The organism is Mycobacterium sp. D16Q16 (assembly GCF_002013745.1).
Lineage (GTDB): Bacteria > Actinomycetota > Actinomycetes > Mycobacteriales > Mycobacteriaceae > Mycobacterium.
Genome location: NZ_MAEY01000015.1, coordinates 113,740 through 170,962 on the forward strand (window position 1 = coordinate 113,740; position 57,223 = coordinate 170,962).

Genomic DNA, 57,223 nt, shown 5'->3' on the forward strand with positions numbered 1-57,223 from the left:
GGAGACGAACGCCAACGAATCAACCAATGCCAAAGACGCTGTCACATAGTCGATTTGCGCCTCAATATGCGAAAGGCCCGCCAATGCGTTGGACCCGGAACCGGGTCCGGTGAGCAAGAACAGATTGGGGAATCCCGGCACGTTCACACCGCGGAAGGCCTTCGGCCGCGAACCCCACCGTTCGTCCAGCGTGGAGCCGTCCGCCCCCTTGATGGCGAAGGGTGCTTCGACAAGCACCTCCGGGTCGTCGAGCGCGAAGACCAGGCAGTCGGCCTTGTGGGTCATGGCATCGGCCGACCGCACGCCAATGGCGCTCACTCCCGTGACGGGCCACGGCACCAGTTTGCAATTGTCTTGCTGCACCGCCGAATAAAAGTCATCGGAGAACAGGATCCGGCGGCTTCCCGCACGGTAGGCCGGTAGCAGGTTCCGGCGCAGCCAGGGGTCCTTCACATTGCGGTTGAGGTGGTTCTCCGCCACCGCTTCGACAAACCGGGTGCCCACTCCGCGCCACACCAAACCGCGGCGCAGCGCGTCATGCGAGCGGCTGGCCAACCGGCCCGCAACGGATCCCGACGCACGAGACAGCGCGCGTGCGACAACGCTCGACGATTCGCCACCCCAGCGGGGCAACACCCAGTCGGGGGTGCGCTGGAACACCCGCACGCGCGCCGCCGTCTTGACCAGTTCGGGCACCACATGCACCGCACTGGCCCCCGCTGCGATCACCGCGACGTTGCGGCCGGTGAAATCGAAGTCCGGGTCCCAGTCCGCCGTACTCAGGACCGGGCCGTCGAACTGCTCGATACCATCGAGTTCCGGTGCCACCGGCGATGTTCCGGCGCCAACCGCCAGGATGACCCGTCGGGCGAAGATCGACTTCTTACCCGCCACCGTGATCCGCCAGGTGGCCTTCGCGGGCTCGAAGGCAAGCGCCGTCACGCGATGCCGCAGCCGCAGCACCGGCTCGAGATCATGCCGCGCGATCAGATCGTGGTGATACGACAGAACGCCGTCACGCGTAGCCCACACCGAACGAGTGGACGTGTTGGGCGAAAACGCAAACGACTGCTGGACGGCCAGCTCGTCACCGACAACGGGAGCGAATGTGCTGCGCCGCCAGTAACCACCAACCTCAGGCGCTTGTTCGAGAATCAGCAGGCTTTCCACCCGGGCCTGGCGCAATCTGGCGGCCATACCCAGCCCCGCCATGCCGGCTCCGATGACCACAACGTCAACGGGGTTATTGACTGCCATGTGTGCGGATACCACCCTCATCTTCTTCGTTGACGAATCACTCAGTTACGTCAACGCTAGCAGGTCGAGGGTGTGATACGACAAGAGACGAGTCAGTCACACCAGCGACAAATAAGTGATCTGCATCACAGCCCGGTGGGCCGCGTCCGCATTACTGGGGCTTGAGCTGCTCTTCGAGTACACGCTGGTAGCGGCGCATACCGGCGATCCACCGGCCGTAATCGGCACCCTTCTGCCGGTACATATCGAGCACCTGCGGGTGCGGCAGCACCAGGAACGTTCCCTCACGAACTGCGTCGAGCGTCATCGCCGCGACGGCCCCCGGCTCCAGCACCTCCCCGGCGGCGGTGATCGATGTTCCTGCCACGCGCACATCCGGGTCGTCGGAATCGGTGAGACCGTCGAGCAAGGCGGTCTTCACCCCCATCGGACACAGGCAACTCACCCCGATCCCCTTGTCGCCATAGCTAATCGACAGCCACTCGGCAAAGCCGACGGCCGCGTGTTTGGTCACCGAGTAGGCCGGTGAGCCGAGTTGGGTGAGTAGCCCGGCCGCAGACGCGACCGACACAAAGTATCCGCGTCCGCGTTCCAGCCATCCCGGCACCAGCGCGGTGGCGGCCCTGACGTGCGCGCGCAGGTTTACGTCGATGGCGAGATCCCACGCGGCTTCCCCGATATCAAGCCCGAGACCACCGGCGATACCGGCATTGGCGATGTAGACATCGACAGGGCCGAACTCCCTCTCCGCCAAGGCAATGAGATCTTCGATATCGGCGACCGAACTGGCATCGGCCTGCTGCCCGAGAATGGCCGATGGGTCTGATGCCGCCGCGGCGGTACGCAGGGCGGCATCTCCGTCGATATCGGAGGCGACGACCTTGGCGCCCGCATCCGCCAGACCCCAGGCGAGAGCCTGTCCGATTCCCGAACCGGCTCCGGTGACAATGGCGACGCTGCCGTTGATATCCATGCCCGAACCCTATTGGACGGTCGCGAAAATCCCGATCGCGGCGGCTGCGACGACAAAAAGGACCGCCAGAATCCGCGCCGTCCGGCGGGGATACCGGGTGAAACGCTCCCACGTGACCGCGATAGTCAACGGCACCATCCAGATGAGGTGCGCCGAGGGCGCAACGGCCATCGTCAGCATCATGGCCCAGCAGGACCGGATACACGCCCACCCGCTGACGGCACCGAAGAGTATGAGGCCTTTGGCCGCCGGCCATCCGTCCGGCGGCAGCGGGACCGACTGGTGACAGTCACCCAGGGCCCGACATTTCCAGGGGGTGAGCTGCCAGATTGCTGCCAGGAGAAGCACACCCGCGAACATCCACCATCGGTTGACGGTGGCGGCCATAGGCAGCGCGAGAGTGATGAGGAGGCCAACCACCGTCCACAGCGCGAGCCACACCACCGCGTAGAGCGCCAGCGCGCGCCCGCGGCCCTGCGGGCCGTTCTGCTGGACGTACTGAACCGCGGGCAAAGTGGCCGGTCCCATCATCGCGATGGTCATGACAATCCAGGAGACGATCGCGACCCACAGCACCGGCTGATGCACCACCGGCGCGGCCATCGGCGCCATGTTCGCATGATCCATGCCCGGCATATGCCCGGCGGCAGGAGCTTGCGTATGGCTGGCCGCATGTTGCGGGAGGAACGCGAAGCCCAACCACGACAACAGAATTATCGCGGTCGCGATCCCCGTGTATCTGCCAGCCGCCAGTTCCTTGACGCGCTGGATCGCGTTGGCGACCATCAGCTAGAGAGTATCTTGCCGACGCTCACCTAGCTTGCGGATTCAATCATCGTGCGCAGTGAGCGCGGCAACGTCCGCTTGGAACGGTATGGACCCACCACTGCCGCTCCGGCGGGACTGCTGAGTAACTGGCGCGCGATGCCATTGACTTCGTCGGTCGTGACGGTGGCGATCTTGTCCAGGGTCGCAGAAATCGTGCGGTGCTTACCGTTGTTCAGCTCGCTGCGTCCCATTCTGTTCATGCGGGATGCCGAATCCTCAAGCCCCAGAACAAGTCCACCGGCCAAGGCACCCTTAGCCCGGTCGATCTCCACTGCGGTAAATCCGTCCTCGACCACCGATGCCAGTACCTGTGAGGTCACCTTGGCCACCTCGTCGAACCGCTCCGGCGAGCAACCCGCGTACACCGACAACGCGCCAGTGTCGGAGAAGGTATCCACCGTCGAGTAGACCGCGTAGACCAGCCCGCGCTGCTCGCGAATCTCTTGGAACAAGCGGGAACTGAGCCCACCGCCCAATGCGGTGTTGAGCACCGACAGCGCCCAGCGATATTGCCAGCCGCGGCCCGGGGTGCGCACACCCAGCGAGAGATGCACCTGTTCACCGTCGCGCGACACCAATTCCAGTCCCGGCGTGGCCGTAACTCGGCCGGTCCCCTTGCGCGGCGCCACCGTGGTGACCGATGAGTCCAGATGCGATTTGAAGTACTTGCGCGCCAACCGCACTACGCGATCGTGCTCGACGTTCCCGGCCACTGCCAGCACCATGCGTTCGGGCCGATACCTCCGTACGTGAAACGAATGTAACTGTGCCCGCGTCATCGTCGATATCGACTCCGAGCTGCCGAGCACGCTGCGACCTATCGGATGGTCACCGAACAGGGCCCCGAGGAAGGCTTCCCCCAGCAGGTCCTCAGGGTCGTCGTCGCGCATCGCGATTTCTTCGAGCACGACGTCGCGCTCGACCTCGACGTCCTCACTGGCGCATCGCCCGCGCAACACCACGTCGGCGACCAGATCGATCGCCAGCTCCAGATCGGAGTCCAGCACATGCGCGTAGTAACACGTCTGTTCGCGTGCGGTGAAGGCGTTCAGCTCACCGCCGACGGCGTCAATCGACTGTGCGATATCGGCCGCCGACCGTGTGGGCGTGGACTTGAACAGCAGGTGCTCGAGGAAGTGCGCCGCACCGGCGACGCTGCGCCCCTCATCGCGGGACCCGACGTCGACCCACACCCCGACGGACGCCGAGCGCACCGAGGGCATCGCCTCGGTGACCACTCGGAGACCACCAGGAAGGACCGTGCGGCGTACCGCGTTGGGAACGCTACTCCGCGACGGCATCTGCCGGCTTGGCCTCGGCCGCACCGTTACTGCTAGCAGAAGCCTCAGCGGCGTCATCGTCACCGACCGGAACCAGCGAGATCTTGCCGCGGTTGTCGATATCGGCGATCTCGACCTGAATCTTGTCGCCGACCTTGACCACGTCCTCAACCTTGGCGATCCGCTTGCCCTTACCGAGCTTGCTGATGTGCACCAGTCCGTCGCGGCCCGGAAGCAGCGATACGAAGGCGCCGAAATCGGTTGTCTTGACCACGGTTCCGAGGAAACGCTCACCAATCTTGGGCAGCTGCGGGTTGGCGATCGCGTTGATCATGTCGATCGCGGCCTGCGCCGCCTCGCCGTTGGAGGCGCCCACGAACACGGTGCCATCATCCTCAATGGAGATGCTCGCACCAGTCTGCTCGGTGATCGAGTTGATCATCTTGCCCTTGGGCCCGATCACCTCACCGATCTTGTCGACCGGCACCTTGATCGTCGTGATGCGCGGCGCGAAGGGGCTCATCTCGTCGGGGGCGTCGATGGCCTCGGCCATCACCTCGAGAATGGTGGCACGGGCATCCTTGGCCTGCGACAGCGCGGCGGCCAGCACCTGCGACGGGATGCCGTCAAGCTTGGTGTCCAGCTGCAGAGCCGTGACGAAGTCCTTGGTGCCGGCGACCTTGAAGTCCATGTCGCCGAAGGCATCTTCGGCACCCAGGATGTCGGTGAGCGCGACGAAACGGCGCTCGGTGGTGCCATCGGCGAGCTCGATGTCATCGGACACCAGGCCCATGGCGATACCGGCAACGGGGGCCTTCAGCGGCACACCGGCATTCAGCAGCGACAGGGTCGAGGCGCAGACCGAACCCATCGAGGTGGATCCGTTGGAGCTCAGCGCCTCCGAGACCTGGCGGATGGCATACGGGAACTCCTCGACGCTCGGCAGCACCGGCATGAGCGCACGCTCAGCGAGCGCGCCGTGCCCGATCTCGCGACGCTTCGGCGAGCCGACGCGTCCGGTCTCACCGGTGGAGAACGGCGGGAAGTTGTAGTGATGCATGTAGCGCTTCGAGGTTTCCGGCCCCAGCGAGTCGATCTGCTGAGCCATCTTGACCATGTCCAGGGTGGTGACGCCCATGATCTGGGTCTCGCCACGCTCGAACAGCGCGCTGCCGTGCGCCCGCGGGATCACGGCGACCTCGGCCGACAAGGCGCGAATATCGGTGACACCGCGGCCGTCGATGCGGAACTGGTCCTTCAAGATGCGCTGGCGTACGAGCTTCTTGGTGAGCGAGCGGAATGCCGCGCCGATCTCCTTCTCGCGGCCGTCGAAGCCCTCCTGCAGACGGCCGAGAACCTCGACCTTGACCTCGTCGGTCTTCTCGTCGCGCTCGGCCTTGCCCGCGATGGACAGGGCCTGCGACAGCGGCTCGGTGGCCACCGCCGCGACGGCGGCGAAAGCGTCGTCCTGGTAGTCGGGGAACAAGGGGTACTCACCGACGGGCTTGGCGGCCTTCTCGGCCAGCTCCTGCTGCGCGGTGCACAGCGCGGCGATGAACGGCTTGGCGGCCTCAAGGCCCTCGGCGACCACGCTCTCGGTGGGCGCGCCGGCGCCACCGTCGATGAGCGCGATGACGTTATCGGTGGCCTCGGCCTCGACCATCATGATGGCGACATCGTCGGCCGTCTTGCGACCGGCGACCACCATGTCGAAGACGGCGGTCTCCAGCTGCTCGACAGTCGGGAACGCGACCCACTGGCCCTCGATCAGGGCCACGCGGACACCGCCGACGGGGCCGGTGAACGGCAGTCCGGCGATCTGGGTGGACGCGGATGCGGCGTTGATCGCCAGTACGTCGTACAGGTCGGCGGGGTTCAGGCTCAGCACCGTCACCACGACCTGAATTTCGTTGCGCAGCCCGCTGACGAAGGTCGGGCGCAGCGGCCGGTCGATGAGACGACAGGTCAGGATGGCGTCGGTGGAGGGACGTCCCTCGCGGCGGAAGAACGAGCCGGGGATGCGACCCGCGGCGTACATCCGCTCCTCGACGTCAATGGTCAGCGGGAAGAAGTCGAAATGGTCCTTGGGGCTCTTGCTGGCGGTCGTGGCCGACAGCAGCATGGTCTCGTCATCCAGGTACGCGACGACGGAGCCGGCGGCCTGCTGGGCCAGCCGCCCGGTCTCGAAGCGAATGGTGCGGGTGCCGAAGGTGCCGTTGTCGATGGTCGCGGTGGACTCGAAGACGCCTTCTTCAATTTCTGTAGCAGACATGGGTTCTGGAATACCTCTCATACGTTCTCAGTTGGCAGCACGTGGCTGTATTGGGCATATGTGCCATCACGCGGTCAGCGCGCGGACGTACCAGCGCGAAGTGGACCCGGAAGGTGATCGGCCACGGCCGTTCGATCGAAGCGGCCGGGGATCGATGATCCGCTTGTGCGAAGAGCACAAGCTCCGAACCCGGCAGCCACTACCGAAGACCGCCCGTTACCCGGCGGGACCAGCATGACAACGCACACACCCTATCACCTGCGGCGTTTGCGGCCACGCACCCTGATCAGGGCAGTTCCTCCACACACACGGTGAAGTTGCGATCGACATAGGGGTAGCCAAGTCCGGTGATGCACTCATCGGCCGTCGAGACATCCCGAAGAACTTGGGTGACGCGTTTCTTGTTCTGAGCGTTGCCGTCATTGCAGTCAACACGCACGGGGTCGCCGTCCCACTTGTCGGGGACGCTCATGCAGCTGCCGACAACCCAGTCGATGTCCAGACACAGGGCCTGGCTTCTGCGGCCGAAACCGCGCTTGGCGTAGTACGACGAGTCCGCATCACGCGGACAATCCGCATCCGTCTCGGTCTTGGCGAAGACCTTGAAATTGGACTTGGGACTGCCACACGGCTCCTTGACCATCTTGGCGTGCTGATCGGAACCGCTGAGGTTGACGCAGTCGCCGACGGCCAGGCCATCGGTAGCGGCCGATATCGACGAACACGCCGACAGCAAGGCCGCACCGACAGCGACAAGGGCGATGGATATCGCACCTGAGGTTCCGGAGCGACCCAGTCGAGGAGAAGCCAAAGTCAGCGGCGCAGGCCCAGGCGCTCGATCAGCGAGCGGTAGCGCGCGACGTCGACCTTTGCGATGTACTTGAGCAGGCGGCGGCGACGGCCGACCAGCAGCAGCAGACCACGACGGCTGTGGTGGTCGTGCTTGTGAGTCTTGAGGTGCTCGGTCAGATCGACGATGCGCTTGGTCAGCATCGCGACCTGGGCCTCGGGAGAACCGGTGTCGGTCTCGTGCAGCCCGTACTGGGTGAGAATTTCTTTCTTCTGCTCGGTAGTCAATGCCACGGCAAGCTTCTCCATCACTGGGGTTCGCGTCGAATGTTTCTGGTGGGCCACCGCGAACTGCAGCTCACACCGGTGTTGAAGTGTACCGGCGGGTTAGCCTCGCGCCAAAATCGTACGGGCCTTCTGGGCATCGCGACCCATTTCGTCCACGAGCTCATCCACCGAAGCGAACTTCTCCATGCTGCGCACCCGTGCCACGAAATCGACGGCCACATGCTGGCCGTACAGGTCTGCCGCGGTGTCCATGATGAACGCCTCGACGGTGCGGGCCTTGCCGGAGAACGTCGGGTTGCTGCCCACCGAGACCGCCGCCTGGTACCGCTCACCGGGGACCACAGTGCCCATGGTGGGACCATGCCCCAACAGCGTGAACCACGCCGCGTACACGCCGTCGGCGGGAATGGCGGCGAACATCGGCGGCGCCACGTTGGCGGTAGGGAACCCCAGTTCCCGGCCCCGCCCGTCGCCACGGACCACGACGCCTTCCACTCGATGGGGGCGGCCGAGGGCTTCGGTGGCCGCCACCATGTCGCCGGCGTCGACACAGGACCGGATGTAGGTCGAGGAGAACGTGACCGCGTGTTCGGTCACGAGCGACACGGCGTCGACCTTGAAACCGAATCGCTCGCCCGCCTTCTTGAGCATGTGGACGTTACCGGCGGCCTTCTTCCCGAAGGTGAAGTTCTCCCCGACCACCACCTCAGCCACGTGCAGACGCTCGACCAGCAGCTCATGCACGTATCGCTCGGGCGAGAGCTTCATGAATTCGGGGGTAAAGGGCACCACCAGGAAAACGTCGACACCCAGTTCCTCTGCCAGCTCAGCACGCCGGGTCAGGGTCGTGAGCTGGGCCGGATGAGTCCCGGGAAACACGACTTCCATCGGGTGCGGATCGAACGTCATCAGGACGCTCTTGAGGTTGAGTTCGCGTGCGGCCTTCACCGCGCGCCCGATGAGTTCCGCGTGGCCGCGGTGTACACCGTCGAACACGCCGATGGTCAGGACGCACCGACCCCAGTCGGACGGAATTTCGTCTTGCCCGCGCCAGCGTTGCACGGCCTAAAGCCTACTTCGGAAGATGCGGGAAGGCCGACTTGGCTTTCCGTCGTCGCTGCCTGGTTAGGCTGAGCACCGTGAGCCCCACTCGATCCGACCGGCCCGCCGGATCCACCGATATCGACCTGACGACGGTGGCCCAGGACTACCTCAAGGTGATCTGGACCGCCCAGGAGTGGTCCCGCGAGAAGGTGAGCACCAAGATGCTCGCCGAACGCATGGGCGTGTCGGCGAGCACCGCATCCGAATCGATCCGCAAGCTGGCCGACCAAGGTCTGGTGGATCACGAGAAGTACGGCGCCGTGACCCTGACGGGCCAGGGCCGCAAGGCGGCCGTACTCATGGTGCGCCGGCACCGGCTGCTGGAGACATATCTGGTCAACGAGCTCGGCTACGGCTGGGACGAGGTGCACGACGAGGCCGAGGTGCTCGAGCACGCGGTCTCCGATCTGCTGCTGGCCAAGATCGACGCCAAGCTCGGTCACCCCACGCGCGATCCCCATGGCGATCCGATTCCCGGCCCTGACGGGCAGGTGCCCACTCCCCCGGCCCGCCAGCTGTCGGACTGCGCCAACGGCGATACCGGCGTGGTGGCCCGGATCTCCGACTCAGATCCGGAGATGCTGCGCTACTTCGACACCGTCGGCGTGGCACTGGATGCCCGCGTGACGGTCGACGAGCGGCGGGACTTCGCCGGAACCATCTCGGTGTCGATTGATAGCGACAGATCAGACGGCGGCGAGAAGAAGCTAGAGCTGGGAAATCCTGCAGCGCAATCAATTTGGGTCGTACTCGACTGAAATGACCGACCACGCGGCGTGTGAGTGCCTACTGTGCGTCGACTACGGCGATCGCCATGACTACAACGACAGCGATCGTGACATCATCGGCAGTGTCACCGAATACGGTTGGAGTGCACTGGGAATCGGCCCCACATCGTCGGAGGAGAGCCCGCCGTTCGCCTACACCGTCGGGCTGTGGCACACCATGCGGCTACCCGAGCTGGCGATCTACGGAGTCAACGACATCACGATGATGCAGCGCGCTCTCAACGCGGTTGCCAAACAGGCTCAGGAAGGGCGAGTTCTGCAAGTCGGAGAGACATTCGAGGATGTCCTCGCCCTACCCGAGGTGGATGACTACCAGGTGAAGCTCTCCCCCATCGATCCGAGTTGGTATCACAACGAATTCGGGTTCGGACTGTGGTTCAACCGGACCAACCACGTGCGGTACCTGCAGGTCCTCTGGCCCGATGGCGAGGGCCGATTCCCGGGGAATCCCGAGTTTGATCCGCATTTCGCCGATCGGCAGCCGCTGATGTGGATGCCCAGGGAGTTGCACCCGCCGAGCCGGTGGATCCGTCCGATCGACTGACCGCTACAGATTCGCCGGGCGCAGGACCACGACCGACGTGGTCCGAGAGCCTTTGTCTGCCAATAACGCAATGACCCGATTGCCGGAATCCACCGCGGCGTAGGTGCCCTCGATACCGGCAGCCGACAACGGGCGCCCATTGCGCACCGAGTCGACCTCCGCCGCATCCAGATCGCGCCGGGGGAACCCCTCCCGGCACGCGGTGTCCAGATCCAGGGTCAACGTCGCGTCCTCGGCCAGCTCCTCGAGCGTGCGCGCACGTTCCAATGTGAAATCGCCAACCCTGGTGCGGCGCAATGCCGTCAGATGCCCACCCACGCCCAGCGAGGCACCCGCATCGCGGGCCAGCGCCCGGATGTACGTGCCTGAGGAGCAATCAACTTCCACGTCCACATCGACATACCCATCCCCCGGCCGGCGCACCGCCAGCACGTCGAACCTCGAGATGGTCACCGGCCGGGCTGCCAGCTCAACCGACTGCCCCTCCCGCGCCAGCTTGTAAGCACGCTGTCCGCCGACCTTGATCGCGCTCACCGAGGACGGCACCTGTTCGATATCCCCACGCAGCGGGGCCACGGCCGCCTCAATATCTTCATCGGTCACCCGGGACGCCGAAACCGTGTGTAACACCTCGCCTTCGGCGTCATCGGTGCTGGTGCTCTGCCCAAGACGGATAGTGGCCGCATACGACTTGGTCGTCAGCGTCAGCAGTCCCATGATCTTGGTGGCACGTTCGATACCGATCACCAGCACCCCCGTGGCCATCGGATCGAGAGTCCCCGCATGCCCCACCTTGCGGGTGGAAAACAGCCTCCGGCAGCGAGATACCACGTCATGGCTCGTCATCCCGGCGGGCTTGTCCACAATCACGAGGCCCGCGCGACCCAAGGGATCGGTCACGGCACCACGATCGCGGTCAAGATCAGACCCTTGTCAATGATCCAGCGCCCGTCGAACACCGACAACACGCTGCCGTCATTGGCCTTGCCATCTATCAAGATTCGCGAGGTGAACGTCCCATCGGGGTCGAGGGTGATGTGAGCGTCCTCAAAGCCAAGCCAGCGAGTTGTCAGCGGGAACCACGCCTTGTACGTCGTTTCCTTGGCGCAGAACAGCAATCGGTCCCAGTGCGTACCACCGGGCAACGCCGCCAGCTCATCGCGCTCGACCGGCAGGGTAATCGACTTGAGCACACCGTTGGGCAGCACGTCGTGTGGTTCGGCGTCGATCCCGACCGAACGCACCTCCCCAGCACGTCCCACCACCGCGCCACGGAATCCCTCCGTGTGCGTCATGCTTCCCACCACCCCGTTGGGCCACAACGGCTGCCCCTTGTCTCCCTTGAGGATCGGGACTTCGGGAACGCCGAGCACAGACAGGGCCTGCCGCGCGCAGTGCCGGACGGTGATGAACTCATTGCGCCGTTTGGCCACCGATTTGGCGATCAGCGGTTCCTCTTCGGGCAGCGGCGCCAACCCGGGCGGATCCTCATACAGTTCGGCCGAGGACAGCACATCGGGAACCACCGAGGCGATCAACTGGTCACTCACTGGCACGCTCCTTGGCAAGCCGTTCACGGAATCGCTTGGCCGCCACCCTCATCTGCTCGGTGATCTCGAAATGACCTCCGAACTCGTTGAGATAGCCGGCCGGATAGTGCGGGACGGGAAGGATCTGCCGAAGCCATGAATACGGTTTGCGCTGCGCCCATTCCCGCGGATAGCCAACCGACACCTCCTCGAAGCGCACCTCGTCATACCAGGTGGTCCGCGGAATGTGCAGGTGGCCATACACCGAGCACACCGCGTTGTAGCGGGTGTGCCAGTCCGCGGTTTCGGTGGTCCCGCACCAGAGCGAGAATTCGGGATAGAACAACGCATCGCAAGGTTCCCGCACCAGCGGGAAATGGTTCACCAGGACCGTCGGCGTCATCCAGTCCAGATCGTCCAGCCGCTTCTTCGTATACCGCAGCCGATCCCGGCACCAGGCATCACGTGTCGCGAAAGGTTCACTGGAAAGCAGGAACTCATCGGTTGCCACGACGTTGCGGTCGCGGGCGATCTTCAGACCCTCCGCCTTGGTGTTGGCCCCCTCCGGCAGAAATGTGTAGTCGTACAACACGAACATCGGCACGATGGTCGCGGGACCACCTTGTTCTATCCACACCGGATACGGATGCTCGGGCGTGACGATGCCCATCTCGTCGCACATGTTGACCAGATAGTCGTAGCGGGACTGTCCGAAAATCTGCATGGGATCGCGCGCCGTCGTCCATAACTCATGATTCCCCGGCACCCAGATCACCTTGGCGAACCTGCGCCGCAACAGATCCAGCGCCGCCCGGATGTCATCAGTGCGCTCGGCGACGTCACCGGCGACGATCAACCAATCCTCAGGCGAGGCCGGATGAAGTTCTTCGAGAACGGACTTGTTGGCCGACTGCCCAACATGCAGGTCGCTGATCGCCCAGAGCCTGGGCTCCCGTTCCTGCGTCATCCGGCCAATGTACCTACAGGTTTATCTTGCAACTCTGTCCCACGTCGAGAACCCGGAGCGCACGCCCGCTTCCCACCCAGAACGCGCAGGACAGTGCCAGGTCGGTCAACAGCCCATCGTCGAAATGCTCGCGCGCCCGCTCCCAGAATTCGTCGTCCTCACGCAGCCCGACGTGATCCGTCGCGAAACGGTGCGCGAACTCGGCGGCGGTCCGTTCGGCCTCGCTGTACCGCGGCGAGGTACGCCACTGCTCGGCGTCCGCATAGAAGTCGCCGTCCAGCTCCCCGCTCTGGACGAAGCGGGTGTTCTGGCAGACGGAGCATTCATTCGCGAAGGCCACGGTCATACGTGCGAGCTCGCGCACCCCGATCGGAAGCCTGCTGCGGTTGTATACCGCGTCCGAAAATCCGGCAAACCCGGGCGCCATCTCGGGTGCACCCATCAGCCAGCCGGCCACATCGTCGTCCGCGTAGTTCCCAATTCGTGCCATGGCGTCACGATACTCCGGGACTAGAACGTGTTCTAGTGTTTTCGGTGTTCCGTATGAGACAGCGAGGCACGCGGCTAGACTTCGGCGCACCGCGGCTGATCAGATTGAGGTGGATTCGCATGGCCCGAAGGGCTGGACTGGCCATAGTGCTGATGGCGCTGACACTGAGCGGTCTTGTTGTCTGGCGCACCGCCCCGGCCGATCACTCGACCAGCGCACCGGTTCAGCTGCGTTTCTCCACAGCGCCCATGACCGGACCCGCGGGCACCGGAGCCACCACCACGATCAAGTGGCCGGTCGTCCCCGTCACAGATCCTCGCCCTTTCGATCCCTGCTACGACATTCCCGGTTCGGTCATCGCCGCTGCGGGTCTCGACCAGACCCCACCCGCACCCGAAGAGGGCCTGCGCTGCCGGTACGACTCCCGCAACAACTACCAGTTGGCCGTCGAGGCGATCGTGTGGCGCACCTATGAAGACTCGCTGCCGGCCGACGGCGTGGAGACGACCATCCAGGGTCACCGTGCGGCCGAGTACAACATCATGAAACCGACGGACTGGAACAACCAGTGGTGGGTGTCCTGCATGATCACCTTCAAGACGAGTTACGGCGTGGTCCAGCAGTCGCTGTACTACGCATCCCAGAAGTACTCCCCCGATGGCCCCGGCTGTCTCGTGGAAAACCGCCGGGTCGCAAACATTCTCGCGCCCGCCTACAAGTTCTGAGACCGTGCCGGTCTAGCCACGTGCCGCGATGCGAGCCTGCACCTCGGGACGCCGCAGCGGAGGCACCGTCCTGGGTGGCTGCCGACGTGCCGGCAACGACGCCAACAGACGCATTGTCGTCGCCGTCACCTCCGCCACCGCGTGCTCAAACGCTTCCCGGTTGGCATCGGAGGTCTTCTGAATCCCGCTGATCTTGCGGATGTACTGCCGCGCCGCCGCCTCGATCTCCTGGTCGGTCGCGGCGGGTTCCAGCCCGCGTAGTTCGGTGATGTTCCTGCACATACCTACGACAGTAGGAAGACAATCCGGAAGACGCCATGCCCCACCCACTGGTTAGTTTGCGTGCGCGTGTATACGTAAGTCATGCCAGTGACGTCATCGCAGCCGTCTAGCGCGGGATCCAGCACTCGTTCATCGCAACGCGACCGGGTCGCCGCCGCCGCGCAGGAGGTTCTCGCCACACACCCCCCTTCCTCCACCCCGGTCACCGAGCTGCTCGGCGCCGTCTACGACGTGGGCCTGGCCTGGGTCCACTTCCCCGTCGGCTTGGGTGGCCTCAACGCACCACCCGCGCTGCAGGCCGTCTCCGACACCATCCTGCGCGCAGCCGGCATGCCGGATCCGTTGTTTATCAACGTGATCGGGTATGGCATGGCGGCTCCCACAGTGCTCGCACACGGACAGCCCGAACTGACCCAGCGGATTCTGCGTCCGCTGTTCACGGGTGAGGAACTCTGGTGTCAGCTGTTCAGTGAGCCCGGCGCCGGATCCGATCTCGCGGGCCTGGCCACCCGCGCGGTGCGTGACGGCGACGACTGGATTATCAACGGCCAGAAGGTGTGGACCTCGGGTGCCCATCAGGCGCGCTGGGCGCTTCTGGTGGCGCGAAGCAATCCCGAGGTGCCCAAGCACCGCGGCCTCACCTACTTTGTGGTCGATATGACCGATCCCGGCGTCGAAGTCCGTCCGCTGCGTCAGATGACCGGTGACGCCGAATTCAACGAGGTGTACCTCACCGATGTCCGCATCCCGGACGCATACCGCCTGGGCAATGAGGGCGACGGCTGGCGAGTCTCGATGACGACGTTGATGAACGAACGCAGTGCGCTGGGTGGGGCGTTCGACCACGGTCGTGGCGGCGGATCGATTGGCCATGCGCTGAGTCTCTGGAAGCAGCGACCCGACCTGCATACCCCCGAGCTGCGGGCCAAGCTGACGAACCTGTTCGTGCGCTCGGAGGGAAACCGCTACGGCACCCAGATGCGGATCGCCGCCCAGGGCGATGCGCCGATGGGGCCGGAGGGCTCGATCGGCAAGCTGATGGGCGCCGAGCTCAACCAGCAGATCTACGACTTCTGCGTCGAACTGCTGGGCATTGAGGCAACTCTGTACGCCTCCTACGACATGCGGCGCGTCGTCGACGATGACCGCCGTGCCGACACCATGTGGGCGTTCCTGCGGTCCAAAGCCAACACCATCGAGGGCGGCACCTCCGACGTGATGCGCAACATCATCGGAGAACGCGTTCTCGGACTACCCGGCGATATCCGGGTAGATACCGACAAAGCTTGGAAGGACGTGCCCCGCGGATGAGTGAATTCGAGTTCACCGAAGAGCACGGCGACCTGCGCTCGCTCATGCGGAGTTGGTGCCAACGTGTCTGGACACCCGAGCACGTGCGCCAGATCGCCGATGCAGGCGCCGTCGACCTGGATGCCTGGCGCGCCCTGGGCGCCGAGCTTGGTGTGGTGGGGCTGAGCCTGCCCGAAGAACATGGCGGGGGCGGCCTGGGCGTTATCGAATTATCCATCGTGGCAGAGGAACTGGGACGCACACTGGCGTGCCTACCGTGGATATCGAGCGCGGCACTGGGCGCTACCGCGCTGGCGGCCAGCGGCGACAGTGACGCCCTTGCCGAATGGGTACCCGCGCTAGCCTCCGGCGACAAGACGATCACGCTGGCGGGTGGCCGCACCCGGTTGGCCGATGCCATCACCGTGTCCGCGGAATCCGATGCCGACGGATGGAAGCTCACCGGAGACGCCGAGCACGTTCCGGACGGCGCCACCGCCGACGCGATCCTGGTGCTCGCTGATACCGACTCGGGTCCAACCCTTTTCGCGGTGGACGGGAACGCAACCGGCGTCGACCGGCACGCTCTGGCCACCCTCGACCTAACCCGACGCCAGGCCAACATCCACTTTGACTCCACTCCCGCGCGCCTAATCGGCGAGCAGGGCCAGGGCGCGGACGCCGTGACCAAGGCACTCGACGTAGCCGCCACCGTGCTCGCGGCCGAACAAGCCGGTATCGCCGCCCACATGCTGGATGTCACAACCGAATACGCCAAGTCCCGAATTCAGTTCGGGCGGATCATCGGGTCGTTCCAAGCCGTCAAACACCGCCTCGCCGATATGGCCGCCGCGGCCGGGAACGTACGTGGCGCCGCCTATCACGCGGCCTGGTCGCATGACAACCCGAGCCTTGATGATCCCGCGCTAGCCACCAGCATCGCCCAGCAGGTGGCATCTGCGGGCGCGGTAGAGGTAACCTCCAAGGCCATCCAGAGCCATGGCGGCATCGGATTCACCTGGGAACACCCGGCCCACCTGTACTACAAACGGGCCGTTAGTAATTCGGCACTCTTCGGAGGCCGTGCCGTCCACGCCGAACGTATCGCCAAGGAGGTTATCGACGCATGACCGAACAGATTCTCTTGACGCAGACCGAAGACCGGATCTGCACCATCACGCTGAACCGGCCACAGGCCCGTAATGCGCTGAGCAAGGCCCTCGGCGAGGAGATCGTCAAGGCCGTCACCGCGGCCGACGCCGACGCCGATGTTGACGTGATGATCCTGACCGCCGCCGACCCGGTGTTCTGCGCGGGTGTCGACCTCAAGGAGCTGGGCAGCGGTGATCGTGCCGACACCCTGGACCCGTGGTGGCCCGAGCTTTCCAAGCCCGTCATCGGTGCCATCAACGGAGCCGCCGTCACCGGCGGTCTGGAGCTGGCGCTGGCCTGTGACATCTTGATCGCCTCGGAGAAGGCACGTTTCGCCGATACCCACGCACGTGTTGGCATCCTGCCCACCTGGGGGCTGACCACCCTACTGCCGCTCTCGGTGGGACGCGGGCTGGCACGGCGCATGAGCCTCACCGGCGACTACCTGTCGGCCGAAGATGCGTTACGCGCAGGCCTGGTCACCGAGGTGGTTGCCCATGAGGAGCTGTTACCGGCGGCCAAGCGGCTCGCCGCGACAATCGCCGGAAACAACCAGCCCGCCGTGCGCGAGCTTCTGGCCTCCTACCGCCGCATCGAGTCCGAGCTCGTCGGCAACGGTCTGCAGGTGGCTCTCGATGATGCGCATCGGTGGATCGAGCAGAACTCCATCGCCGAGGGCGTGGAGGAGCGTCGCGCGGCCATCATGGCGCGCGGTCGCAGCCAAAACGCCTAACGGTCGAAGCGATACAGCGCAATCCGGCGGTCCGGCCGAATATCGAACTCCCCCATCGCCGTCCAGCCGAGGCGCGCGAGCACCTTAAGGATCGGCGGATTGTCGGCCGCTGGGTCACCCATCATCCGGCGACATGCAGGGTCGGCCTCGAACACGGCGAACGGGAGTAGCCGGATCCACTCGGAGATGACGCCCCGGCCTAGATGCTCGGTGGCAGCAGTCGCTATATGAAACCCCGTGTCGTGCGGATGAACGTCGTAGATCCTGGCGATCTCATCCCGGGCAGATCGGTACATCTCCACATAGCCTGCCTCGACGCCATCTACCGACAGGATGCAAGGCAGCGAGTAATGCCCGGCTAGTCGATACGAGGAATCTTCGCGCCACTGCACGGCCGACCAAGGCTGCTCCCATGTCTTGAGTAGATGCGGACGAGCAAACCATTCACTGAGCATGTCCGGGTCGGCGCTATCCGGATTCACCGGCCGCAGTCCGTAGCGGGTGCCCTCAAATGAGGGCAGCGGCGGAGGACCCGCATCGATGACCTCAGCAGCCACATCGGTGATCTCTCGCCCGATTCGATAACCGGTGGGACTGTTCATCGGCGCGAGTAGCTCCGTTCGATCGAGGGGCCTAACTTAGGTGAGCCTATATTCTACGAACCGCTCACCGGCCGGGCAGCTCTACCCCTACATCAGGTGCGGCGTCTCCTTATGGACTTTGTGGTCGTGATGCACCGTGCCGCCTACCACCGCAAATCCCAGCCCCGCGGTAACCAGTAGCGCGATGGCCGCCACCATTCCCCAGCCGTGATGCCCGGAGGCCAACGCCGCCAGCCCCAACGCGGTGATCGTGACCGACACCAGGCCAAGGAAGTAGCCGGTCCACACGGCAAATCGATCAAGGTTCATTTCGAAACACCTCCTCATCCAGCGTTTCCCAGAATACTCCGCAAGTTACCTGGATCACATAGCCAGGCACTGGCAAACTCTCGATATCATTGGGGGGCTACACGATCAGGGGGAGAAAGATGTCGTACCCACAGCACTATCCTGCCGCCGCGCCCAGGTACTTTCAGGTACGGCTGACCAAGCACACCGGGATGCTGATCATGTTCAGCACCCGGTCGTACACGATCACCGGGACACTCGAGCAATGCGAGGCTGCCTACCGTGACGCGCAGACCCACAATCTGGCCGCCGGGTGGTGGAGCTTCCTGTCCATCCTCGTCATGAACTGGGTTGCGATCTTCGGAAATATGGGGCAGATCAGACAGATTCGGCGTCTGGCAGCGCAGCCCCCGACATACCAGGGCTACCCACCGGCGGGATACCCGCCGCCTCCTGCCGGATACCCACCACCGCAGTACCCCCCGGGGCACTGATCACGAGCCGGTTCCCGGCACGGCCCAGCGGCCCGACGCCGTGCGCCATCCGACCAACAGCAGCCGCAACACCAGGAAAAGGGTGAGCCCGGACCAGACTCCGGCGAGCCCCCACCCGAAGGCCAGCGCCAACCACACCAGCGGCAAGAACCCGCACAGCGCGCTGATCATGGTGGCGTTGCGCATGAACCGCGCGTCGGCCGCACCCAGCAGCACCCCGTCCAGCGCGAACACAAGACCCGAAATCGGCAACTGGCACACCAGGAACCACCACGGCACGTGCATCTGACGCAACACCGTGGCATCGGAAGTGAACAAACCTGGCAATACCGGAGCACCGAAGGCAAGAAGGGACGCCAGTACTACCGCGAAGCCCAGCGAGAACGCCGTCACTCTCCACGCCACTGACTTGGCCTCCCGTACCCGGCCCGCCCCCAACGCGGCACCGACGAGGGTCTGCGCCGCGATGGCAAGTGAATCAAGGACCAGCGCAAGAAAACTCCACATCTGCAGGACCACCTGATGCGCTGCCAGCGCCGCCGCCCCAAACCGTGCCGCCACCGCCGCGGCACTGATGAAGCAGGCCTGGAAGGCCAGACTGCGTATCAGCAGGTCGCGCGCCAGCACCAGCTGTGCGCGGAGCACCGGACGGTCCATCCGGAGCCGAACACGCTCGGCGTGCAGGGCGTGCAGGAAAAGGATCGCGGCCAGCCACTGCCCCACCAGATTGGCAACCGCAGACCCCGCCACACCCATCCGGGGCGCCCCGAGTAATCCGTAGATCAGCACCGGGCACAGTACTGCCGAAACCGCAAAGCCGACAATCACATACCGCAACGGCCTGACCGTGTTTTGCACTCCCCGCATCCACCCGTTGCCGGCGAGCGAGACCAGGATTGCGGGCGCCGCGAAGATGGCGATACGCACCCACGTCAGGCCCTGAGCGGCCACATCGGGTGCCGCGGCGATGGCCCGGACCACCGGTCCAGCCACCATGTTCACGATGAGGACCACGGCAGTGCCGATAAGGAGCGCCAACCAGGTCGCCTGCACACCCTCGTGGACCGCGCCCGGACGATCACCGGAGCCGAATAGTCGTGCCGCACGGGCGGTGGTGCCGTACGACAAGAAGGTCAACTGCGTTCCGACGAGCGAAAGCACCAGTCCGCCGACGGCCAATCCCGCCAACGGCACCGCGCCCAGACGACCCACCATGGCGATATCGAAAAGCAAGTACAGCGGTTCGGCTGCCAACACACCCAATGCGGGCACCGCCAGAGCAGTGATTCGGCGGGCCAGTCCAGACATTCCGGCCGTGCCGGTGGCGTCAGTCAAGGGCGCGAACCAGCGCCGCCACCACCTCGTCGACCGGGCCGGTCGCCGAGAACCCGGCGGCCAGCCGATGTCCACCGCCACCAAAGGTGCCCGCTACCGCGGACAGGTCCACCGCGGAACGGGCACGCATCGATATCGACCAATGCTCCGGCTCGATCTCCTTGAACACCACCGCGACCTCCGCCTCGGTGGTGGTGCGGACGATGTCGACGATCGACTCGACTTCCTCGGTGCGCGCGCAGGACCACACATCATGGGTGACAACGGCATACACCAAACCGGCGCCCCCGACCGCGTCGGGAATCAGCTGCGCGGTGCCCAGCACGCGCGACAAAATCGGCAGCCAGACGAACGGGTGTGAATCCATGAAAGTACGGGTGATGTTCACGCCATCGGCCCCCAAGTCCAGCAGCCGAGCTGCCAGCCGGTGACCCTGCGCGGTGGCCCAGCGGAAAGACCCGCTGTCGGTGACCAAACCGGCGTACAGACAGTGCGCCATCTCGGGGGTGATGCTCACCCCCCAGGCGTCGAGCAACCGAGCCACCATCATCGTCGTCGAATCAGCTTCGATATCAACGTAATTCGCCGTACCAAAGAGCTCATTGGACACATGGTGGTCAATGACCAGCACCGGTGCCTGGCCCTCAACCAGTTCGCCCAGTTGACCAAGCCGCCGCACGCTCGGGCTGTCGACCGTGACCACCAGATCCGGATCTCTGCGCAGTTCGTGGGGCGCGACCAACAGTTCCGCACCCGGCAGGGTTCCCACCGACTCCGGAGGCGCCGCCGGCGCCCCGAAACTCACCTGGACGTCAACGCCCTTGGCCACCAACACCTGTCCGAGCGCCAGCCCGCTGCCCACCGTGTCGGCGTCGGGATGCACGTGACAGATGATCACCACCCTCCTGGCCTTGGCCAGGAGAGCCACGGCGCCCTCTACGTCTACGCGTGCCCCCACGGCACCCGCCTCAATCGGGACGGCGCTCATCGTCCTCGTCGGGTGCGGGCTCCTCATCCTCAGCCGGGGACGCCTTATAGGGGTCGGCGTCGCCGGCGTGCACGGCTCCCTGCCGGACCTCGGCGAGCGCGGCATCGGCCGCGCGCGTCCGGTCGAGCAGTTCCTCCATATGCCGCGCGGTGTCGGCGATGGTATCGAGCACGAAGGTCAGGGTGGGCGTGAACCTCACCCCTGTCCCGGCACCCACCTTCGTTCGGAGCACACCCTTTGCCTTTTCTAGCGCGGCCGCCGCGCCGGGGTAATCCGGCTCGTCGGACAGAGTCTGCCCCATCACGGTGTAGTACACGGTCGCATCGTGCAGATCGTTGGTCACCCGAGTATCGGTGACCGTGACCATCGTCAGCCTCGGGTCTTTGATCTCGTACTCGATCGCCGAGGCGACGATGGCCCCGATCCGCTTCGCCAGTCGCCGCGCGCGAGCCGGATCGGCCACCTTAGACCCGTTCCTTCTCGCGGAGTTCGTACGCCTCGATGACGTCGCCTTCCTTGATGTCGTTGTAGGTCAGCGTCAGACCGCACTCGTAACCATCGCGGACCTCCGTGACGTCATCCTTCTCCCGCTTGAGCGACGAGATGGTGACGGTCTCGGCGACCACGATGTTGTCGCGCAGCAGTCGGGCCTTGGCATTGCGCCGGATGATGCCCGAGGTGACCAGGCAACCGGCGATGTTGCCGACCTTGGACGACCGGAACAGTGCCCGGATCTCGGCGCGACCCAGCTCGACCTCTTCGTAGACCGGCTTGAGCATGCCCTTGAGCGCACTCTCGATCTCGTCGATGGCCTGGTAGATCACCGAGTAGTAGCGAATGTCGACGCCCTCGCGGTTGGCCAGCTCGGTCGCCTTGCCCTCGGCCCGCACATTGAAGCCGATGATGATGGCGTCCGAGGCCGAGGCCAGGTTGACGTTGGTTTCGGTGACACCACCGACACCGCGGTCAATGACCCGCAGCTGCACCTCGTCGTCGATCGCGATACCGAGCAGCGCCTCTTCCAGGGCTTCGACCGTACCGGCGTTGTCGCCCTTGAGGATCAGGTTCAGCTGGCTGGTTTCCTTCAGCGCGGCATCCAGATCGTCCAGGCTGATCCGCTTGCGGCTACGGGCGGCCAGCGCGTTGCGCTTGCGCGCACTGCGACGGTCGGCGATCTGCCGGGCGATTCGGTCTTCGTCGACAACCAGCAGGTTGTCACCCGCACCGGGCACCGAGGTGAAACCGATGACCTGGACAGGCCGCGAAGGCAGCGCCTCCTCGACATCCTCGCCGTGCTCGTCGACCATGCGACGCACACGGCCGTACGCATCGCCGGCGACGATCGAGTCGCCGACACGCAGCGTGCCGCGCTGGATGAGCACCGTGGCCACCGGGCCGCGACCGCGGTCCAGATGCGCCTCGATCGCCACACCCTGGGCCTCCATATCGGGGTTGGCCCGCAGGTCCAGTGCCGCATCCGCGGTCAGCAGGACTGCCTCGAGCAGGGCGTCGATATTGGTGCCCTGCTTGGCCGAGATGTCGACGAACATGGTGTCGCCACCGAAGTCCTCGGCGACCAGGTTGTACTCGGTGAGCTGCGCCCGGATCTTGCCCGGGTCGGCACCTTCCTTGTCGATCTTGTTGACCGCGACCACGATCGGCACATCGGCCGCCTGGGCGTGGTTGATGGCTTCCACCGTCTGCGGCATGACGCCGTCATCGGCGGCGACCACCAGGATCGCGATATCGGTGGCCTTCGCACCGCGCGCACGCATGGCGGTGAACGCCTCGTGACCCGGGGTGTCGATGAAGGTGACGAGCCGCTCGTTGCCGTCCAGCTGAGTCAAGACCTGGTAGGCACCGATGTGCTGCGTGATGCCACCGGCTTCGCCCTCACGGACGTTGGCCTGCCGGATGGTGTCCAGCAGTCGGGTCTTGCCGTGGTCGACGTGACCCATGACGGTGACAACCGGCGGTCGGATCTCCAGATCCTCTTCACCGCCCTCATCCTCGCCGTAGGTGAGGTCGAAGGACTGCAGCAGCTCGCGGTCCTCGTCTTCGGGGCTCACGACCTGGACGACATAGTTCATCTCGCCGCCCAGCAGCTCCAGGGTCTCGTCGCCCACCGACTGCGTGGCAGTCACCATCTCGCCGAGGTTGAACAGCGCCTGTACCAGCGAAGCCGGGTTGGCGTCGATCTTCTCCGCGAAATCGCTCAGCGAAGCACCACGCGCGAGACGGATGACCTCGCCGTTGCCGTGCGGCAACCGCACACCACCGACAACGGGCGCCTGCATGTTCTCGTACTCGGCGCGTTTCGCCCGCTTCGACTTGCGACCACGCTTCGGCGCACCACCGGGACGGCCGAAGGCACCGGCCGCACCACCGCGCTGACCGGGACGACCACCACCGCCGCCACCGCCGGGACGACCGCGGAAGCCACCAGCGCCGGCCGCGCCGGGAGGACCACCAGCGGGAGCACCGCTACCCGCACCGCCGCCGCGGTAGTTACCGCCGCCGCCGCCGGGACCACCCGGGCGGCCACCACCGGGACCACCGGGGCGGCCACCACCGGGGCCACCGGGACGGCCACCACCGGGACGCGGCGGGCGCGGGCCCATGGATCCGGGTGACGGGCGCGGGGGCATGTTGCTCGGGGAGGCTCCACCGGGACGAGGAGCTCCGGGACGCGGCGCCTGAGGACGCGGCGCAACAGGACGTTCGACCGGCTGCGCCGAGGAGAACGGGTTGTTGCCGACGCGCGGCACACGGGGAGCGCCAGGCTTGGGACCCGGCGTCGCACCCGGACGGGGTGCAGGCGCGGGTGCCGGTGCCGCAGCGGGTGCATCTGCCACGGGCGGCGCCGCGGCGCTCGGCGTGGGAGCGGCCGGTGCCGCTGGTGCGGCGGGTACAGGTGCGGGCGCAGCCGGAGGCTCCGGCGCCGGGGGGGCCTCGACAACCGGCTCAGCAACCTTCTTCGGTGCCGGCTTGGGGGCGCCGGGCTTGGGGCCGGCCTTCTTCGGAGCGGACGCAGTCTCGGCGGACGCGCCATTGGACCCGGCGGCAGCGGGCTTATCGCCACCACCGAAGGCCTCACGAAGACGCCGCGCGACGGGGGCTTCCACCGTCGACGATGCGGACTTAACGAATTCGCCCTGATCACTCAATCGGGCGAGAACTTCTTTACTGGTCACACCGAGTTCTTTAGCTAACTCGTGTACCCGGGCCTTGCCTGCCACTGCTCTCCTGTCTGCGAGGCAGCGGCTTCAGGCGCCGTGCCTCGTGTTAGCTGTGATGGACGATCATCATCGACGCTTCACGGTGTGCTCATTGTTTGTCGTTGCCAATCTCTTGGTATTGCTCAACAAGTTCGAAGACCGCGGAGGTATCCGGGTTTCCGCTGATCCGGAGCGCTCGCGCGAACGCTCGCCGCTTTACCGCCACGTGGTAACACTGCGCCGACCGATGCAACCACGCACCGCGGCCGGGCAGTCTGCGACGGGTATCAACAACAATATGTCGATCATCCGTAGCAACCACACGAAGCAGATCTGCAGCCAACTCTCGCCCCCGGCATCCCACACATGTCCGTACCGGTTTACCGGTTTGGGCATGTGCGAACACCGAAGTCTCGCGCTGGATCACGGCTTAGTCTACCGTCCGCGACACCTTATTTATGAATCGGCCCACAGCCTCGAATGACAAGGCTGTATTCCGGTTATCAAACCCCCGCTGCGACGAGCGCCACCGCACCGACCAAAGCCAGTGTCTTGATGCTCTCGAGCGCGACATACGCCAGGTGCGTACGACTGCGTCCGGCGTACTCCACTCCGTCTCGGATCGCGTTGGTTCGTCTCATCATGGCTGGCCGCACCGCCGCCAGCTGGACTGCCAGACACACGCATGCCACGATCACCGCCGCGATCGCACCGGCGCAGAGATTGCCCGCCACCGTCAGCACCACCAGAGCGGAAGCCACGACGCACTCCACCGCGTTGAGCGCACGGAACACCAGGCGACCTATCGCGAGTCCCACATGGATCGTCACACCCGGCGCCCGGAACTTCAGCGGTGTCTCGATGAACGAGATCGCCACCACCAAACCCAACCAGAATGCGGCCAGCGCTGCCGCACCTACATCTACGCGCGTCATGCCATAGCCGAAGCCAACGGCCCGAACAGCTCGTGATTGATCTGCTCCTGCGGGATCCCGAGAGACACCAGGTCTTCATTAACGGCGGACATGAATGGGCGGGGACCGCAGACGAACACGGTCGATAGCCGGTTGAGCGGCAGCCGGTCCAGGCTCATGCGACCGACGCCGTGCGCGGGAAGCTCCACATGTGCCCGTTCGTACCAGGTGTGCAGCCGGCCAGCGGGCAGCCGGCCCACGAGATCTGCCAACTCATGCCGGTAGGCGTGTGCGGCGGCCGACTGATCGGCGTGCAGGACCAGTACCTCTCGCGGCGACTGCGTGGCTACGAGCTCTTGCAGCATCCCCATGATCGGCGTGCAGCCGATGCCCGCAGATACCAGAACCAACGGATCCGTCGAATCGTCGAGTGTGAACTCGCCCATAGGTAACGAGACTCGCAACTGTTGTCCCTCGAAGACATTGTCGTAGATGAAGTTCGACACCTCACCCGCGGGCGTACCAGCACCACTGATCCGCTTGACGGCAATACGCCAGTTACCCTCCTGGGCACCACGCGACAGGCTGTATTGACGGATCTGCCTGGCCCCGTCCGGCAACGTGATTTGTATCGATACGTACTGTCCGGGAAGGAAACTCGGCAACTCACCAGATACGGCGCGCAACTCGAACCCCGCCACATCCGCCGATTCCAGTTGGCGGCGTACCACCGTGACCTGCTGCCACACATCGCCCGGCGCAACCCCCGCGGCGCCGTACAGCGCCTTCTCCCGCGCGATCAATTCATCGGCCATGAGCCAGTAGAACTCGCTCCAGGCCCGCGCAACCTCTTCGGTTACCGCCGCCCCCAGCACCTCCGCGATCGCGGCGAAGAGATGCTCGTAGACGATCGGATACTGCTCGGCGACAATTCCTAACGAGGCGTGTTTGTGGGCAATCCTGTCGAGCACCGAATCATATTGGGCACCATTGCCTTCCAATACAAGCCCGGCGAAGGAGGCGATAGATGCGGCGAGTGCCTTCGGCTGCTCCCCCGCCGCCTGGTTGCCGCGGTTGAACAGATCGCGAAGCAGTTCGGGGTGCGCCGCGAACAGCTTGGAGTAGAACAACGGTGTGATCTCGTCGATCGCCCCCGCCACAGCGGGGAGGGTTTGACGGATGACTGCCAGCGACTCTGCGGATAGCACGTGACTACTTCCTTTCCATTGTTGGACGGGCGATTTCGGCCACCGTCCACTGATCGAGTTCGGCGAAGAATGCCTCTTGCGCCGAGCGAAGGGCGTCGCGCAGGCGACAGGTGCGCCGAAGGGGGCAGGGTACGGCGCCCTCGCAGTCGATGACCTCGCCGCCGCGCTCCAATTTCCTGGCCAGCGATCCCACCCGACGGTCGAGTCCGCGTTGTGTGATGCACACTCCCCCGTGGCGCCCGCGGGTGCACTCAATCGCGCCCATCTCCGAAAGCCGGGCAACGACTTTCGTGGCATGCGTATAGGGCACGCAAAGTTGGGCGGCAAGTTCACCGGTGTGCAGCTGAGCGCCCGGCCCCTCGGCGGCCAACCGCATGACAATGCGCAGACCCAGGTCGGTGAATCGCGTTAGTTGCACATAACTTGTATATGAGATGCAAGTTATCTGCGATAGGGACTTTGGTCAGTACCTAGCGCTACTCGGTGCTAGTTGTCGGGGTCTGCATCACTTCTGATGTCGATGCGCCATCCGGTGAGACGGGCCGCGAGGCGGGCGTTCTGCCCCTCCTTGCCGATCGCCAGAGACAGCTGGAAATCCGGGACGATGACGCGGGCAGCCTTACCCGCCTCATCGATGACCGACACAGATACCACCTTGGCGGGTGAGAGTGCGTTCGCGACGAACCGCGCGGGATCCGGGTCGTAATCGATGATGTCGATCTTCTCGCCGGCGAGCTCGCTCATCACATTGCGTACCCGCTGCCCCATCGGGCCGATGCAGGCGCCCTTGGCGTTGAGCCCGGAAACCTTCGAGGCCACCGCGATCTTGGACCTGTGCCCCGCTTCACGGGCAACCGCGACGATCTCCACGGAGCCGTCGTGAATCTCCGGCACCTCGAGCGAAAACAGCTTGCGCACCAGATTCGGGTGCGTCCGCGACAGTGTGATCAACGGCTCACGTGCGCCGCGGGATACACCAACAACATAGCAGCGCAACCGATCTCCGTGACGGTAGTCCTCGCCCGGCACCTGCTCGGCTGCCGGGATGACACCCTCGGATCCCTTCGTCTCGCTACCCATGCGGACCACGACAAGCCCCCGCGCGTTGGCCCGAGCGTCGCGCTGAATCACTCCGCCGACGATCTCGCCCTCGCGCGTGGAGAACTCACCGAACTTGTGCTCGTTCTCCGCGTCACGCACGCCCTGCTGGAACACCTGCCGTGCGGTGGTGGCAGCGATACGCCCGAATCCCTCAGGCGTGGCATCCCATTCGGTGATGAGATTGCCGTCCTCATCGGTCTCGCGGGCCAAGACACGGACCACACCCGTCTTGCGATCGAGTTCGATACGCGCGTTGGGCTCATGCCCGTCGGTATGCCGGTAGGCCGTCAACAGCGCCGATTTGATGATGTCAATCGCCTCATCGACGGTGATGCCCTTATCGGCAGCCATCAGGTTTACCGCTGCGGGATCGATATTCATGCGCCACCTCCAGTTTCGGCTGCCCCAGCCAGATTTAGTTCCTGCGGGTTGGGCGTTGTGAACTCCACCTGCACGACCGCACTCTCAATATCGGAGAACGCGAGATCACGGACGGTCCAGCCGGTGCCCTTGACCGGTTTACGCACCACCACTTGTATTCCGTCTTCGTTCGCGATGCCGATGCGGCCGAGCAGATCCTCACCGTCGGCGAGGCGAATCTGCGCCATCCGGCCGTGGGCACGTCGAAAATGCACCGGAGTGGTCAGCGGACGGTCGACTCCGGGTGTGGTGATTTCCAGCTCGTAGGCCTCCCAGCCGGTATCCGCCTCGTCCAAGAATGCCGATGCGGTGCGACTCAGCGCGGCGACCGCGTCCAAGTCCACCGGAGAGTCCGAGTCGACCACGATCGTGATGCGGGCAGGAACCGTGTCGTCGTTAACGACGACACTCTCGATCTCGACGCCTGACCGGGAGAACTCGGGAGCGAGCAGCTCGATCACCTGGTCATCGGATGGCAGCCCCATGGCGTTTGTGGCTCCTCATCTTGAGTTGTCGGGCGGTTCAGCTTGCACACACTAGCCGGACTCTCGTCCTGACCAGCACTCCACCTTACGCCCGGCGAGGGCTGTCATGCGCTAACCGCGCGCACTGGCAGGATGGGCGAATGCCCAAAAGCCTGTCGCGCCGCGACCTGTTGATCGGCGGCGCCGCGCTGGGCGTTGCCGTCGTGGCCGCCGCGTGCCAGCAGACACCCGATGCCAAACCCGAGGTGGACGACCTGCTGATCCAGATCGACCTCGCGCAGCGCGATGCCACATCGGCAGCCGCAGCGGCCACCGCCAATGCCGAGCTGGCACCCGCGCTAACGGCCGTCGCGGCAATCCGCCGCGCGCACGGTGTCGCACTAACCAGGGAGCTCGCCCGCATCCCGGGCGCGACCACGACCACGCCGCCGTCCAGCACCACCACATCGCCGGCATCACCGCCACCACAGGTCGGGCAGATCAAGACCCAACTCAAGGACTCCTCGAGATCAGCGATGGACCTGGCGACGAAACAGAGCGGATACCGCGCCGGATTGCTGGCCTCGATCAGCGCAGCCTGTGCCTCGGCAGCCGAAGTTGACTTGCCATGACAACGACCGAACCCACACCGCAGCCGCCCGCCTCGGCCGACGACACCGCACTGGCCGACGCCCTGGCCAATGAACACGCCGCCATCTATGCGTACGGGCTGGTATCGGCGCACTCGGTGCCCGACAACAACTGGCTGGTCACCGAGTGCCTCATCGAACACCGGCTATGCCGCGAGGAATGCATCGCCAAACTACGTGGCCGTTCGGTGACCGCACCGGTCGCCGCCGCCGGCTACAAGACTCCGTTCCCGGTGAACACCCCCGCCGACGCCACCACGTTGGCGCTGCAGGTCGAGGCGGACACGGCCGCGCGCTGGCGCGCCGTCGCCGAACAGGCCGACAACGGTGATGATCGTGGATTCGCTGTCCGGATGCTCACAGAGAGCGCGATCCGCGCGGCGCGGTGGCGGGTCACCGCGGACATCACGCCCGCCAGTATCGCGTTCCCAGGAGGAACCGAAACCTAGGCGAAGTGCTTCTGGGTGTCGGTGATCAGACCGGACAGCCCACGACGGATCACCGGCTTGAGGTGGCGGGTGAAGCCGAGAGACGGCTCGATGAAGAAGCTCCAGGTGAACAGCGAGCCCGTCGCGGTGCCCACCACCTCGTAGAGCTCACCGAACCGTTTGGTGCCCGGGAAGGTCGCCGTCTCGACGGTGAACGCGTTGCGGTACCGCTCGGGGCTCTCCTCCCACACAATGAACCGCTCGTTGACCGCGGCACCGGGAAGCGCGAGCTTGGCGGTGCGGGTGGAGCCCACGCCCCGCGGCTCCGGCGAAGTCCAGCTGATCTTGTTGATGGCTTTGCACCAGTGCAGCGGACTTTCACCATTGAGCTCGGCCCACACCGTCGCCGCATCCTTGGGCAGCGGGGTGGAGAACGTATACACGAAATCGCTTGTGTTGAAATCGCTTTCGACCAGCGGGGCAAGCTTAAAAGACGGCATGTCTATACCTTATCGCCTACCGAAATCGCCTCCGTGACGGACGTCACAGCGTCGGCCACCGCAATGGACTGCGCCTCCCCGGTGAACCGGTTGCGCAATTCGAGGGTTCCGTCGGCCCAACCGCGGCCGATCACCACGATCCAGGGCACACCAAGCAGCTCGGCGTCCTTGAACTTGACCCCCGGCGAGACGGTGCGGTCATCGAGCAGCACCTCATGCCCCAGCCGATCCAGGTCGGCGGCAAGCTGCTCGGCCCCCGCCCGCGCGGCGTCGTCCTTGTTGGCGATGACGACGTGCACATCGAACGGCGATACCGCGGCGGGCCAGCGCAGCCCGAGCTCGTCATGCTGCTGCTCGGCGACGACGGCCACCAGCCGCGAGACGCCGACACCGTAGGAGCCCTGGGTGAGCCGCACCGGTTTGCCGTTCTCGCCGAGCACGTCGACAGTAAATGCGTCGGTGTACTTGCGGCCCAACTGGAAAATGTGGCCGATCTCGATCCCGCGTGCCGACACCAGTTGCCCGCCACCGTCGGGCGAAGGGTCACCGTCGCGGACCTCGGCGGCCTCGATGGTTCCATCGGGGGCGAAGTCGCGACCGGCGACCAGGTTGACCACGTGCTTGCCGGGTTCATCGGCACCGGTGATCCAGCTGGTGCCCTCCACGATCCGAGGGTCGACCAGGTAGCGAACACCGTTCGCGATCAATCCCTTCGGTCCGATGTAGCCGCGCACTAGGAACGGATGCTTGGCAAAGTCCGCGTCACCGAGCAGCTCGTACTCGGCGGGCTCCAGCGCGGCACCGAGGCGCTTGTCGTCAATCTCACGATCCCCGGGTACGCCAACGGCGAGCAGCTCCCACTCACCACCGGGCTGGCGCACCTTCAGCAGAATGTTCTTGAGAGTGTCCGCCGCCGTCACGGGCCTGCCGAGATCGGCGGAGTTCGCCCAGTCCACCAGAGTCGCGATGGTCGGAGTGTCACCCGTCTCGTGCACCACTGCTTCGGGAAGTCCTTCGACGGACCGCGCCGGCGGTGCCGGTGTGACAACCGCCTCGACGTTGGCGGCATATCCGGATTCCACGCATCGAACGAAAGTGTCTTCCCCGGTGGGACTTTCGGCGAGGAACTCCTCGGATGCACTACCGCCCATGGCTCCTGACGTGGCGGCCACAATCACATAGTCCAGGCCCAGCCGGCCGAAGATCCGTTGGTACGCCTCACGGTGCGCGTGATAAGCCGTCTTGAGCCCGTCATCGGAGGTGTCGAAGGAATACGAATCCTTCATGACGAATTCGCGCCCACGCAGAATGCCCGCACGCGGACGCGCCTCGTCCCGGTACTTCGTCTGGACCTGGTAGAGGATGACCGGGAAATCCTTGTAGGAGCTGTACTCCCCCTTCACGGTGAGCGCGAAGAGCTCCTCGTGGGTGGGGCCCAGCATCATGTCGTTATCGCGCCGGTCCTTGAGCCGGAACAGCGAATCGCCGTACTCGGTCCATCGGTTCGTGGTCTCATACGGTGCGCGCGGAAGCAGAGCCGGCAGCAGGATCTCCTGGCCGCCAATGGCATTCATCTCTTCGCGGACGATGTTCTCGATCTTGCGGAGGACCCGAAGGCCGAGCGGCAGCCAGCTGTAGACACCCGGCGCGATGGGCCGCACATAGCCCGCGCGGATGAGCAGCTTGTGGCTGGGAACCTCGGCGTCGGCCGGGTCGTCGCGCAGCGTGCGTACGAATAGCTCGGAAAGTCGGGTAATCACGGTTGCACAGCATATCGGCGCGCCGTCGAGGCCTCCGGCTAGCATCGAGCGCATGCGTGCGTGGGCGATCATTCCGGCGGTGGCGATGTTCGGCCTGGGAGTCGCGGCACCGGCCGACGCCGCCCCGGCCACGGTCAAATATTCGTTGTCGGCAATTGGAATCGGCAATGCCGACTTCACCGTCTCGTACCAAGACGGGAATCAGCTCCGGGAGGAGTCCGGACACACGTTCGCCGGGTATTACTGGGAGCGCACGGTGAAGCTCAACGGAGCTTCACCGGTTCTTCGGGTGACCGCGGCCGGACCTCCGAGCGTGTTCCGGATGTCCTGTCACATCACCGTCAACGACGGCATCCCCGTCACCAACGGACTGCTGTTCCGTGCCGGGGACTACACCCCGCAGGACTGCTAGGCCGGTTGTTCTTCGTCCAGGCCCTGGTCGTGCGCCGACTGTGCCTTCTGCGCATGCGCGACGTCGGCAGCGGTGTAGCTGATGAACAACGCCGCCACTCCGACCAGCACAGCTGTTCCGGCGATCCACAAGAGGCCGTAGGTGTAGCCGTGGTCGAGGGCGTGCAGCTGCGCTTGGTTCATGTTCTGCACGGGCCCCTTGGCTCCGCCCAGATACAGCGTGCGCGAGGTGATGATCGCCTGGATGATCACCAGAACGATGGGGCCACCCAGGTTCTGCAGCATGAGAGAAATGGCGGATAGCGGCCCGATGCGGTCGGCATCCACGCCGGTGATGGCCGAGAGGATCACCGGCACCACGATGGTGCCGATGCCGAGTCCACCGACGAAGATGAGCGTCGCGAAATCCGGGAAGTAATCGATGGTCCGGTCAACCGTCGAGCCGTACAGCATCGCGCCAAACACCACGACGCCACCGCACAGAATCAGCACCCGAGGCGCCATGCGCGTGACGAGTTGCGACGACAGGGCCAAACCGATTCCCATGCCGACGACGAACGGAATGGCAGAGACGCCGGTTCGCAGCGGGCTGTATTTCATTAGGTCCTGCATGTACAGGCCGATGGTGATGGTCAGGGTGAAGAGCACCCCGCCTGCCATGAAAATCGCCGCGAAGGTAGCGACCCGATTGCGGTCCTTGAACAGGCTAAGCGGCAGCACCGGGTTCTCCGCGGTGCGTTCGACGAGCAGGAATGCGATCAGGAGCACGGCGGCGACGATCAGCGACACGATCGTGTAGGGGGAATCCCAGCCACGGTCGGGGCCCTGAGTGAAGCCGAACACCGCGGCGGTACAGCCGAGTGTCGCCAGCACCGATCCCGTGACGTCGAGCTTCATCGGTTCACGTTCGGTCTCGGACAGCGACCGCACGGCGAGATAGATCATGAGCGCACCGGCAGGCACATTGATAAGGAACGCCAGACGCCAGGACACTTCGGCCAGCGCACCGCCGACAATCAGTCCGGCGATGGAACCCACCCCCGTCATGGCACCGAACACCGCGACGGCCGCGGTACGCAGCGGCCCCTTGGGGAACGTGGTCGCGACCAATGCCAGCGCGGTGGGAGATGCGACGGCCGCACCCACGCCCTGGATGAGACGGAAGACAGCCAGGCCGATGTCCTCCTGCGCGAGACCCACCCCGATGGACGCGAGGGTGAACAGCGCGATACCACCGATGAAGACGCGCTTGCGGCCGAAGGTGTCACCGAGGCGTCCACCGAGCAACATCAGCCCGCCAAAGGACAGCATGTACGCGGTGATGACCCAGCTTCGGGTGGCATCGTTGAGGTGCAGCTCGGCCTGAATCTTGGGCAGTGTGACGACCGCGATGGTGCCGTCCATGGTGGCCAGGAACTGCATACCGGCAATCGCGATGACGGCATACAGGTAGTGCCGGGACGGCAGGAGTTCTCGCGCCTTTTGAGTGAGCTGCTCGACGCTGAGGGCAGGCATGGAGGACACCTTACCGTCCTCTTAACGTGCCCTTAGGTCACAAAGAGGCGCCGTACGCAGCAACGGGGCCGATGACGATGATTGCCGGCGGCCTAATGCCCTGCGAGCGAATGCGCTCTGGCGCACTGGCAAGGTCGGCGCGCAGCAAGCGTTGCTCATCAGTCGTGCCGTGTTGCACCACCAGCACCGGGGTATCCGCAGGTCGGCCCCCATCGATGAGCACCTTCGCGAACTGCTCGATGCGCTCGACGGCCATCAGCAACACGATGGTCCCCTTCAAGGCAGCAAGCGCATCCCAATTGACTAACGATTCCGGATGTCCCGGCGCGACGTGTCCGCTGACCACCACGAACTCGTGGTTGACCGCACGATGGGTGACGGGCACCCCGGCAGCCGCAGGAACGGAGATTGCGCTGGTCACACCCGGTACGACGGTCACCTGGACGCCCGCCTCGGCGCAAGCCAGTACCTCTTCGTAGCCACGGGCGAAAACGAACGGGTCCCCGCCCTTCAGACGGACGACGAACTTGCCTTCCTGCGCCCGTTCAATGAGCACCCGATTGATCTCCTGCTGAGCCATCGCGCGGCCGTAGGGGATCTTCGCGGCGTCGATGACCTCGACGTGGGGTCCCAGATCGGCGAGAAGTTCGGCGGGAGCAAGCCGGTCGGCGACAACCACATCGGCCTGAGCCAGGAGCCGACGTCCACGGACGGTAATGAGATCAGGATCACCCGGTCCCCCGCCGACGAGTGCCACGCCCACTGGCCTTGTTTCGGCGATTTCGGTGATGAGCCCGCGCTGCAACGCCTCGTGGATGGCTGAACGCAGGGCGGCTGACCGCTTGTGCTGACCACCGGTCAAAACACCGACCGCGATGCCGTCGTGATTAAAGGACGCCGGGGTGACCGCGGTGCCCTCCCGGGCGGCGTCAGCCCGGACACAGAAGATGTGACGTCGGTCCGCTTCGGACACCACCGCGGCGTTGACCTCCGGGTCGTCGGTGCAGGCGATTGCGTACCACGCCCCATCGAGATCGCCGTCCTGATACGGCCTGAGGTCGAGGGTGATCGAGGCCATGCCTTCGACTGCGGGGGTGGCGCTGGGGGCAATCACGTGGACATCGGCGCCGCTGGCGATCAACAGCCCGAGACGCCGCTGCGCGACGGATCCGGCGCCGACGACTACGACCTTGCGTCCCGCGAGGCGAAGGCCGACGAGGTAGGCGTCATGAGTCACCGCGCGAGTTTACGTGGGATGACTTCGCGTGGCAGGTCGGCCATGCTCCGAACGGTCCGTGCTGTAATCAAGCACCGTGCAATCCCATCGCATGCAACCCGCGGAGTTAGCCCAGGCCGCGATGACCGCCGCCCTCATGGGGGCTATCGCCGTGGTCTCCATCGTGCTGCCGGGCGCGGTGGTGTTCGCCTGGTTGGGGGCCGTCCCGATGGGGGTGCTCTGTTACCGGCATCGCATCCGGGTGGCCTTGGCGGCATGTGTCGCCGCCGGCCTCATCAGCTTCCTGATCGCGGGATTCGGCGGGCTGGTTTCGGCGCTGACGTGCGCATACATGGGTGCGATCGCCGGCCAGGTGAGGCGCCGAAACCGCGGTGCGGCAACCATGTTGGCCGTCGCGGCGCTGTGGGGCGTGCTGGTCTCCTGGTTCTGTGTCGGCGTGTTCGCAGCCTTGAGGAATCTTCGCGAGGTCGTTCTGGGTGCGGTGGCCGCCAATGTCGGCGGGTTCGCCACGCTGTTGGATGGCGTGCCGCTGCTCGGCCGCGCCGCGGCGGGATTGGACCATGCCGTGCACGGTTGGATCGTGCACTGGCCCTGGTTCTTTGGGGTATCGGTATGGCTCATCGTCATCTTCGGAACCTCGTTCGGATGGCGGGTCCTGACTCCTGTCCTACGACGGCTCGAGGAAGTTACCGACCTCGCGTCCGTGGGCACGCTGCCCGCCCCTCACGAGGACGTTCCGCCCGGCCCGCTGCCGACCGTGCTCACCAACGCCGGATATCGATACGCCGGCGCCGACCGGGATGCGCTGGCCCCGGTGACCATGAGCGTCGATATCGGCGAGCACATCGCGGTGACCGGTGCCAATGGCTCCGGCAAGTCCACCCTGATGCGCATCTTGGCGGGGATCACACCCACGACCGGGACCATCGAACGGCCCGCCGGAGTGGGTCTGGGCCAGGTGGGCGGGACAGCGCTGGTCCTGCAACACCCCGAGAGTCAGGTACTGGGGCTACGCATTGGCGACGACATCGTGTGGGGGCTGCCGCGTGACCGCGAGATCGACATCGAAAGCCTGCTCGTTGAGGTGGGTCTCGGCGGGATGGGCGATCGGGACACCGCAGGACTCTCAGGCGGAGAGCTCCAGCGGCTCGCGGTCGCCTCGGCATTGGCCCGGGATCCCGCTCTCCTGATCGCCGATGAGGTGACCACCATGGTCGACCACACCGGCAGGCAGACACTCATCAAGGTGCTCGATGGACTCACCGCGCACCATCGTTTGGGGCTGGTACACATCACGCATTACCCACAGGAGGCGAATGCCGCCGATCGGGTGGTGTCACTGGGCAGCAGCGGCAACGCGGACGCGCGTGAGCCTGCGCAGCGCCCATCCCCCATCGAATCTGACAGCGGCGAAACGATTCTCGATGTGCAGGGAGTCTCTTTCGACTACGCGGCCGGAACACCATGGTCGCAATCAGTACTCCGGGACATCTCTTTTCAGGTTCGTTCCGGCGACGGGATGCTGCTTTGTGGCGGCAACGGTTCCGGCAAGTCCACCCTGGCCTGGATCATGGCGGGCCTGCTGGATCCCTCAGCGGGTCAATGCCTGCTCGATGGCCGTCCCGCCGCGGAACAGGTTGGTGCGGTGGCGTTGTGCTTCCAGGCCGCCAGACTGCAACTGCTGCGGGGGCACGCCGGTGCGGCGGTGGCCGCGCTGGCCGGGTACTCGGCCTCGGATACCGACAGCATTGCTCGGGCCTTGGCCTCGGTCAGCCTGGATCCGAACATCGGTGGGGTTCTTATCGATCGGCTCAGCGGCGGACAGCTGCGGCGAGTCGCCCTGGCCGGACTGCTGGCCCGCTCGCCACGCCTGCTGATTCTCGACGAGCCATTGGCGGGTCTGGACGTTGACGCGCAGGCCGACCTCATCGATCTCTTGGTGCGCATCCGCAACCAGGGGCAGGCCGTCATCGTGATATCTCATGACACCGACAGCTTGTCCCCGCTGTGTCCCCGCACCATTCGTCTCGAGCAAGGTGAGTTGGTGACCGCCGGATGAGTCAGCGACGTCCGTTGATGCTCATGCGGCCGGTGCCCGGGCCGTCTCCCATCCACGCGCTCTGGGCGGGAACGAAACTCATTGCCGCGTTGGCGATATCGGTGCTACTGACCATCATGCCGTCCTGGACAGCGATTGGGCTTGTCGCCCTGCTTATTCTCGTCACGGCGGCACTCGCCAGGATCTCCCCCAGGTGTGTCCCGTCCGTTCCTCGCTGGGTCGCGTTGCTTGTGGTGGCGGGCAGCTTATTCACCATCGTCAACGGTGGAGCTCCCGAGCTGACGCTCGGACCGGCCACCGTCGGTGTCGGCGGTTTCCTGGATTTCCTGCGCGTCACATCGCTCGGCCTGGTTCTGATCGGTCTCGGCGCGGTCATCTCGTGGACCACCCAAGTAGCCGATATCGCCCCAGCGGTGGCGCTCTTGTGTCGGCCGCTGCGCGTCTTGCGTGTACCTGTCGACGACTGGGCGGTCACCATTTCCCTGGCGTTCCGAATGTTCCCCATGCTGTCCGAGGAGTTCCGCCTGTTAGCGGCCGCACGCAGACTCCAGCCGCCTCAGCCCGAGAAGCCCTCGCGGCGTGCGGAAGTCGTTGATCTCTGCACCGCCGCGATGGTCGTCTCACTCCGTCGGGCCACCGAGATGGGCGACGCCATCACGGCACGGGGCGGTGCGGGGCGGATCTCGGCGCACCCGGCCTATCCGGGATGGCGTGACGCGTTTGCGGCAACAGTGCTTATCGGGGTCTTCGCGCTCGCGTTGGCGCTGAGCTGAAGGTGGGCTCGGAGCCCCACCAATGGCACCACCGAATGGATACCCCACCACAGCTGGACTTCACCGGCGTTAGGCGCGGAGAATGCCGATCGCTCCCAGTGTGAGGATGATCAGGCCGAGCACTGCCACAATCCCCGCGACGTCGATCCGTCGACGCGTCCGCACCCAGGTGTGCAGGGACGACACCATCTCGTATGTCCGGCCCGGCATGGCCGCATAACTCAGGAGCGGCAGCGCAACCATCGAGAAGGCCACCACGTTGAAGAAGAGCAGCGCCATGGACTGTATGGGCTGCGTGGCACCCGAGGCATGGATGAGAGCGATCACCGCCAGAAAGTCCGCCGACGGCAAGGCAATTCCCAATCCGCTGACCCCTGCCACCCACAGTGAGTTGTTCCGTAGGAAACCACGGACTCGCGCCGTCAGCTTGTCCGCGAAGCCCGACCTCGGTGCACGCGGCGCCGCTGGAGCCCTACGGATCGAAGCCGTGATGGCCAACACCGCCGCCACCAACAACGCGAGAACACCAAGCCCGACTTGGATATAAGGACCCGAAACGTCTGCGTTCCCCATGGGTGACACCCGCAGGACAAACAGCAGTGTGAGCCCCAGGCTTAACCCCATGACAAAGGCACCGCAGAGAAAGACGAATAGCTGTAACAGCGGTCTCGGCCTGTTCAGCATCACGACCGTCAAGCCCAGTCGGGTGGGCTCAACACTCACTCCCAGTGCCATCAACAAAACGATGGTCCACATGACTACCGCGCGGGCACAACGTCATTCTGCTGGCAGACCCGCGTGAATATGGACTTCACCAGGTCTACGTAGCGGGTGATCGATTCCCGGGCGATGGGGTTTTCCGGGTACGCGATCATCAGCGTTGTCTCCGTCGGGAACCGCGAGATAAAGATCGTCAGCTGGTACACCGACTTGCTCTCCGCGTACAGACCGATGGGATTACTGACCAGCAGCGGGTTGGTGAACAACTGCGAAAGTGGCGGAGCGCCACCGTCGAAGAAGTTGATCATCGGGTGATACGGCCGGGGCCAGTTGAGCTCCGGCACCAGTTCCAGCACCCGGTAGAACGGAACATTCACCAGCTGCCTGCCGCGGTCAAAGGATTCCTGTGCCGCCACGGCGGCAGCACCGAAAGTCCCGTCGACGGGCACCGATATCGGGACGAGCCCTGTGAACCATCCCGTCGTGAACATATCTGCTTCCGCTCGGGCATCACTCGGCGTGATCCCGTAATACGTATCGGTACCGGTCAATTCGCGCTCGGCGAATCCGAGTGCCGCCATGACACCGCCGATGAACCGGGCACCCGCATCCACGCAGATGGACTCGAACGTCAGTGCCTGCTGCTCATCCAACAGCTGTTCGGTGATGATCGAGGTCCCGGAGGGCACCGAGTGATCCCCCAGTGGCAGAGGGAAATCCGGGAGGCTGCCACGGTTGTTCTCGGCGAACCGAACCCAATCGCGCACAGGCTCGGAGTCGGGGGTCAATCCGGAAAGGAATTCGTGCTGGCGGATGCAGTAGTCGTCATAGCTGCCTGCAGGCGGAAGCTCAATGGGCGCGCCGCCCTGGACCAGCGCCTTGTATCCCATCAGGATCTCCATGATCAGCAGACGCGCGAAGGTGGCGTCCAGATGCAGATGGTCAACGCTGAAGTAGAAGGTGAAATGGCCTGAGCTCTGGACGATTCCGAACCGGAAGCAGTCCCACCGGAACGGATCCGGGGTCTCCGAGACCACCAGCTCCCGTACCTCGTCCGATGTCATCTCACCCAGTTTGACCTGAACGAACTCCACGTCTGCCGGATCGGCAATCGTGCGCCGGACAATGTTCTGCTCATCGTCGAGCGAGAACCAGCTCCGGTACGTGTCGTGCCGCCGCAGGTGCGCGTTGATCACGTGCCCCATGGCGCGTTTGTCGCACCGGCCCGGCATATCCAGCGTGAAAACGAGCACCCGTGAGAAGTCGAGTCCCTTGGCTGCCTGCCGCAGGTACGTGCGCAAATGCTGCACCTGCATGAAGCTCGGCGGGATCTCGCTCACCGGCGCTTCAAGAGCCTTCGCGTACGACGCCGGTGAAGGCTGCCAGGTGATCACCGATCCCGCGGACGGCTCCCACTTGTCGGTCAACGACACCGTTACTGGTCCACCACGCATTTCAATCCCCTTATGACGATGCGACTTCGGATTCCTGTTCGGCCAACTTGTCGTACAGGTGCGACGCCAATGAGCGCACTGTCGATACATCGGCCGGACCGATACGGACGCCGGTGTCCGCCTGGATACGGGTACGAATTTCCAGATTGCCTAACGAATCCAGGCCGTAGTCCGGCAGGGATCGGTCCGGGTCGATGGAGCGGCGCAGCACCAGACCAACCTGCTCGGCGACCAACTTGCGTAGCCGGGTCGGCCACTCCTCGCGGGGCAAGGACCTGAGCTCGTCGAGGAACTTGTTTGTCTCCGTTTGCGTTTGACCCGCGTCCCGGAATGCTTGCGCAAACGGACTCCGCTCGACGAAGTCGGCCAGCCACGATATGCCGGCCATCGGCGCATAGGCGGTGTAGGCCCGGTTGTGCCGAAGCACCGTGTCGAAGGCATAGGCGCCCTCGTCCGGGAGGATGGCCGCATCCGCGTTCTCCGCCAGGTGGGTGCCCTGCCCGATCTCCGACCAGGCACCCCAGGCGATGACGGTTGCCGGCAGCCCCTGGGCCCGTCGCCAGTGCGTGAATCCGTCCAGCCAGCTGTTGGCCGCCGCGTACGCACCCTGCCCCGGTGAGCCCACCAGCGCCGCGATCGACGAGAAGGAGCAGAACCAGTCCAGCGGCTGATCGGCGGTGGCCTCGTGCAGGTTCCAGGCACCGTGCACCTTCGGCCGCCAGTCGCCGCGGTCGATCAGCTCATCGGTGATATTGGCGAGCGTGGCATCGTGTACCAGCGCTGCGGCATGAAGCACGCCACGCACGGGCTTTCCGGTTTCCGTAGCGGCAGCAACCAGACGCTGTGCCGTCTCCTGCTCGGCGATATCGCCGAGCACTACGTCGATCTCGACACCGCCCTGCCGGATCTGCTCGATAACCTCCAGCGCGTCCGGCTTCGGGGCGCTGCGTCCGTTGAGTATGACCCGGCCGACTCCAGCAGCCGCCAGCTTCTTCGCCAGGAACAAGCCCAACCCGCCGAGGCCACCGGTGATCACGTACGCACCCTCCCGGCGGAACGCCGGCGCATGCGACGCCGGGATCACCGCGTCGACCTTGCCCGCCTTCGGCAGGTCCAGAACGAGCTTTCCGGTATGTCCCGCAGCACCCATCACACGGATCGACTCGGCAGCGTCCTGCAATGGAGAGGACGAGATCTCCGGCAACGGGAGCACGCCGTCCGCCATCTGCTGATACAGAGCGGTGAGCGTCCGGTAGATCGCTTCCGGCCGCGTCTTCGCCACCAGGACGAGATCGACAGCGTGGAACGACAGGTTTCGGCGGAATGGGAACAGACCCAGCCGGGTGTCACCGTAGATATCGCGCTTGCCGATCTCGATGAAGCGGCCACCGAAGGTCAACAGTTCCACACCCGCCCGCTGCGCGGCACCGGTGAGCGAATTGAGCACGATGTCGACCCCGTAACCGTCGGTATCGCGGCGGATCAGCTCGGCGAAATCCGTACTGCGGGAATCGTAAACGTGCTTGATTCCCCAACTGCGCAACAGGTCCCGTCGTTCCGCGCTGCCCGCAGTGGCGTAGATCTCTGCCCCGGCGGCACGCGCGATGGCGATGGCCGCCTGCCCGACACCACCGGTGCCGGAATGGATCAGCACCTTGTCGCGTGCGGAGATCCTGGCAAGCTCGTGCAGCCCGTACCACGCGGTGACATGCGCACCCGGGACAGCGGCCGCCTCCCTATCGGGTACCTCCGCCGGGAGCGTCGCCGCAAGGTTTGCATCGACCACCACGAAGCTTCTCCAGGCGCCGGTGGGCGTCATACCGCCTACCCGGTCACCGACGTGATGCTGGGTCACTCCCGTCCCGACAGCCGTCACCACGCCCGCGAAGTCGACACCGAGCTCCTGCCGGCCTTCAAAACTCGAGTACCGGCCGTACACATTCAGAACGTCGGCGAAGTTGATGCTGGTGGCCGTGACCGATACCTCGATCTGTCCCGGCCCCGGTGCGACCCGGTCGAATGCGACGAATCCGAGCGACTCCAGATCACCGGGCGTACGAACTTCGAACCGCACGCCCTCGTTGTTAGGTGTCGCAACGGTACTGCGCCAATCCTCGGGGCCGAGCGGACCCAGGTTCAGACGCGCCCGGTACCAGTGGTCATCACGCCACGCGGTCTCGTCCTCCTCCGAGCCGGAGACCAGCTCCCCCGCCACATTCTGGGCTGCGGTGTGGCCGTCGACATCGATGTGCGTGACACGCAAGTGGGGATACTCGGCGCCGATGACGCGCACCAAGCCCCGCAATCCGGCCTGCTCCAAGTTGGTCACATCGCCGGGCGCGACCGTCTGTGCGTTGCGCGTCACCACGTACAGCCGCGGTGGTTCGCCCGGGAGGTCCACCAACTCTCGGGTTATCCGCACCAGATGCCGAACCTGATCCGCACCTTGCATGGCGACCCGGTCTGCACCGCCATCGGCCCCCGGGGCCGTCACGATGAGCACGCCCTCGAATCCGCCGGCTTCCAGCTGGTCGTACAGAAGCTTTAGGGCCGCAACACGATCGGTATTCGGGCGCCACTGGATCAGCGCAACCTCACTCTCGCGAAGCTTGAGTGAATCGATCAGCTCCGTCGCCCACGGGTCCACGGTCTCACCCGTGCTGACCAGCAGCCACCGACGCGGGGCATTCGGTACCGCCTCAGGCAACCGCTGCTGCTGCCATTCGATCGCCAGCAGCCGGTTGTTGAGCAGCTGATCACGCTGCTCGTCATCGGAAGCTCCGGTACCAAAGCGGAAGCCCCGCACGGCAACCAGGACGGTGCCATGCTCGTCCAGCAGATCGATATCGGCTTCCACTTCGTTCGCACTCACCTTGGTCACCCTGGTGTAGCAGTACTGGGTGGAGCGCGCGGATTCGTATGCGTGCAGACTGCGCACACCTTTGGGGAGCGGTAGCGCATCCTTGCTGGCTTCCTGGACATCCGGGAGCGCGATCACGGATTGGAAGCAGGCGTCCAGAAGGGCGGGGTGAACGATGTAGCTGCTCTGCTGCACCCGGGCAGAGCGCGGCAGAGTGACTTCCGCCAGCACCGACCTGACGGACTCGTCGCCGCGGTATGCCGCCGCCAGGCCCTGGAAGGCCGGGCCGTACTGAACTCCCCTCTCGTCGAAAGACTCTCGTAGCTCGTCGCCCTCCGCGCGATGAGGGTGCTCCGCGCGCAAGGCGGCCAGGTCGTACGCCGCGGGAGTGTCGAACTCACCGCCACTGCCCAAGACCGCCGTGGCGCGTTTGGCGGTGTTCCCTTCGTCACGGGTTTCCACCACGAACTCGATCACGTCCGGGGACTTCACGGTGCCCGTCGCCGAGATCGGTGTCGACTCCCCCAGCGTCAGCAGTTGCTCAAACGAAACGTCCTCTACTACAGCGCCTTCACCGAACACTGCGGCGGACGCCGAGAGCGCCATCTCGCAGTATGCGGCCCCTGGGTACACCGCGACATGACGGACCTGATGGTCGGCGATCCACGGCTGCGCCTCCGTGCCGACGTCGGCCTGCCAGATATAGCGCTCCGGTTCCTCGGTCAGTCGCACATGCGCGCCGAGTAGAGGGTGCACGGCCACGGTGTGACCGCCCTGGCCCGGTTGCGTCTGCGCGGACAGATCCAACAGATATGACTGGCGTGTCCAACTGGGCAGCGGCACATCCACCAGTTGCCCGGATGGATACAGCACCGAGAAGTCCACGGCGCCGCCCGCCGTATACAGGTCTCCCACGAAGTCTCGGAGCCCATGCGGCAACTCCTGCTCGCGCCGCATAGCGGCCAACGCGACCATCGGGATATCCACGCTGCGTGCGGTCTGTTCCGCCGGATACACCAGCAGCGGGTGGGGCGCCAGCTCACCGAAAACGCGATACCCGTCGTCCAGAGCCGCCTGCACCGCTGCGGCGAAGCGCACCGTATGGCGCAGGTTGTCCACCCAGTAGTCGGCGTCCATGACTGGCTTTTCGCGCGGGTCGAATGCGACCGAAGAGTACAGCGGGACAACGGGTGTCCGCGGCGTGAGATCTTCGAGGGCATCGGCGAGGTCATCAAGGATGGGGTCCACCTGCGGTGAATGCGACGCGACGTCGACCGCTACCTCGCGTGCCATCAATCCGCGATCCGACCATTCGGCGATCAACTGGCGGACCGTCTCTGTCGCACCGCCGACCACCGTCGACTGCGGTGACGCGACCACGGCCAGCACCACATCGTGGATTTCGCGATCAGCCAGTTCCGACACGACCTGCTGAGCCGGTAGATCGACGGACGCCATGGCACCGGCGCCGGCGATACGCGACATCAGTTGGGAACGACGGCAGATGACCTTGACACCATCTTCGAGCGACAACGCTTCGGACACGACGGCCGCGGCAACCTCGCCCATCGAATGCCCGATCACCGCGCCTGGGGTAACGCCGTAGGACACCATGGTGGCGGCCAGCGACACCTGCATGGCGAACAATGTCGGCTGGACACGATCTATACCGGTAACTGTCTCCGGCGCCGAGACCGCTTCGGTCACCGAGAACCCGGATTCCGCAGCGATCAGGGGTTCGAGGCGGGCGATAGTCGCCGCGAATACCGGTTCCTTGCTGAGTAATTCAGCACCCATGCCTGCCCATTGCGAGCCCTGACCCGAGAACAACCAGACCGGGCCCCGATCATCCTGCGCCACAGCGGCCGGGTAGGGAGCCTCGCCCTCGGCAACGGTACGCAACGCCGCGATCAGCTCTTCTGCCCCGCTGGCCACCACCGAGGTACGCACCGACCGGTGCGCCCTTCGGCGCGCCAGGGTGTACCCCACATCGCCGAGAGCAAGGTCAGGCCGCTCGGCCACCCAGTCGGCCAAACTGCCTGCAGTTCGTCGCAATTCCTCGGCGGACGTCGACGACACCGGGAAGATCAGCTGCGACCCGAGCGGCGACTCCGTCGCGGGGGCTACGGGCGAGTCCACGGGCGGAGCTTGCTCAATCACCGCGTGCACGTTGGAGCCCGACATCCCGTACGCCGATACCCCGGCCCGCCGCGGGCCCTCAATCTCCCCGGGCCATGGGCTAACCGATTGTGGCACAAAAAGGTTGGTCGTAACACCGGCAAGCTTGTCGGGGATCCCGGTGAAATGCAGGTTAGGCGGAATCACGCCATGCTCCACCGCGAGGACGATCTTCATCAGCCCCAGCGCACCGGCCGCCGACATGGTGTGCCCAAAGTTCGTCTTCACCGACCCCACCGCACAGGGCCCGTCGACTCCATATACCTGCGCCAGGCCCGTGTACTCGATGGGATCACCGACAGGTGTACCGGTGCCGTGTGCCTCGATCAGCCCAACGCTATTGGCGTCCACACCCGCAGCCGCGAGCGCTGTGCGGCATGCGGCCGCCTGCGCATCTGCGGACGGAGTCGACTGATTCACCGTTCGCCCATCCTGATTCGAGGCCGTACCCCGCACGACCGCCAAGATCCGGTCCCCGTCGCGCACCGCATCGTCCAGCCGCTTTAGCAGAATCATGACGCAGCCCTCAGACATCACGAAACCGTCGGCCTCGCCTGTGAATGTGTGGCAACGCCCAGTCGGAGAGAGCATGCGCTGCTGCGAGGCACCGACATACCTGCGCGGCTCCAAGACCAGGTTGACTCCACCGGCCAGCACGAGATCACTTTCGCCTGCCGCCAAGCTCTGGCACCCCATATGCACAGTCGCCAACCCTGCGGCGCACCCGGCATCGACCGTCAACGACGGTCCATGCACACCCAGGGCGTACGAGATACGCCCCGATGCCATGCAGAAGTTCGTTCCCGCGAATCCGTAAGGACCGCCGAGATCTGCCGCGTCCGCGGCCACCAACTGATAGTCGTTGTGGGTCACTCCCACGAACACACCGGTCTGCGAGCCGGCAAGGGTCAGTGGATTAAGACCCGCATGTTCCACTGCTTGCCAAGATGTTTCGAGCAACACGCGATGTTGAGGATCGATCGAGACGGCCTCACGTTCGTTGATGCTGAAGAAGTCCGCGTCGAAGCCGCCGACGTCATCAAGGAAGGCCCCCCACTTGGAGGGCGACTTGCCCGGTACGCCGGATTCGGGGTCGTAGTACTCACTCAGGTCCCAACGCGCGGGAGGCACCTCAGTAATGAAGTCCTCGCCGCGCAGCAGCGCCTGCCAGAACTGTTCGGGTGACTCGATCCCACCCGGAAGCCGGCACCCCATCCCGATAACTGCAACTGGGGTCACAGACGCGTTTTTCATCTTGCTACGTCCTCCTCGCACACGACAATCTGCCTGGTAGTAGAACTGGAGACAACTAGCAGTAGAACCCGACAGACCTAAAGATAAGGTGCGCGAAAGGAATTCGCGACTCGGGAGATCAGGATCACAGTGTCTCGACTTAAGTAGTCGCGCGACATCGCACAATGGCCTCTTTCGAACCCCTACTACATCCCGCATTAACAGCCCATTGATAGCCGGGAAACAAGGAATTCACAATTCAAGCGAGATCTGTAACTATTAGCCATTACTCCGGTCGAGCGTTCTCCCGAGCAGTCGCTCACCGTAGCACTGCTGCCAGTTAAAGCCGTGCTAAATAGGCACTTTCGGGCCCATGTCGCACACCTACACAGATCATTCACAGCAATTTACATGGTTTGCCAGGTGTGTATATTCGGCGAATATCTCACCGGGTGGACGCTATGAAATATTTATGCGATTAACTCACCGTGAGCGCAAATTTCCGCCGCCTTACCTCGACCAAGATCCACTGCGGCGACGGATCAACATCCGTGCATACTTGTCATTAGTTTTGTGACTGGTGAGACGACCAGGCGCCCCAGGATCCCGGGGCCGATCGTCTCGCCGGGCGGCTCAGCCCCTCCCCTGCGGGCGTGCCGCCGCGATTGGGCGAATCGGGGCGTCCCGAGCGGCCGCATAGTTAGCTCGCTGGTGTGGCGCACGGAGTCGAAGTGGGGTACCGTCCCGACCATCATGCGGAACTTCAGTTCCGTGTGGGGCAAAGACGCCCATCTCGACCAGCTGCGGCAGTTCCAACACGTAAGACCGTCAGTGCTGTGCCAATCATATTGAGCGCAAAGGGGTTTGGGATGCTTCGTGTGATACGACGGATCTGGATGCCGCTGCTGATCGCCGCGATACTGGCGGTCGGCGGATTCGCGGTACTCCGGGTCCGCGGGATTTTCGGCTCGGACTCCTTTACCTCTTCTGCCGACAACAACGCCAAGGATGCCGTCCCGTATAACCCAAAAACCCTCGTATACGAGATATTTGGAGAGCCGGGCGCCATGGCCGATGTGAACTACTTCAACGAAGATGCGCAACCGACTCGGGTCGACGCCGTTCAGCTGCCGTGGTCGTTCAAGATCGTGTCGATCTTGCCGTCATTGAGCGGGAACATCGTGGCCCAGGGTGACGGCAACCGCATCGGCTGCCGGATCATCGTCAACGGCGAGGTCAAGGTGGAACGAGTTTCCAACGAGCACAACGCCTACATCTACTGCCTGGTGAAGTCCGCATGAGGCACGGCGGCGGTGATCAGGCCGCGCGTCCTCCACGAATCGCGCGGATGATCCGGACCTTGTCGATCCCGATCATCCTTTTCTGGCTGGGCATTGCCATCATCCTCAATGTCGTCACACCCTCCCTTGATGAAGTGGGCAAGGCACATTCAGTGTCAATGTCCCCCAAGGACGCTCCCTCGATGATCGCGATGATGCACACGGGCAAGGTGTTCGGGGAGTTCGACTCCGACAGCTCAGTGATGATCGTGCTCGAGGGGAAGCAAGAGCTGGCGGACCAGGCGCACCGCTTCTACGACGAGATCATCAAAAAGCTGAAGGCCGATCCGGCTCACGTACAACACATCTCTGACTACTGGGGAGACCCGCTCACCGCCTCCGGCGCTCAGAGCGCCGACGGGAAGTCTGCCTACGTTCAGGTGAACCTGGCCGGAGACCAGGGCACCACCTTGGCCAATGAATCCGTCGATGCCGTTCGCAAGATCATCGCCGAAACCCCCGGCCCCGACGGCGTGCAGGCCTACGTCACCGGAGGCACTGCCGCAAGTGCCGATACGGGAACGGCGGGCAACAAGAGCATGCAGAAGACCACGCTCATCGCGGTAGGCGTCGTCGTCGTGATGCTGCTCTTCGTGTACCGCTCGGTGATAACGATGTTCCTGGCACTGGTGGTCGTTGGGGTGGAACTGATGGCAGGCCAGGGAGTGGTCGCGACATTGGGCAATCTCAACGTGATCGGACTGTCAACCTATGCCGTCAGCATGGTCACGATGCTGGGCATCGCCGCAGGCACCGACTACGTGATCTTCCTGCTGGGCCGATATCACGAAGCGCGCCAGTCCGGAGAAGATCGAGAGGCAGCCTTCTACACCGCGTATTCCGGTGTGTCGCACGTGATCTTGGGATCGGGCCTGACCATCGTGGGTGCGACCCTGTGCCTGAGCTTGACGCGCCTACCGCTCTTCCGGTCCATGGGCGTGCCCTGTGCGCTAGTCATTTTCGTGATCGTCGCGGCGGCACTCACCCTAGCTCCCGCGGTGCTGGCGTTGGGTAGCCGCTTCGGACTGTTCGAGCCCAAACGCAAGCATGACGAGCGCAGCTGGCGACGTATCGGTGCCGCGGTGGTGCGCTGGCCAGGTCCGATTCTCATTGTCACTATTGGGATTGCACTCGTCGGATTACTCACCCTGCCGGGATACACCCCGGGTTACGACGACCGCCAGTACATGCCGGATAACGTGCCCTCAAAAGTCGGCTATGCCGCCGCCGAACGGCATTTCTCCCCGGCCCGGATGAACCCCGAAATGCTCATGATCGAAGCCGATCACGATATGCGTAATCCGGCGGACATGCTGGTCATCGACAGAATCGCCAAGACGGCGTTCCATGCCCGCGGGGTGGGCCGAGTACAGGCGATCACCCGGCCGCTGGGAACCCCCATCGAACACAGCTCGATACCGTTCCAGATCGGCCTGCAGGGTGCCGGCCAGATCCAGAACATGAAGTACATGAAGGACCGCATGGCGGACATGCTGACCATGGCAGACCAGATGGGAACCTTGATCGGCACCATGGAACGCGTGTACGACATGATGCGCGAACTCACCGACATCATGCACGATATGACCGGCCAGATGAAGGTGATGCAAGGCAAAATGCACGACATGCGCGACCTGATGGCTACTTTCGACGATTTCTTCAGGCCGATTCGCAACTACTTCTATTGGGAGAAGCACTGCGCCGATATCCCGATCTGCTGGGCGAGCCGTACCGTGTTCGATGCTCTCGATGGCGTCGATGCGATGGTGGAAGACATGGACGGCATGCTGGTGAACATGGATAAGGTCGACGTCCTGATGCCGCGGATGCTCGCGGAGTTTCCACCCATGATCGCCATCATGAAGTCCATGCACGGAACGCTGTTGACCATGCACAGCACCATGTCCGGGATCATGAATCAGATGGATGAGAGCACCAAGAACTCCACCCTGATCGGCAAGTACTTTGATCAAGCCAAGAACGACGACTCGTTCTACCTGCCGCCCGAGGTGTTCGAGAACGCCGACTTCAAACGCGGATTGAAGATGTTCCTGTCCCCCGACGGTAAGGCCGTCCGGATGACGGTCTCTCATCAAGGGAACCCGGCCTCCGTGGAGGGCATCGCGACCGTCGGCAATATCAAAGAGGCAGTGGCTGATTCGATCAAGGGCACCCCGCTAGAGAATGCCAAGGTCTACCTGGGCGGAACCGCCGCCGCGAACAAGGACCTGCAGGAAGGAGCGAAGTACGACCTCATCCTGGCGGGCATCGCGTCACTGTGCTTGATCTTCATCATCATGCTGCTCGTCACCGGCAGCGTGGTCGCCGCTCTCGTCATTGTCGGCACGGTGGCGGTGTCGCTCGGCGCATCCATCGGAGTGTCGGTGCTGATTTGGCAGGACCTGTTGGGCATGGACTTGCATTGGTTCGTAGTGCCGTTGTCGGTGATCATCCTCTTGGCCGTGGGCTCGGATTACAACCTGCTGCTCATCGCACGCTTCAAGGAAGAGTTGCACGGTGGGCTCAAGACCGGATTCATCCGGGCCATGGGCGGCAGCGGCAAGGTGGTGACCAACGCCGGCCTCGTGTTCGCATTCACCATGTGCGCCATGGTGGTCAGTGACCTGCGCATCGTGGGGCAACTCGGGACGACGATCGGACTCGGGCTGCTCTTCGACACCCTGATCGTGCGGTCCTTCATGACCCCGGCCATCGCCGCGCTGCTTGGCCGCTGGTTCTGGTGGCCGCTGAACCTTCGTCACTACACCACTGCGCGGACCCCATGACGAAAAATACTGCCATTCAACGACAAAGAACACCCGGGCGGCTGAACAGGTCGTTGGATCTCGCCATCCTGGAGGCGGCGTTCATCGTGCTTGCCGAGCAGGGATACGACGCGATGAGCATGGACGTGATCGCCGCTCGTGCCGGTGTGGGTAAGGCAGCCATCTATCGGCGCTGGTCTTCGAAGGCCGCGCTCACCGCGGATGCGATCCTGCACGGGCGCCCTTCGCTCGGGAAGCTCGACGACGTTCCGGACACCGGGAGCTTGCGCGGTGACTTGCATGCTCTCTACGAGGCAAGGGATTTCGGCGACAACGACATCCTTACCGGCAACCTGCTGGCGGGAATCATCGCCGAGGCCGTCAACGACTCCACACTGGCGGCAGCGCTGGATGACCTGCTCCTGTCACAAACCCGGAAGCGGATGGAAGTCGTGTTCGCCCGCGCCGCCGAGCGCGGCGAGATAGCCCGCGGCCGCGACCTGTCACTGGTGTACGACATACCGCTGGGCCTCAGCCTCACTGCGGCCCTCAAGAGGACTGTCATCGACGAGACGTACATGCGCCGTATGGTCGACGACGTGATTCTTCCGTTGGTTCAGGGGCCCGTCAGACCGAGGTAGGTCTTCGTAATCCCTCTGAAACAGTCATTTCCGCTGGACGGTCAGGGCACTACTCGAGGTAGATCCGCCGGCTGCCGGTGTCGCGTCGGTGAGAGCGAAGGTCGGCCGTCGAGTTCGTGGCCGATGAGGCGAGAGCTGTTGGTGACGACAGCGACCGAAGACGCGTTGTGCAATATGGCCGCGATAACCGGCGAGAGTGCACCCCCGGCGCCCACTACCAGCCCGATAGCGTTGACGGCGATCGACATGGCGTAGTTCTGTCGGATAACAGTCACGGCCCGGCCGCCCAGCCCACGCACGTCGAGCAGCTTACGCAGGTCGTCACTAGACAGGGCCACGTCAGCGGTTTCCACCGCCACATCGGTTCCGTTGAGTCCCATGGCAATTCCGATATCTGCCGCCGCCAGCGCGGGCGCGTCGTTGACGCCGTCACCAACCATCGCGACGACATGCCCGGCGCTGCGCAGTTGACTCACGGTCTGGAGCTTGTCCTCGGGCAGCACCTCGGCCTGCCACTCTTCGATTCCCAATTCCTCTGCCACGGCCCGTGCTGTCTCGGTGTGATCGCCGGTGAGCATGACCACCCGCTTGACACCCGATGACCGCAGTGCCGCCAGCACCTCGGCAGCCTCAGGACGGATCTCGTCGCGCAGACTGATGAGTCCGACGAGAACGCCGTCCACTGCCAGTAGAAGCGGAGTTTCGGCGCGGCGCCGGAGTTTGGCCACCCACTCGTCGGCCTCCGGGGTCACCCGGACGTTCTCCTTGCTCAGCAGTGCCGGGCTGCCCAACAGGAGGGTGCGCCCGTCGGCACGGGTCCGCATCCCCAGGCCAACCAACACCTCACACTCCTCGTGCGGCGGGATGACGATGTGGCGTTCCTCGGTCGAGCGGATGACAGCCTCCCCTAAGGGATGCCGAGCGTGGATCTCGGAGCTCGCCGCGTACGCGAGCACCTGTTCCGGCTCCCAACCTTCTTTGAAGGCAACGATGTTCGTTACCACCGGCCGGCCGATGGTCAACGTTCCGGTCTTGTCGAACACGAATGCGTCGACTCGGCCGGCAAGTTCCAGATGGGAACCGCCCTTGACCAGGATTCCCCTGCGCGCTCCGTTGCCGATGGCCGCACTGATGGCGGTGGGGGTAGACAATCCCACCGCGCACGGGCAAGCCACCAAAAGCATCGTCATCGCGCGCCGCACATCCCTCGTCACCATCAGGGTGCCCAGCGACAGTAGGAACGAGGCCGGAACGAATCGGCGTGAGAAGTTCTCACCGACAGTCTGAATCGGCGCGCGGTCACGCTGCGCCTGCTCAACCCGCGTGATAATCCGGCCGATGATCGTCTGTCCGCCAACGGCCGCGGCACGCACGACGATGCGGCCGCGCATGACGACCGAGCCCGCATGCACCTGTCCCCCGGCCACGACACTGACCGGCAGGGTTTCACCTGTGATGGCCGATTGGTCGACGATCGCGTCACCGTCCACTATCTCGCCGTCGACGGGAATGGCCACCTGCTCGTGGACCACCACCTCGTCGCCGATCACCAGCGATGCCGTAGCGACCTGAACCTCGGTGCCATCGCGCAGACGGACCCACGAGGTGTCCTGGCTGCCCGACAACAGATCCGCGATGGCGCGACGGGTACGCCGGAGCGTGAGGTCCTGCAGATACTCGCCGATGTTGAGCAGCCACAACACGGTCAGGGCAACCACGTTCTCCCGCAGCACCAGGCTGGCCACGGTGGCCGCCGACACCAACAGATCCGTGCCTGCCGATCTGCCGCTGCGCAGTGCGGCAAGTGCACCCCGCAAGAACGGATAGCCGCTGAAAATCGTGACTGCCGTTGCCAATACCCGGCCTGTCGGCCCCAGAAGCGGCGGACGCCGCAGCGGATACCGGCGAACTCCGAGCACCACCAGGGCCGCACCGCCCACGGCCATGCGCAGCACGTCGCCGTTGCGCACATCGGACGAATGCGGTTCTCGCATCGACGAATCCGGTAACGGGGCATCGAGGGCGCCGACCAGTGCGGCCAGGATCTCATCGGCCGAACCACTTGCCTTCGAGAACCACACCACCACCGCGGCCGTGCGCGGGTATGCGTGTACCGCACGGACCCCCTGCACATGCTGCAGCATGTCCTCGATCAGCACAGCCCGCCGCACATCGCCGCTGAACTCGTCCGCGATAGCACGCAAGCGCCCGGCCGCGTCAGATACGACAGTGACCATGTGCGGCTCAGTGCTCGTGGTCGTGACCGGCTTCTCCCACCACGGGCGGCGGAGCCTCTTCTCCAATGCGCTCCCGCGCCTCCGCGACGACGTCTCCAATCGCCAACCGGGCGCGTTCGGCGCCTTCCTCGGCCTTACGCACTCCTCGCAGACCCCAGGCGGTGACGACGACACTGGCGTCGCGGACGGGAACCTTGGCCGCGGCCTTGCGTACGACTTCGTAGGCGGCGACTCCCACCGCACCGGTTGCCACCGTTGATGCGGCCTTCACTAACAGTCCGTGCCATACCATCAGCCAATCACCCTTCCGCTCAATGCATTTGAGTCACGCTTCATCGCGCGCCGCGGCTCTTTAACGAAACCTACTCTCGATCACGGCTCGAGGTGACCGGTTGAGTCATAATGATAACGGTTGTCATTATCGGCCAGTATGGCAGGCCCCGCCCAACTGGCGCGCCGACGTGGCCACGACATGCGGCGCATGGTCAACGACGTGATTCCCCTGCTTCAGGGGCCGTCATCGTGTCACGGGAACGCAGCTGAGCTACCCGGTTTCCCGTCCCCGAACCCAGCGCTTGCCTTGACGCCGCCGGAGGCTCCGGCACCGTCCACCCCACCGGACATCTGCGGCCCACGCGATCCCGACATCGAAGCCGGCAGCCGGGTCCCACGCGACATGTTCAACGCAGGCAACTGCCCGGGCACGTCAACCGGGCCGTAGGGAGCAGGATGAGGCGACGGTAGCTCCGCCGATGCAGGTACGGTGAGCACCACGGCAAATCCGATGGATACTATTGCGACACATAATGATCGAATCATGGGGCCGTTCCTTCCCTTGTCCCACGTGGGTCCTCCAACTGCCCGGACGTCATTCCGGCACCAATTCGAGCGGTAAATCCCGCGCCAAGCCCCGCCGTTATCTGGGTGCCGCGCCGCGGTGGAGGCGATAGCCCGAAAGATGGTTGCGATGGTAGGGCTGCTTGATTATTGGGCGCTCCCCCAGGCACTGCTACCGGCACTGCGGGCATCGGCTTTATCGGCAGCGGGTCCGCGGCGGCCACCGGCGCCCCGCACAACGAACATATCAAGACCGTTGCGGCACAGAAGAATTTCATCATCAGATCTTGATCGGGTCGCCATAGATGGCGAATTCAGTGTGGCCGGTCTCGGTGGACACACGCAGCGAGGCAAAGGACCGGACAGTAACGTCCCCTCCGCAGGCGTCCGCCTTCACATGGACGTTGTCCAGATCCAGCGCCCCCGTATTGCCCCGCGACAGAACCATATTTCCCAGCGGCAGGTTCACAATGACGCCCGGTTGCACCACGGTTTGCACAAATCCGCTGACTCCAGCGCTGCCTCCAACTCCCACCGTCTGCAGGGGAAGCACGCCGACGTTCACCGACGGCGCGATGCCTGCGGATCCGCCGATCTGCAATCCCGATGACACATCGGATTGGCAGCCGAGCTGGTAGCCGATGAGGAACAGGCTGTCGGTGATGGGATTGCTGCCACCGGTCGCGGTTGCCGTACCCGAGAGCGTAATGAAGGCCTCGCGTGAGTTCGTGGCCGCCGCCAGGTTGGGCACGGAGTTCACGCGCTCGTTCTCCAACCGGATCTCCAGATGCCATCCGTCTCGAGTGGTCCTCGAATATTGCTGCGGCGCCATATCTTTTGGCTCTGCGATGGCCGTGGCGGTATCTGTGAGCCCGCACGCGGCCATGAAGAAGCCCGTGCTGATGAGGCGGGCAATCACGAAATCCGCCATTCCATGCGCAGGTGGGATACCACGGGGAGACGAGAGCGAGACGCCAGCACATGGTGGCGCACGTTCACAAACAACGAGGGTTTACAGATAGAGGCAGAAGTCGCCACAAGAACCGGTCCAATCAACAGATACGGAGCCGCCCAGGCACCCCGATAACGGGCGTTGCACGGCTGGTGAAGGTTTGACACACGCAAGACGGCGGCAATTGCCGACTCGGAGGTCCCTCAGCGCCGATTGATCCCTAAGAACAGAAGCCGTTGCCACCCAGCATTATCCGGGGCATGAGAAAGTAACGCGCTACGCCGTGACATCAACAGAACCAGCAGTGCCGCGCCACCAAGTGCGAAGACCGACACGGTGAGAGGCAGCCACACCGGCTGCACAACCAGCCCGAGGCGAGCACGGGTGACGGCCATGCCGTGCTGCACCGGTTCCCAATGATGAACCTCGGCAGTGTCATACAACGATACCGAGGTCGCCGCGTTTGCCAAATTCGAACTCTCGCCGGGCAACAAGCAAGCGCCCCCGACCAACAAGCATAGAATTGCCAGCACGATCGCAGAGCTCAGCCGACAGCTGGGCACCCCGCGACCTGACATGTCAACGATGGTACCAGGCAAATTTTCGCCGCTCCGGGCTCACGACTCGTTGTGCGCGAAACGGCTTCTGTCACAGTTGTTTCTGCTGCCACAACCGGATCGAGGCCCCGGACGTGGAATCCCTTGGTCCTGCGGGTCTGTCACAATGCCCCTCGGCTCAGAGTCGCGGTCTATATCCCCACGTCGTTGCCCGTGACACAAACCGGGCCACCGCATGAGGGTGCGCCGCCGGATGCGTGTGCAGGTACGAGGCGTGGATGCGGCCCTCTCCTGCCACCACGCCCTCACGACGGACACCGTTGGGGGTGCTCCAGGCCCAGGCACGATGCCCAGCATCGTCGCGATAGTCGACCGTGGTGCGATGAAACTCGTGCCCGCTCAATCGTTCCCCCTCGTCGAATAGCACAGAACCGGTGATCGCCACCGCGTCCCGGTACCCGAGGGTGAGCGAATCCGTGAAACGTGCACGCGCGTCGATCACCCCACACATCGGGGCGCCATCGAGGTCGTGGCACAGGTAGGTGAGCCCCGCGCATTCGGCATGAATCGGTCCCGACATATCACGAACCTGTTGGCGTAGTGATTCATTGGACGAAAGTTCGGCGGCGAACTGCTCCGGAAATCCACCCGGCAGCACCAACGCAGCGGTCTCCTCAGGCAAGGCGTCCCTTCGCGGGTCGAATTCAGCCACCACCGCACCCGCTGCGGTCAACAACTCGCGATGTTCGGCGTAGCCGAAGGTAAACGCCGAGCCAGCGGCCAGCGCCACCACGGGCTCCCCGACCACCCGAGTGCCAATGGCGTCCGCGGGATCCCACGCGGGGCCCGGCACATCACTGCGGGCAGCGGCGACAATCGCGGGTATGTCCACATGCGCGCCAACCAGCCTCGTCATCGCCTCGATCGCATCACGTGCTGCCTGGCCATGTTCGATAGCTGTCACCAATCCTAAATGTCGCGATGGGACCGATATCTCCTCGACACGAGGCAGCGCCCCGAGCACGGCAAGTCCGGCACGGTCGGCTGCTGCCGTGAGGATCTCCCGGTGCCGCGCCGATCCGACCCGGTTCAGAATCACCCCGGCGATCCTGATCCCCGCCTCGGCGGCATGCGCCACAAAACCATGCAGCAGCGCAGCCATGCTCTGGCTGTATCCCCTCGCGTCGACCACCAGCACCACCGGCGCCCCGAGCAAGGCGGCGATCTGGGCCGTGGACCCCTTCGCGTCGCCGATCCGGCCGTCGAAAAGACCCATCACCCCTTCGACGACCGCGATATCCGCGTTCCGACAACCGTGACCGAACAGCGGCCCGATGAGATCGGTGCCCACGAGCACACTGTCGAGGTTGCGGCCCGGCTTACCGGTCGCCAGACTGTGATATCCGGGATCGATGTAATCCGGACCCACCTTGAACGGCGCGACCCGGTGCCCCACACGCCGCAGCGCGCCCATCAAACCCGTTGCCACTGTGGTCTTTCCGCTGCCCGATGCGGGCGCGGCGATCACGATCGCGGGAACGTTAACGGACACCACGCACTACCATCGGATTACCACTCGATGCCGCGTTGACCCTTGCGGCCCTGGTCCATCGGATGCTTAACCTTCGTCATCTCGGTGACCAAGTCGGCGGCATCCAGAAGCTGTTGCGGCGCATCGCGTCCGGTGATCACGACGTGCTGCATACCAGGGCGATTCCGCAGCACAGAGACCACCTCGTCGACGTCAACCCAGCCCCACTTGAGCGGGTAGGTGAATTCGTCGAGTACGTAGA

General features: G+C 64.5%; 56 protein-coding genes (2 of these 56 running past the window's edge). 16 read left to right on the plus strand and 40 right to left on the minus strand.

What is annotated here, in order from left to right:
- The 5 genes from B4394_RS16895 to B4394_RS16915 form a co-directional block, all read right to left on the minus strand.
- Nucleotides 1-1,272 carry the 5' portion of a flavin-containing monooxygenase gene (locus tag B4394_RS16895; RefSeq protein WP_078315744.1) on the minus strand. It extends 246 nt beyond the left edge of the window, so only the first 1,272 of its 1,518 coding nucleotides appear in the window; it begins with the start codon at nt 1,270-1,272; its stop codon lies beyond the left edge, outside the window.
- Nucleotides 1,273-1,408: 136 nt separating this feature from the next.
- Nucleotides 1,409-2,230 carry an SDR family oxidoreductase gene (locus B4394_RS16900; RefSeq protein ID WP_078315745.1) on the minus strand — a complete coding sequence of 274 codons (822 nt, stop codon included), beginning with the start codon at nt 2,228-2,230 and terminating at the stop codon, nt 1,409-1,411.
- Between the two features lie 9 nt (nt 2,231-2,239).
- On the minus strand, nt 2,240-3,016 hold the full coding sequence (locus tag B4394_RS16905) for a copper chaperone (RefSeq protein ID WP_078315746.1): 777 nt from the start codon (nt 3,014-3,016) through the stop codon (nt 2,240-2,242).
- A 29-nt stretch (nt 3,017-3,045) separates the two neighbouring features.
- Nucleotides 3,046-4,359, minus strand: coding sequence for a M16 family metallopeptidase (locus B4394_RS16910; RefSeq protein ID WP_212566653.1), 1,314 nt, complete (start codon nt 4,357-4,359; stop codon nt 3,046-3,048).
- Nucleotides 4,343-6,610: a polyribonucleotide nucleotidyltransferase gene (locus tag B4394_RS16915; RefSeq protein ID WP_078315747.1), complete on the minus strand. Its 2,268-nt coding sequence runs from the start codon at nt 6,608-6,610 to the stop codon at nt 4,343-4,345. Before B4394_RS16915 ends, B4394_RS16910 begins: the two co-directional genes overlap by 17 nt.
- Before the next feature lie 58 nt (nt 6,611-6,668).
- Here B4394_RS16915 and B4394_RS25940 point away from each other — a divergent pair, with 58 nt between their 5' ends.
- Entirely contained in the window at nt 6,669-6,848 is a 180-nt protein-coding gene (locus B4394_RS25940; RefSeq protein WP_078311024.1) for a hypothetical protein, read from the plus strand.
- A gap of 48 nt (nt 6,849-6,896) precedes the next feature.
- Here the strand turns inward: B4394_RS25940 and lppU are convergent, their stop codons facing one another.
- From lppU to B4394_RS16935, 3 genes are all read right to left on the minus strand, one after another.
- Nucleotides 6,897-7,406: an LppU family putative lipoprotein gene (gene lppU, locus B4394_RS16925; RefSeq protein ID WP_078315788.1), complete on the minus strand. Its 510-nt coding sequence runs from the start codon at nt 7,404-7,406 to the stop codon at nt 6,897-6,899.
- 17 nt (nt 7,407-7,423) lie between these two features.
- Complete coding sequence (rpsO, locus tag B4394_RS16930; RefSeq protein WP_030093922.1) at nt 7,424-7,693, minus strand: 30S ribosomal protein S15; 270 nt, start codon at nt 7,691-7,693, stop codon at nt 7,424-7,426.
- A gap of 93 nt (nt 7,694-7,786) precedes the next feature.
- Nucleotides 7,787-8,749: a bifunctional riboflavin kinase/FAD synthetase gene (locus tag B4394_RS16935; RefSeq protein ID WP_078311025.1), complete on the minus strand. Its 963-nt coding sequence runs from the start codon at nt 8,747-8,749 to the stop codon at nt 7,787-7,789.
- Between the two features lie 77 nt (nt 8,750-8,826).
- Here B4394_RS16935 and mntR point away from each other — a divergent pair, with 77 nt between their 5' ends.
- Entirely contained in the window at nt 8,827-9,549 is a 723-nt protein-coding gene (gene mntR, locus B4394_RS16940; protein WP_078311026.1) for a manganese-binding transcriptional regulator MntR, read from the plus strand.
- Nucleotide 9,550: 1 nt separating this feature from the next.
- The gene (locus tag B4394_RS16945) at nt 9,551-10,123 is read left to right on the plus strand and encodes a DUF4262 domain-containing protein (RefSeq protein ID WP_070952683.1); all 573 of its coding nucleotides are present in this window, start codon (nt 9,551-9,553) and stop codon (nt 10,121-10,123) included.
- A 3-nt stretch (nt 10,124-10,126) separates the two neighbouring features.
- On the opposite strand, the gene truB is transcribed toward B4394_RS16945, so the two are convergent.
- From truB to B4394_RS16965, 4 genes are read right to left on the minus strand one after another with little or no spacing between them, the layout of a single operon-like run.
- Nucleotides 10,127-11,023, minus strand: coding sequence for a tRNA pseudouridine(55) synthase TruB (gene truB, locus B4394_RS16950; protein WP_078315748.1), 897 nt, complete (start codon nt 11,021-11,023; stop codon nt 10,127-10,129).
- Nucleotides 11,020-11,661, minus strand: coding sequence for a 4'-phosphopantetheinyl transferase PptT (gene pptT / locus B4394_RS16955; protein WP_176138330.1), 642 nt, complete (start codon nt 11,659-11,661; stop codon nt 11,020-11,022). Before pptT ends, truB begins: the two co-directional genes overlap by 4 nt.
- A 4-nt stretch (nt 11,662-11,665) precedes the next feature.
- On the minus strand, nt 11,666-12,619 hold the full coding sequence (gene pptH, locus B4394_RS16960) for an ACP phosphodiesterase PptH (protein WP_078311029.1): 954 nt from the start codon (nt 12,617-12,619) through the stop codon (nt 11,666-11,668).
- 13 nt (nt 12,620-12,632) lie between these two features.
- Nucleotides 12,633-13,109: a carboxymuconolactone decarboxylase family protein gene (locus B4394_RS16965; protein ID WP_078311030.1), complete on the minus strand. Its 477-nt coding sequence runs from the start codon at nt 13,107-13,109 to the stop codon at nt 12,633-12,635.
- Between the two features lie 152 nt (nt 13,110-13,261).
- Here B4394_RS16965 and B4394_RS16970 point away from each other — a divergent pair, with 152 nt between their 5' ends.
- A complete protein-coding gene (locus B4394_RS16970) occupies nt 13,262-13,834 on the plus strand; it encodes a DUF3558 domain-containing protein (RefSeq protein ID WP_502688406.1) in 573 nt (190 codons plus the stop codon).
- 12 nt (nt 13,835-13,846) lie between these two features.
- Here B4394_RS16970 and B4394_RS16975 read toward each other — a convergent pair whose 3' ends face one another.
- A complete protein-coding gene (locus B4394_RS16975) occupies nt 13,847-14,116 on the minus strand; it encodes a DUF2277 domain-containing protein (RefSeq protein WP_078311032.1) in 270 nt (89 codons plus the stop codon).
- Between the two features lie 81 nt (nt 14,117-14,197).
- On the opposite strand from B4394_RS16975, the gene B4394_RS16980 reads away from it, so the two are divergent.
- Genes B4394_RS16980 through B4394_RS16990 form a run of 3 tightly spaced genes read left to right on the plus strand, consistent with a single transcriptional unit; the run spans nt 14,198 to nt 17,291 of the window.
- Nucleotides 14,198-15,427 carry an acyl-CoA dehydrogenase family protein gene (locus B4394_RS16980; RefSeq protein WP_078315749.1) on the plus strand — a complete coding sequence of 410 codons (1,230 nt, stop codon included), beginning with the start codon at nt 14,198-14,200 and terminating at the stop codon, nt 15,425-15,427.
- Nucleotides 15,424-16,536: an acyl-CoA dehydrogenase family protein gene (locus B4394_RS16985; protein WP_078315750.1), complete on the plus strand. Its 1,113-nt coding sequence runs from the start codon at nt 15,424-15,426 to the stop codon at nt 16,534-16,536. The genes B4394_RS16980 and B4394_RS16985 overlap by 4 nt, the downstream gene beginning before the upstream one ends.
- Nucleotides 16,533-17,291, plus strand: a complete 759-nt coding sequence (locus tag B4394_RS16990) for an enoyl-CoA hydratase (RefSeq protein ID WP_078315751.1) — start codon at nt 16,533-16,535, stop codon at nt 17,289-17,291. The genes B4394_RS16985 and B4394_RS16990 overlap by 4 nt, the downstream gene beginning before the upstream one ends.
- On the opposite strand, the gene B4394_RS16995 is transcribed toward B4394_RS16990, so the two are convergent.
- Together B4394_RS16995 and B4394_RS17000 are read right to left on the minus strand one after the other, a co-directional pair.
- Nucleotides 17,288-17,893 (minus strand): GNAT family N-acetyltransferase, encoded by a 606-nt coding sequence (locus tag B4394_RS16995; RefSeq protein ID WP_078315752.1) that lies wholly within the window; start codon nt 17,891-17,893, stop codon nt 17,288-17,290. The two genes, B4394_RS16990 and B4394_RS16995, sit on opposite strands and share 4 nt — an antisense overlap.
- Nucleotides 17,894-17,980: 87 nt before the next feature.
- The gene (locus tag B4394_RS17000) at nt 17,981-18,202 is read right to left on the minus strand and encodes a membrane protein (RefSeq protein ID WP_030093939.1); all 222 of its coding nucleotides are present in this window, start codon (nt 18,200-18,202) and stop codon (nt 17,981-17,983) included.
- Nucleotides 18,203-18,321: 119 nt separating this feature from the next.
- Between B4394_RS17000 and B4394_RS17005 the strand changes: the two genes are divergently transcribed.
- Nucleotides 18,322-18,675 carry a hypothetical protein gene (locus tag B4394_RS17005; RefSeq protein WP_078315753.1) on the plus strand — a complete coding sequence of 118 codons (354 nt, stop codon included), beginning with the start codon at nt 18,322-18,324 and terminating at the stop codon, nt 18,673-18,675.
- Here the strand turns inward: B4394_RS17005 and B4394_RS17010 are convergent, their stop codons facing one another.
- From B4394_RS17010 to rimP, 10 genes are all read right to left on the minus strand, one after another.
- On the minus strand, nt 18,676-19,983 hold the full coding sequence (locus B4394_RS17010) for an MATE family efflux transporter (protein ID WP_078315789.1): 1,308 nt from the start codon (nt 19,981-19,983) through the stop codon (nt 18,676-18,678).
- Nucleotides 19,984-20,002: 19 nt separating this feature from the next.
- A complete protein-coding gene (locus tag B4394_RS17015; RefSeq protein ID WP_078311037.1) occupies nt 20,003-20,998 on the minus strand; it encodes a DHH family phosphoesterase in 996 nt (331 codons plus the stop codon).
- Nucleotides 20,979-21,461, minus strand: a complete 483-nt coding sequence (gene rbfA / locus B4394_RS17020) for a 30S ribosome-binding factor RbfA (RefSeq protein ID WP_078311038.1) — start codon at nt 21,459-21,461, stop codon at nt 20,979-20,981. The genes B4394_RS17015 and rbfA overlap by 20 nt, the downstream gene beginning before the upstream one ends.
- A gap of 1 nt (nt 21,462) precedes the next feature.
- On the minus strand, nt 21,463-24,237 hold the full coding sequence (infB, locus tag B4394_RS17025) for a translation initiation factor IF-2 (RefSeq protein ID WP_078315754.1): 2,775 nt from the start codon (nt 24,235-24,237) through the stop codon (nt 21,463-21,465).
- 88 nt (nt 24,238-24,325) lie between these two features.
- Nucleotides 24,326-24,622, minus strand: coding sequence for a YlxR family protein (locus B4394_RS17030; RefSeq protein WP_078311152.1), 297 nt, complete (start codon nt 24,620-24,622; stop codon nt 24,326-24,328).
- A gap of 97 nt (nt 24,623-24,719) precedes the next feature.
- Nucleotides 24,720-25,151, minus strand: coding sequence for a hypothetical protein (locus tag B4394_RS17035; protein WP_078315755.1), 432 nt, complete (start codon nt 25,149-25,151; stop codon nt 24,720-24,722).
- Nucleotides 25,148-26,338 (minus strand): globin domain-containing protein, encoded by a 1,191-nt coding sequence (locus tag B4394_RS17040; protein ID WP_078315756.1) that lies wholly within the window; start codon nt 26,336-26,338, stop codon nt 25,148-25,150. Before B4394_RS17040 ends, B4394_RS17035 begins: the two co-directional genes overlap by 4 nt.
- A gap of 4 nt (nt 26,339-26,342) precedes the next feature.
- On the minus strand, nt 26,343-26,756 hold the full coding sequence (locus B4394_RS17045; RefSeq protein ID WP_078311042.1) for an RrF2 family transcriptional regulator: 414 nt from the start codon (nt 26,754-26,756) through the stop codon (nt 26,343-26,345).
- 68 nt (nt 26,757-26,824) lie between these two features.
- On the minus strand, nt 26,825-27,820 hold the full coding sequence (gene nusA, locus B4394_RS17050) for a transcription termination factor NusA (protein WP_078311043.1): 996 nt from the start codon (nt 27,818-27,820) through the stop codon (nt 26,825-26,827).
- Nucleotides 27,817-28,344, minus strand: a complete 528-nt coding sequence (gene rimP, locus B4394_RS17055) for a ribosome maturation factor RimP (RefSeq protein ID WP_078311044.1) — start codon at nt 28,342-28,344, stop codon at nt 27,817-27,819. The genes nusA and rimP overlap by 4 nt, the downstream gene beginning before the upstream one ends.
- A gap of 140 nt (nt 28,345-28,484) precedes the next feature.
- Between rimP and B4394_RS17060 the strand changes: the two genes are divergently transcribed.
- A complete protein-coding gene (locus tag B4394_RS17060; RefSeq protein ID WP_078311045.1) occupies nt 28,485-28,955 on the plus strand; it encodes a hypothetical protein in 471 nt (156 codons plus the stop codon).
- Nucleotides 28,952-29,422: a ferritin-like domain-containing protein gene (locus B4394_RS17065; protein ID WP_078311046.1), complete on the plus strand. Its 471-nt coding sequence runs from the start codon at nt 28,952-28,954 to the stop codon at nt 29,420-29,422. Before B4394_RS17060 ends, B4394_RS17065 begins: the two co-directional genes overlap by 4 nt.
- Here the strand turns inward: B4394_RS17065 and B4394_RS17070 are convergent.
- Nucleotides 29,419-29,907, minus strand: coding sequence for an SRPBCC family protein (locus tag B4394_RS17070; RefSeq protein WP_078311047.1), 489 nt, complete (start codon nt 29,905-29,907; stop codon nt 29,419-29,421). The genes B4394_RS17065 and B4394_RS17070 overlap by 4 nt on opposite strands.
- Entirely contained in the window at nt 29,904-31,661 is a 1,758-nt protein-coding gene (locus B4394_RS17075) for a proline--tRNA ligase (protein ID WP_078311153.1), read from the minus strand. The genes B4394_RS17070 and B4394_RS17075 overlap by 4 nt, the downstream gene beginning before the upstream one ends.
- A 52-nt stretch (nt 31,662-31,713) precedes the next feature.
- Between B4394_RS17075 and B4394_RS17080 the strand changes: the two genes are divergently transcribed.
- Nucleotides 31,714-32,073, plus strand: a complete 360-nt coding sequence (locus B4394_RS17080; RefSeq protein ID WP_078311048.1) for a hypothetical protein — start codon at nt 31,714-31,716, stop codon at nt 32,071-32,073.
- On the opposite strand, the gene B4394_RS17085 is transcribed toward B4394_RS17080, so the two are convergent.
- Both B4394_RS17085 and cobA read right to left on the minus strand, forming a co-directional pair.
- Nucleotides 32,070-33,587, minus strand: coding sequence for an MFS transporter (locus B4394_RS17085; RefSeq protein WP_078311049.1), 1,518 nt, complete (start codon nt 33,585-33,587; stop codon nt 32,070-32,072). The genes B4394_RS17080 and B4394_RS17085 overlap by 4 nt on opposite strands.
- 37 nt (nt 33,588-33,624) lie before the next feature.
- Nucleotides 33,625-34,824 carry a uroporphyrinogen-III C-methyltransferase gene (cobA, locus tag B4394_RS17090; RefSeq protein ID WP_078315757.1) on the minus strand — a complete coding sequence of 400 codons (1,200 nt, stop codon included), beginning with the start codon at nt 34,822-34,824 and terminating at the stop codon, nt 33,625-33,627.
- 91 nt (nt 34,825-34,915) lie between these two features.
- On the opposite strand from cobA, the gene B4394_RS17095 reads away from it, so the two are divergent.
- Together B4394_RS17095 and B4394_RS17100 are read left to right on the plus strand one after the other, a co-directional pair.
- Nucleotides 34,916-36,883, plus strand: coding sequence for an ABC transporter ATP-binding protein (locus B4394_RS17095; RefSeq protein WP_078315758.1), 1,968 nt, complete (start codon nt 34,916-34,918; stop codon nt 36,881-36,883).
- Nucleotides 36,880-37,656 carry an energy-coupling factor transporter transmembrane component T family protein gene (locus tag B4394_RS17100; RefSeq protein ID WP_078311052.1) on the plus strand — a complete coding sequence of 259 codons (777 nt, stop codon included), beginning with the start codon at nt 36,880-36,882 and terminating at the stop codon, nt 37,654-37,656. The genes B4394_RS17095 and B4394_RS17100 overlap by 4 nt, the downstream gene beginning before the upstream one ends.
- 69 nt (nt 37,657-37,725) lie before the next feature.
- On the opposite strand, the gene B4394_RS17105 is transcribed toward B4394_RS17100, so the two are convergent.
- The 3 genes from B4394_RS17105 to pks2 are packed head-to-tail and all read right to left on the minus strand — an operon-like array spanning nt 37,726 to nt 46,122.
- A complete protein-coding gene (locus B4394_RS17105) occupies nt 37,726-38,412 on the minus strand; it encodes a GAP family protein (RefSeq protein WP_078315759.1) in 687 nt (228 codons plus the stop codon).
- A gap of 2 nt (nt 38,413-38,414) precedes the next feature.
- Nucleotides 38,415-39,830 carry a condensation domain-containing protein gene (locus B4394_RS17110; protein ID WP_078311054.1) on the minus strand — a complete coding sequence of 472 codons (1,416 nt, stop codon included), beginning with the start codon at nt 39,828-39,830 and terminating at the stop codon, nt 38,415-38,417.
- Between the two features lie 10 nt (nt 39,831-39,840).
- Nucleotides 39,841-46,122, minus strand: coding sequence for a sulfolipid-1 biosynthesis phthioceranic/hydroxyphthioceranic acid synthase (gene pks2, locus B4394_RS17115; protein ID WP_078315760.1), 6,282 nt, complete (start codon nt 46,120-46,122; stop codon nt 39,841-39,843).
- An 848-nt stretch (nt 46,123-46,970) separates the two neighbouring features.
- On the opposite strand from pks2, the gene B4394_RS17120 reads away from it, so the two are divergent.
- The 3 genes from B4394_RS17120 to B4394_RS17130 are packed head-to-tail and all read left to right on the plus strand — an operon-like array spanning nt 46,971 to nt 50,847.
- Nucleotides 46,971-47,402 (plus strand): MmpS family transport accessory protein, encoded by a 432-nt coding sequence (locus B4394_RS17120; RefSeq protein ID WP_078311056.1) that lies wholly within the window; start codon nt 46,971-46,973, stop codon nt 47,400-47,402.
- Complete coding sequence (locus B4394_RS17125) at nt 47,399-50,227, plus strand: MMPL/RND family transporter (RefSeq protein ID WP_139360263.1); 2,829 nt, start codon at nt 47,399-47,401, stop codon at nt 50,225-50,227. The genes B4394_RS17120 and B4394_RS17125 overlap by 4 nt, the downstream gene beginning before the upstream one ends.
- Nucleotides 50,224-50,847: a TetR/AcrR family transcriptional regulator gene (locus B4394_RS17130; RefSeq protein WP_078311057.1), complete on the plus strand. Its 624-nt coding sequence runs from the start codon at nt 50,224-50,226 to the stop codon at nt 50,845-50,847. The genes B4394_RS17125 and B4394_RS17130 overlap by 4 nt, the downstream gene beginning before the upstream one ends.
- A 41-nt stretch (nt 50,848-50,888) precedes the next feature.
- On the opposite strand, the gene B4394_RS17135 is transcribed toward B4394_RS17130, so the two are convergent.
- The 8 genes from B4394_RS17135 to cobO form a co-directional block, all read right to left on the minus strand.
- Complete coding sequence (locus B4394_RS17135; RefSeq protein WP_078315761.1) at nt 50,889-53,084, minus strand: heavy metal translocating P-type ATPase; 2,196 nt, start codon at nt 53,082-53,084, stop codon at nt 50,889-50,891.
- A 7-nt stretch (nt 53,085-53,091) separates the two neighbouring features.
- The gene (locus tag B4394_RS17140; RefSeq protein WP_078287836.1) at nt 53,092-53,376 is read right to left on the minus strand and encodes a DUF1490 family protein; all 285 of its coding nucleotides are present in this window, start codon (nt 53,374-53,376) and stop codon (nt 53,092-53,094) included.
- Between the two features lie 233 nt (nt 53,377-53,609).
- A complete protein-coding gene (locus B4394_RS17145) occupies nt 53,610-53,903 on the minus strand; it encodes a hypothetical protein (protein ID WP_078315762.1) in 294 nt (97 codons plus the stop codon).
- The gene (locus tag B4394_RS25460) at nt 53,900-54,199 is read right to left on the minus strand and encodes a hypothetical protein (RefSeq protein ID WP_078311156.1); all 300 of its coding nucleotides are present in this window, start codon (nt 54,197-54,199) and stop codon (nt 53,900-53,902) included. The genes B4394_RS17145 and B4394_RS25460 overlap by 4 nt, the downstream gene beginning before the upstream one ends.
- Nucleotides 54,200-54,201: 2 nt before the next feature.
- The gene (locus B4394_RS17155; protein WP_078311155.1) at nt 54,202-54,840 is read right to left on the minus strand and encodes an MspA family porin; all 639 of its coding nucleotides are present in this window, start codon (nt 54,838-54,840) and stop codon (nt 54,202-54,204) included.
- A gap of 236 nt (nt 54,841-55,076) precedes the next feature.
- Nucleotides 55,077-55,364 carry a hypothetical protein gene (locus tag B4394_RS25945; RefSeq protein WP_078311157.1) on the minus strand — a complete coding sequence of 96 codons (288 nt, stop codon included), beginning with the start codon at nt 55,362-55,364 and terminating at the stop codon, nt 55,077-55,079.
- A 244-nt stretch (nt 55,365-55,608) separates the two neighbouring features.
- Nucleotides 55,609-56,961, minus strand: coding sequence for a cobyrinic acid a,c-diamide synthase CobB (locus B4394_RS17165; RefSeq protein ID WP_078311158.1), 1,353 nt, complete (start codon nt 56,959-56,961; stop codon nt 55,609-55,611).
- Between the two features lie 38 nt (nt 56,962-56,999).
- On the minus strand, nt 57,000-57,223 hold the 3' portion of the coding sequence (gene cobO / locus B4394_RS17170) for a cob(I)yrinic acid a,c-diamide adenosyltransferase (RefSeq protein ID WP_078311060.1). It continues 391 nt past the right edge of the window; 224 of the gene's 615 nt are visible here — the last part of the coding sequence; the start codon falls outside the window, past its right edge — the gene reads right to left on this strand; it ends in the stop codon at nt 57,000-57,002.

Excerpts from the sequence above, each read along its gene's own strand:
- nusA (WP_078311043.1), bottom strand. The coding sequence starts at position 27,820 with ATGAATATCGATCCCGCAGCGGTAAACCTGATGGCTGCCGATAAGGGC.
- B4394_RS16965 (WP_078311030.1), bottom strand. The coding sequence starts at position 13,109 with ATGGCACGAATTGGGAACTACGCGGACGACGATGTGGCCGGCTGGCTG.
- B4394_RS25940 (WP_078311024.1), top strand. The coding sequence starts at position 6,669 with ATGTGCCATCACGCGGTCAGCGCGCGGACGTACCAGCGCGAAGTGGAC.
- B4394_RS17130 (WP_078311057.1), top strand. The coding sequence starts at position 50,224 with ATGACGAAAAATACTGCCATTCAACGACAAAGAACACCCGGGCGGCTG.
- B4394_RS17120 (WP_078311056.1), top strand. The coding sequence starts at position 46,971 with ATGCTTCGTGTGATACGACGGATCTGGATGCCGCTGCTGATCGCCGCG.
- pks2 (WP_078315760.1), bottom strand. The coding sequence starts at position 46,122 with ATGAAAAACGCGTCTGTGACCCCAGTTGCAGTTATCGGGATGGGGTGC.
- B4394_RS17105 (WP_078315759.1), bottom strand. The coding sequence starts at position 38,412 with ATGTGGACCATCGTTTTGTTGATGGCACTGGGAGTGAGTGTTGAGCCC.
- B4394_RS16915 (WP_078315747.1), bottom strand. The coding sequence starts at position 6,610 with ATGTCTGCTACAGAAATTGAAGAAGGCGTCTTCGAGTCCACCGCGACC.
- B4394_RS17000 (WP_030093939.1), bottom strand. The coding sequence starts at position 18,202 with ATGAACCTTGATCGATTTGCCGTGTGGACCGGCTACTTCCTTGGCCTG.
- B4394_RS17060 (WP_078311045.1), top strand. The coding sequence starts at position 28,485 with ATGCCCAAAAGCCTGTCGCGCCGCGACCTGTTGATCGGCGGCGCCGCG.
- B4394_RS16900 (WP_078315745.1), bottom strand. The coding sequence starts at position 2,230 with ATGGATATCAACGGCAGCGTCGCCATTGTCACCGGAGCCGGTTCGGGA.
- B4394_RS16945 (WP_070952683.1), top strand. The coding sequence starts at position 9,551 with ATGACCGACCACGCGGCGTGTGAGTGCCTACTGTGCGTCGACTACGGC.
- rimP (WP_078311044.1), bottom strand. The coding sequence starts at position 28,344 with ATGGGGCTGCCATCCGATGACCAGGTGATCGAGCTGCTCGCTCCCGAG.
- B4394_RS16975 (WP_078311032.1), bottom strand. The coding sequence starts at position 14,116 with ATGTGCAGGAACATCACCGAACTACGCGGGCTGGAACCCGCCGCGACC.
- B4394_RS16970 (WP_502688406.1), top strand. The coding sequence starts at position 13,262 with ATGGCGCTGACACTGAGCGGTCTTGTTGTCTGGCGCACCGCCCCGGCC.
- B4394_RS17140 (WP_078287836.1), bottom strand. The coding sequence starts at position 53,376 with ATGGTATGGCACGGACTGTTAGTGAAGGCCGCATCAACGGTGGCAACC.
- B4394_RS16995 (WP_078315752.1), bottom strand. The coding sequence starts at position 17,893 with ATGAACAGTCCCACCGGTTATCGAATCGGGCGAGAGATCACCGATGTG.
- B4394_RS17095 (WP_078315758.1), top strand. The coding sequence starts at position 34,916 with ATGCAACCCGCGGAGTTAGCCCAGGCCGCGATGACCGCCGCCCTCATG.
- B4394_RS17010 (WP_078315789.1), bottom strand. The coding sequence starts at position 19,983 with ATGTCTGGACTGGCCCGCCGAATCACTGCTCTGGCGGTGCCCGCATTG.
- B4394_RS17145 (WP_078315762.1), bottom strand. The coding sequence starts at position 53,903 with ATGATTCGATCATTATGTGTCGCAATAGTATCCATCGGATTTGCCGTG.
- B4394_RS17065 (WP_078311046.1), top strand. The coding sequence starts at position 28,952 with ATGACAACGACCGAACCCACACCGCAGCCGCCCGCCTCGGCCGACGAC.
- B4394_RS17125 (WP_139360263.1), top strand. The coding sequence starts at position 47,399 with ATGAGGCACGGCGGCGGTGATCAGGCCGCGCGTCCTCCACGAATCGCG.
- B4394_RS17110 (WP_078311054.1), bottom strand. The coding sequence starts at position 39,830 with ATGCGTGGTGGACCAGTAACGGTGTCGTTGACCGACAAGTGGGAGCCG.
- B4394_RS16905 (WP_078315746.1), bottom strand. The coding sequence starts at position 3,016 with ATGGTCGCCAACGCGATCCAGCGCGTCAAGGAACTGGCGGCTGGCAGA.
- B4394_RS25460 (WP_078311156.1), bottom strand. The coding sequence starts at position 54,199 with ATGAAATTCTTCTGTGCCGCAACGGTCTTGATATGTTCGTTGTGCGGG.
- B4394_RS16985 (WP_078315750.1), top strand. The coding sequence starts at position 15,424 with ATGAGTGAATTCGAGTTCACCGAAGAGCACGGCGACCTGCGCTCGCTC.
- B4394_RS16910 (WP_212566653.1), bottom strand. The coding sequence starts at position 4,359 with ATGCCGTCGCGGAGTAGCGTTCCCAACGCGGTACGCCGCACGGTCCTT.
- B4394_RS17085 (WP_078311049.1), bottom strand. The coding sequence starts at position 33,587 with ATGCCTGCCCTCAGCGTCGAGCAGCTCACTCAAAAGGCGCGAGAACTC.
- B4394_RS17035 (WP_078315755.1), bottom strand. The coding sequence starts at position 25,151 with ATGACGCGCGTAGATGTAGGTGCGGCAGCGCTGGCCGCATTCTGGTTG.
- B4394_RS17005 (WP_078315753.1), top strand. The coding sequence starts at position 18,322 with ATGTCGTACCCACAGCACTATCCTGCCGCCGCGCCCAGGTACTTTCAG.
- B4394_RS17015 (WP_078311037.1), bottom strand. The coding sequence starts at position 20,998 with ATGAGCGCCGTCCCGATTGAGGCGGGTGCCGTGGGGGCACGCGTAGAC.
- B4394_RS17080 (WP_078311048.1), top strand. The coding sequence starts at position 31,714 with ATGCGTGCGTGGGCGATCATTCCGGCGGTGGCGATGTTCGGCCTGGGA.
- B4394_RS16990 (WP_078315751.1), top strand. The coding sequence starts at position 16,533 with ATGACCGAACAGATTCTCTTGACGCAGACCGAAGACCGGATCTGCACC.
- pptH (WP_078311029.1), bottom strand. The coding sequence starts at position 12,619 with ATGACGCAGGAACGGGAGCCCAGGCTCTGGGCGATCAGCGACCTGCAT.
- B4394_RS16980 (WP_078315749.1), top strand. The coding sequence starts at position 14,198 with ATGCCAGTGACGTCATCGCAGCCGTCTAGCGCGGGATCCAGCACTCGT.
- B4394_RS17135 (WP_078315761.1), bottom strand. The coding sequence starts at position 53,084 with ATGGTCACTGTCGTATCTGACGCGGCCGGGCGCTTGCGTGCTATCGCG.
- B4394_RS17100 (WP_078311052.1), top strand. The coding sequence starts at position 36,880 with ATGAGTCAGCGACGTCCGTTGATGCTCATGCGGCCGGTGCCCGGGCCG.